This is a genomic window from Streptomyces sp. NPDC049813 (assembly GCF_044465085.1).
In the GTDB taxonomy this organism is placed as follows: domain Bacteria; phylum Actinomycetota; class Actinomycetes; order Streptomycetales; family Streptomycetaceae; genus Streptomyces.
In genome coordinates this window covers 124,130-179,317 of the sequence record NZ_JBITLI010000010.1, presented here as the reverse complement: position 1 = coordinate 179,317, position 55,188 = coordinate 124,130, and the positions used below count along the sequence as shown (strand labels likewise).

Sequence of the window (55,188 nt, the reverse complement as noted above, 5' to 3'; positions counted from 1 at the left end):
GCGCACAGGGCCAGTCTCCCGTCCCGTTCACCGGCGAGGATGCTGATCGCGTCGGCAGCGACGACCCCCAGGGCGTCCGCCACGCAGGACCCCGGACTCAGCCGCCACTCACGGTGGTTCTCCGGCGTCAGGACGGCCGCGGCCCGCCCCTGCACGCTGCGGTCGTTGATGACCTGGACGGCGGGCGCGGGCAGCGGGTCCTGGACCGCGGCGGCCGTCAGCGCGGCGTGCACCGACTCCCTCAGTTCCCGGGCGAGTTCGAGCTGCGCGGCGGTGCAGGACTCCACGGCGAGGCCGCTGACCGTCAGCCAGTCGGCGAGCCGGCGCGGCACCGGAATGCGTTCCACGGCGTCGCCGCACCGCTCCGTCAGCGTCGCCGTGAAGCTGGTCGCCAGCACCTTGCCGAGCCGGAACTCGGGGAACCGATCATGCATGGAACCACCTTAGCCGGTTGCGCCCCGGCTCCGAGGCTTGCTACAACCGTTACGGGCAAGAACCGGCTTAGACGGTTCAGTGACACGTCTCCGCCGATACCGCGACGACGACCGGGAGGTCCCATGCCCAGCGATGTGCAAGCGTTCGAAGCCCGTGCGACCGACGCCGAACTCGAGGACCTGCGCGCCCGGCTCGCCGCGGCGCGCCTCCCGGAGGCCGAGACGGTCCACCGGGCCGCGCCGGGGCCCGGCCGCTGGGCCCAGGGGGTTCCGCTGGCCGACCTCATCGATGTCGTGCACTACTGGCGCACGTCGTACGACTGGCGGTCGTTCGAAGCGCGCCTCGACCGGATCGGCCAGTTCCGTACGACCATCGACGGCCTGGGCATCCACTTCCTGCACCGCCGCTCCGCCCGCGCGGACGCCACGCCGTTGCTCCTCACGCACGGCTGGCCGGGAAGCGTCGCCGAGTTCGTCGACATCGTGGACGAACTGGCGGACCCGGACGACGCGAACGCGCCCGCGTTCCACGTCGTCGTCCCGTCGCTGCCCGGTTTCGGCTACAGCGACAAGCCGGACGCCCCAGGGTGGGACATCGAGAAGATCGCGGCCGCCTGGGTGGAGCTGATGGGACGGCTCGACTACGACAGGTTCCTGGCGCACGGGGGCGACTGGGGCGGTGTGATCACCACGGTCCTGGGCGGCAGGTTCCCGCAGCACGTGGTCGGCATCCACTCCACGCTGGCCGAGGCGCCGCCCGGGCTGCCCCTGGACGGGCTGTCCGCGACCGATCGCCAGTGGGCCGAGGGCACCCGCGACTTCTGGCGGAACCGGGCGGCGTACGCGAAGCAGCAGGCGACCCGGCCGCAGACCATCGGCTACGCGCTCGTGGACTCCCCCGTCGGTCAACTGGCCTGGATCCTGGACAAGTTCGCGGAGTGGACGGACACCGAGGACAGCCCGTTCGAGACGGTCTCGCTGGACCGGGTCCTCGACGACGTGACGCTGTACTGGCTGACGCGGACCGGAGCGTCGTCGGCGCGGATCTACTACGAGAGCCACCGGGCGCTCGACCCGGCGCTCCGGGTCGACGTCCCGGCGGCGATCACCATGTACCCCCGGGACATCGAGAAGTGCCCGCGGGTGTGGGCGCAGGAGCGGTACCGGCGGATCGTGCGGTGGAGGTCTCCGGAGGCCGGAGGCCACTTCCCGTCACTGGAGGTGCCCGGCTTCTTCGTGCGGGATCTGCGGGAGGGCCTCGCGGCGGTGTTGTCGGCGGGTGAGTGAGTGCGGCCGGTCGGGCCCGGCGTCCCGGGGCGCCGCGACACGCGCCCCTCGCGGGCTCACTCCACCGCGTACAGGGCAGCACCGCCCGGCCCCTCCCCCGCCTTCACGACACCGGGCATCCGGGAGAACAGCGGCGTCTGCTCCCGCGTCGCCAGGATCCACCGCACCTCGTACCGCGCGAGGGCCTGCCGACGTGCCGCCGGGGCGGCGCCGGGCGTGAAGACGGTGCGCAACGCCCGGTAGCGGGCGGCCGCTTCCGCGGTGCTGAGGGTCGGGTCCGGCCAGGCCGGGCTGACCAGCGACATGCCGTAGGCCGGGATCAGGTGGTTCAGCGGCTTGGCGGTGGCCGCCACCACGTCGCCGCGCCGCATACGCGAGGCCGCCCAGTCCAGGTGGGCCCACCGCGCGTACGGCTCGGGCAGCACCCGTTCGGCCACGGCACGCTGCCCCCTCGGCACCAGCCAGACCAGGGGTGAGGACTGGGCCCACATCCCGACGGCGCACGCGGCCACAGCGACGACGACCACGAGGCGCGTGCGCGCCGTCCCGCGCCACCAGGTCACCGACTCGACGGCGAGGGCCACCTGAAGGGCGATCATGGCGAAGACGCTCATCCGGCTCAGCGTGTACGCACCGGTGCAGTAGCCGTGGACCACCAGCAGCAGGGCGGCCCCGGCCAGCGCGGCCAGGGGGTCGAGCGCGTCCCGGCGCAGCCGTCCGGCGAGCGCGACGAGCCCCAGGGCGCCGAACCCGTACACCCCCCATACGTTCTTGTAGACGCGCGCATGGAGGTGGTCGAGCTGGTCGGAGCCGACCAGGGTCAGCACGTTGTAGTACGGCCACGCCACGACCATCGCGGTGCACACGAGCCCCGCGGCGACGAGTTGGAGGCGCTGGCCAGCGGTCAGGCGCAGGAGCGGGCGGGCCAGGAAGGCGAGACAGCCGAGGGCCGCGCCGACACCGGCGATGGTGTGGCTGATCAGCGTCACGGCCGCGGCGGGTGTCATCAGCAGGAGCAGCCAGGGCCGGGGAACCCGCGCCCAGCGGGCGGCGCCGACCCAGAGATGCAGGGCCATGGCCAGGGCGAAACAGCTGGGGAAGCCCGCGTTGAGAGCTAGGGAGAAGGCGTTGTGGAAGCCCGCCCACAGGAAACCCACCGGCCCCCACAGGAACAGGGTGAACAGCAGCGCGACGGGCGGCGCCCAACGGCTGGGGCTGAGAAGCCGCGTCAGGCGACAGACACCGCTCAGCAGCATCGCCCCGTTGACGACGGCACACATCTTGATCGTGCCGAAGGCGGTGAGACCGAGAGCCCGGCCGGCCAGAGCAGCCGCGACCGTGAACGGCGTGTAGTACGGGCTGGAACCGTCCGGGATGTCGAGCAGCGGATTGCCGGGGTGGGCCCGCGCATGCTGCAACCGGTCGATGACGGCCGCGTGCTGGCCGTAGTCCCAGATCCACGGCTCGACCTGCCCGATCAGGACCACGTAGGCGAGAAGGGGCAGCGCGACCGCGAGCGACGGCCACCAGACCGACCACCGGGAGCGCGTCGCGCCGGGAGGGTGTGGGGGACGGTTTCTGGGCAGGACCTCGTGGCGCCCGGGCCGCATCGTGGAACCGACGGCCATGCGCGCGTCTCCTCAAGTGACCAGGTCGCAGCCTTCTGCGGCCTTTCCTCGGACCTGCCGCTTGCCGCAGACCCTCTGTAGGCCTTCCGCAGGCTACGAGCGAGCCACGCGGCACGGGAGCGCCGCGCCTGGCACCTCCTTCGTTCGGCCCCCAATGAGCCGGCTGTGCCCGCGCGGACAGGTCCGCGCCTCACCGGCGGAGGTGGGCAAGGCGGTCAGGGGTGCCTGAGGGGGCGGCTCGCCGGGGTGCGGCTGACCGGCCGCCGCGCTTCTTCTGCGTTGTTTCTGCCTGGCCCGCGGCTGGAGTGAGTCGGGCTCAAGGGTGCAGCGTGGGGCGGTAGACCAGTTCCTGGATGTCCGTGTCGAGTGTTCGGTGGGCGATCAGTTCCAGGTCGAAGTCGGCCGCTCCGGCGAAGATCGGGGCCAGGCCGGTGCGGCCGGTGATCACCGGGAAGAGCGTCACCTGGACGCGGTCGACCAGGCCGGCGGCGAGCAGGGCCCGGTTCATGGCGAGGCTGCCGTGCGAGCGCAGCGGCACCTCGGACTCCTTCTTGAGCCGGGCGACGACATCGACGGCGTCGCCCGGCGCGATGGTGGCGTCCGGCCAGTCGAGGGGTCCTTCGAGCGTGGTCGACACGACCGTCGCCGGCAGGTGCCGCATCCGCGTCACCCACGGGTCCCGCACGTCGGAGTCCTGGGTGCTCTCCGCCAGCATCTGCGCGAACGCCCGATACGTGTGGGCCCCGAACACCATGCGTTGCGGTTCGTCGTACTGGGCGAGTCGGTGGTCGAGGAGTTCGGGGCCCTGCTTGCCCCAGTAACCGGTCCAGTCGCCACTGGCGGCGCCGAAACCGTCGAGGCTGGAGAAGACGTCGAAGGTGTACGTGGCCGTCATGATGCGCTCCTGAGTTCCGCGGTGCGGGGCGTGCCTGTCAGGAGGTGAGACCGGCCACCGGGGCGGAACTCATCGGCCGGCGTCGGCACGGAACGGCGGCGCCGGGCATCCGGGCTCCGCCGGTCCGAGCGCGTCGGCGTGGTCGCCGGGGGGCGTGTGGGCGGGGGCGGGGATGACGTAGGTGTGCGGAACGTCATCCCCGCCCACCAGCACGCCGACGCCGCGGCGCGGGGCGCGGACCCCTCCCGCCGTCACGCGGCCTGGATCAGCTCCGCGCGGCCGAACAGGAGCGCGTACCCGTTGGGGAGCTGGCGCAGGATGCGGGTGAGCAGCTCCGGACCGGCCAGGTGGGCGACGGTGGCGAGGACGGCCCCGGTGTCCCAGCGGGTCGTGGCGGGGGTGGCTCCGGCGCGACCGGCGAGTTCCTTGACGAAGCCCCATCCGGTGAGCGGTTCCATGGTGGGGATCTCCGCGGTGAGGACGGCCGCCGCTTCCCGGGGCAGACGCGCGGCGAGCTCGACCCGCTCCTCGCCCGTCAGCTGCCGGCCGAGGCCCGACAGGATCAGGCGGGTGACTTCCTCGGCTCGCTCGCGGGTGGGGTAGGCGCCCTCGTAGCGGACTTTCTCCAGCATCTGCTCGAACGTCATCGCGGAGGAGTGCTGACGCGGGACACGCAGGGCGGACATCACTGCGGTGACTGCCTTTCTTGTACCGAGGGGTGTTCATCAGTGGGGGGCGGTCGGCGCCCGCACGAGGGCGGGCGCCGATTCGCCACCAAGGTGGCCCCGGCTCTCGCGGGCCGGGGCCGCGAGGGGTCAGCCGGAGATCTCCCTGCGCGAGGACGCCTCGCCGACGGTGATCTTGCGGGGCTTGGCGCGCTCGGCGATCGGGACGCGCAGGGTCAGCACTCCCGCGTCGTAGTCGGCCTTGATGCGCTCGGTGTCCAGGGTGTCGGCCAGCACGACCTGCCGGGAGAAGACGCCCAGCGGCCGCTCGGAGAGCTCCATCTGCACGTCGTCGGCCTTCTGCGTGGGCCTGCGCTCCGCCTTGACCGTCAGCATGTTCCGCTCGACGTCGATGTCGATCGCCTCCGCGCTGACGCCGGGGAGGTCGAAGGCCATGACGTACTCGTCGCCCTCGCGGTAGGCGTCCATCGCCATCAGAGAGGGTCGCGTCCAGGTGCCGGAGCCGGTCAGCTGCTGGGCGAGACGGTCGAGTTCGCGGAACGGGTCGGTGCGCATCAACATCGCGAAAACACCTCCAGAAGGTTCGGGCAGTACCTGCCAATGCGCTGCACTGACACTGTTGTAGCATGTCATCCATCGGATGACAAACACGATGTCGTCCACCTGATGACATACCATCGGTGGCGACCGAGGGGTGACGACCGATGACCAACGTCCCGCGACACCACGGAACAGCTGACGAGGAGGGCCCGTGACATCAGACGGCCGACCCGAACGATCCGCCCCGCAGAGCCCCGCCTCCTTCCTCACCGCCGCGGCTGCGCTGGAGGCCATCGACGGTGAGCTGCACACCGCCCGCGAGGAGGATCGGGACCACCGCCACGAGTCCTTGACCGGTCCCGAGCAGGCGCTGGCCTCCCTCCTGTTGCTGCGGCGCATCAGGGAGGAGCTGTCCGGCTGGGAGACCGGCCTCATCGAGACCGCCCGTGACGCGGGCGCCAGCTGGGCCGATCTCGCCCACCCGCTCGGCGTCGCCAGTCGGCAGGCCGCCGAGCGCCGCTACCTGCGCAACCGCCCAGGCCCCTCCGGTTCCACGGCCGAGGAGCGGGTGCAGGCCACCCGGGACCGGCGTGCCGCCGACCGCTCCACGGCCGCCTGGGCCCGCCGCCACGCCGCCGAACTGCGCCGCATCGCCGTGCAGATCACCGCGCTCACCGATCTCCCGGCCGCGGCCGGCCGGCCCGTCGGCCAGCTCGACGCCGCGCTCGCCCACGACGATCCCGCCACCCTCCTCCCCCCTCTGCACGCGGCCCGCCCCCACCTGACCGCAGGCCACCCCGACCTCGCCGCCCGGCTCGACGCCCTGACCGACGCAACGCCCTGACCGACGCAACGCCCCGACCGGCTCGACGCCCTGATCCGCACCGCACCCTCCCCCGCCGTTCGCCGGGCGGGTTTCAGGACCTCACACCTTCGTGCGCGGCTCCGCGTCCGTCGCCAGCCGGGCGTGCAGCTCTACGTCGTAGCGGACGCCGTCGTAGGAGAGCTTCTGCCGCTGCCGTCCTTCGACCGTGAACCCCGCGGCGCGGGCCACCCGGCACGAGGCGAGGTTGTCGACCTGGTGGCCCAGTTCGAGCCGGAAGAGTGCCGCGTCGGCGAAGGCCCAGCGGGCCAGGGAGCGGCAGGCACGGGAGGCTACGCCCCGGCCCCGTGCCACGGACGTCGTCCAGTAGGAGACCCAGCCGACGTCGTGGCGCCGGTCCACCGGGCCGACGCCCATCTGCCCGAGGACGGTGCCGCTGCCGTCCACGACCGCGAAGGAGTACGCGGAGCCCGCGGTCCAGTGGTCGTCCCGCGCCGCGATCCACTGCTCGGCGGCCGCTACGTGGTCGAGCGGCTGGTTGGTCTGCCGGCGCATGAGCGGATCCGCGAACGCGGCCAGCACCGCCCGGGCATCGGCCGCCACCCATCTCCGCAGCACCAGGCCGGACGGGTCCTCCACTCGCTCACGCACCACGCGAGTCTCCCGCACGCCGGATCACCTGTCAGGCGGTCGTCCGTTGTTCAGCCAGTGCGGGGTTGCGCGTCCGTGCTGTTCAGCCCGTCAGCGGTCCGCGTCCTTCTTGTCGCTGTCGAACCAGTAACTCCCGTAGAGGGACGGCGAGTCGGCCGTGCTGGCCCCGCCACCATGGTGGCGGGGCCAGCCTCTAAGGCGTCACCTCAGATGGCGCTTGAAGAACTGCGCCGCGGCCTCCCCCGCGTACTCCGGGACGCCGGTGTGCCCGCCGAGATGGGCGTGCAGGGACTTCTCCTCGGAACCGAAGGCGTCGAACAGGTCGAGGGACGCCCCCCGGTCATTGCCCTCGTCGTCCCACTGCAACAGGACGTGCAGCGGAATGGTCACCCGCTTCGCGTCCTCGAACGTGGCGCGGGGCACGAAACTCCCCGCGAACAGGACGGCGGCCGCGATCCGCGGATCGACCGCGGCGAGCCGGACGCCGAGGGCGATCACTCCGCCCGAGAAACCGACGGGACCGCCGAGTCCGGGCAGCGCCAGCAGCGCGTCCAGGGCGCCCTGCCACTCCGGGACGTGCTTCTCGACGAGCGGGAGCGTGAGGGCGTCGACGATCTCGTCGCTGACCGGCTCGCCGGCCTGCATCGCCCGGCGCAGTTCTGCCCGGGCCTGGTCGAGGGCGGGCCAGCGGGGTCGCTCGCCGCTCCCGGGCAGCTCGATCGTGGCCGACGCGAAACCGTCCGCCGCGGAGTGCCGTGCCCGGGCCGCCAGCCGGGGGTACATCCGCCCGAGGCCGAGGGGAGGGTGGCCGAGCAGGATCAGCGGCGCAGGCTCGGGGGCCGACGCGGGCGTCCAGAGGATGCCGGGGATGTCCCCGAGAGTGAATGTCCGTTCGAGGACGCCGTCGTCGAGGCGTTGCTCAGAGGTGATGTGCATGGTCGTACCTTCCGAAGGAGTGCGCTGAACGGCGCTCCCGGACGACCTGCCTATCGTCCGACCGTGACCCCGAAGGGGAGCACCCATGTGTTCACTGTGTTCACGGGTACCACCTCCTCGGTCTGTCGCACGGCCACCGGAAAGGTAGCAGGGATCTTCCCCTCCCGGCCAACCCTTTTCCCGCAGACGGCGACGGGCGCGGGTCCGCTGCCCGCCCCGTCCTGACGTCACGGCCTCACGGCGTCACTGCGTCACTGCGTCACGGCGTCACGGCGTCACGGGTCACGGGTCACGGCGTCGTGCGGATGTAGCTCAGTGTCAGCTGGGTCAGCTCCGCCAGGAACCGGTCCCTCGGGATGGGCGGGCGGTCCAGGAGATAGCGGACCGTGAGGTGCTCGACCGTGCGGACCAGCATCCAGGCCGCCTCGGCCAGTGGGACGTCCGTGCGCAGTTCGTCGCGGCGGGTGGTGAGGTACGCGAGGACCAGTTCGCCGATGCGCTCCTCGAAGACGCGCAGGGCCCGGCCGTCGTCCAGCCGCGGACCGTCGACGACGGCGGCCCGCAGGAACGCCGGCTCGACGTCCAGGCCGTCGAGCAGGGTGGCCAGGGTCGCGCGGACCATCACCGGCGCCGGCTGCTCGAACTGGCCCGTCATCCGCGCGGTGACCCCCGCCACCAGCCGGTCGCTGTAGCGCTCCAGCACGGCGGAGACGATCGCGTCCTTGTGCGGGAAGTACTGGTACAGCGAGCCGGGGCTGAGCCCGGCCGCGGCCGCCATGCGGCTCGTGGACGCACCCTCGTAGCCGTACTCGGCCAGGATCTGCTCGCCCGCTTCCAGGATGCGTTCGACCGTGGCCCGGGACCGCTCCTGGCGCGGAGTCCTGCGGGCCGCAACGCGAGTGCGAGGCGTGCGCCGGGCGGGCGGACCGGGTGGTGACGTGGGCATCAGAAGGCGACTTGAACGCGAATATGAGAGGCCGTCAGCATCGACTCATGGTCGCATACGAGTCCGCGCCGCGAGAGCCCTCGTTCGAACCGTGTCCGACGAGGCCGCCCTCGCCCCCCTACCCCCGGCGCTTCCGCGAGACCGAGCAGCTCAACCGGCGCCTCGCACGGCCGCTGCGCCTGTTGGGCGCCGCAAGCGGGAAGGTCGACGAACGGCTGCTCGCCACCATCGGCGAGCGGCTCACCGCCCGCGACGAGACGGCCGCGGCGCTGGCCCGGGCCATGCGGCACACCGGCGCCGCGCACCCCCACAAGGTCACGATGCGCCAGTTCCGGCACGCCCTCGCCGACGGCGTCGACGCGGTGCCCGACGCGCCGCGAGCATTACGCGACTTCTTCGCCGCGGTCGACGCGGTGCCGGACTGGGTCGACTTCGCCCTGATCGACGAGGGAGGCCGGGTGGCGCGCCGGTTCGGCCGCAACGCCGTCGACGTGATGCTGCCCCTCGCGCTGATCGGCTCCTACCGCTTCGACGGTCCGCCGCGGCTGCTCGTCGAGACGGGCGGTCTGCTCGGCGACTCCGCCCTGCGCAGGATCGCCGAGACCCAGAAGTGGGCGGCGACGGTCACCGCGCCCGACGCGCTGCGCCGCAGCGGCGAGGGCTTCCGGCTGACGGTGCAGGTCCGCCTCATGCACGCCCTGGTCAACGACCGGTTCGAGCGCAGTGGACGCTGGGACACCGAGCACTGGGGCCTGCCCGTCAACCAGTCGGACCTCGCCTCCACCCTCGGCCTGTTCAACGCGGTCCAGCTCCTCGGGGTCCGTCTGCTCGGCGTGCGCGTCAGCCGCGCGGAGTCACGTGCCCTCATGCACCTGTGGATGTACGTCGGCCATCTCATGGGCGTGGACGCGGACTGGCTCAGCGACCGCGAGTCCCGGCAGCACCACCTCAACTACCATCTGCTGCTGACCCAGAGCTACGGCGGACCGGCGGGACCACCCCTGGCCGGCGCACTCGTGGAAGCCCAACGCCACCTGCATTTCCCGCACTTCGCGCGGGTCCGGCGCGCCTACGCCCGGGCCCGGCTATTGAGCATGCTGCGCTACTTCCTCGGCCGCCGCGGCCTGCGCGACCTCCAGCTGCCGCCCGCGATCCCCTGGGCCGTCCCGCCCGTGATCGCCGCCAATCTCCTGCGCTACCAGATACTCGGCCGGACGGCGGCAGGCCGCGCACACCTGGAACGCCGTGGGGACCGCTTCGTCGAACGCCATCTGCGGCGGCACTTCCACGAGGAGCCGCAAGGTGTCGCGGCGATCGAGGTGTGAGCGCGCGGGCATGAAGGTGTGACCACGAAGGTGTTCAGGGCCGGGGCATCTGCTCCGGCCGCAGCTCCGTGTCGTGTCCGGCCGACGTGCTGTCCGGGCACGCCCAGCGCTGGTGCACCGCGCCCGTCGTGGGCTCAAGGGTGCGCTCCTCCATGAGCTCCACCATCTCTTTGCCGCAGGTGGGACAGAGCGGCGGGACGTCGCAGAAGTCGGGATTCATGGTGCCTCCGTCGTGCTCATACGGCTACGTAGCGATGCGCCCGGCCCTGCTCCCCGCATCCGCGTCGCGGAGCGAAGGCGTCTCGGCCTGCTCGGGCCGGAGCAGCGCGCGGTGTGACCCGGCGCCACTCCAGGGTGTGCCGTACTCCGCGTGCACGCATGTCGAACTCATCGCGACGACGGGCGGGCACCGGCCGGGGACGACCGCCGGGCGGACCCCGCCCAGGACCGGCCTGGCCGTACAGGCACCGCCCGGAACCGATGTTCCCGGGCGGACGTCCTCCGGTACATGGCAACAGGCGGCAGCACCATGGGCGACGAGCCCAGCTGGTTCGAGCTTCTGATCATCTTCGCCGTCTTCGCGGCCATCCCCACCGTGATCGGCGGGGCGATCATCCTGTCCCTCGTCGGTCTGACGGTGTGGGCGACGGCGCCGCTGCGCCGGCGCAGGCGCGCCGCCACGGCCGAGGTGCCGGCGAGCCCGGGGTCAGGACTCCGGGGGGTCGTGCGGCCGGCGGCCGCTGGTGACGGTGACGCAGCTCGCCATGGCGCCCATGACCACGCCGACGAGTAGGCCGGACGAACCGCCCATGAAGAATCCGGCTGTCCCGCCGAGCAGCACGCCCACCAGGCCGTGCACGATCCAGCGGTGGACGAACGCCCAGGAGTCGGTGCGGTCGGTCATGCGGCAGCCCGCCAGGAGTTCACACCCGTGCAGTTCCCGCACCTTACCCACCCTCCCCAGCTGACCAGGCGGGGGCCGCACCTCACGGCCGCCCACCCGCCCGTCCGCCCGCCCCGGCCGCTGTACCGCGCCGCCTCTGTACGAAAGCCCGCGGCCGGCTGTTTCGAAGCGCAGCGCTGGAGCGAACGATCAATACGATCAATTCGGTGAGAAACATTGAGCGTTGTGGTCGATCCCCGCTACAACGGTGCGGGAGCCGCCCGCCAGCCCCTCCGGCCGGCGCGCTGACCCGTCCCCCACCTACCGACGAGGTGACCCGTGTACCGCACCCCACTGCGTGCCTGGATCTGCACCGCCGCCGCCACCGCCTGCGCCACGGTCCTGGCCGCCTCCCCCGCGCAGGCGTCCGTGCTCTGGGACGCGGACGCCGCCCAGGGCGTCGGCGTCTTCGTGACCACCCTCTGCGACAGCCCCGGCTCCGTCACCACCGGGAACTGGGACGACGGGCACGGCGCGTTCTTCAAGTTCAACAAGCCCGTCGGGTCGCCGCGCTGCGAGGCGCACAGCGTCCGCACCCCCGCCGGTGAGTACACCTTCAAGGACGACAGCACGTACTGGTTCGGCTGGGACTCCATGACCAAGACGGGCGACGCCCAGACCGTCTTCCAGTGGAAGTCCAACGGCACCAACGATCAGAACAGCCAGAACTACCCCGTGCTGATGAAGGTGGAGGACGATCAGCTCAAGGCCTGGTATGTGGCGCCGGGCGAGACCTGGACCTCCATCGGGACGACGCCCTGGACGGCCGGGGAGTGGCACTCCGTCCAGCTCGGGATCACCACGGACGCGGGCGGCGCGGGCACCCTGTCCGTGTACAAGGACGGTACCGAGTTCGCCTCCAGGACCGGCGCGCGGACCTGGGACGACCTGGGCAACAAGCCGCGCTGGGGCACCTACTTCGGCACGGACACGAGCACCGCCTCCATCAACTGGGTGGCCGGCCTGTCCATGGGCACCGCCCGCTCCGACGTCGACTGACCCGGGCGTCCGGCGGGTCGGGCGCGGCCAGAGCGGCCCGCGCGCGGTCCCGGTCGGGGCCGGGGCTCAGGCGAGCTTCAGGAGCAGCTCGCTCAGCTCGGCCGGCATGGTGATCATGCAGTCGTGGCCGGTCGGCAGCTCCCAGACCTGCGCGGGGGCACCGTTGGGCTGCGTCGCGGGGACGGGACGGCGGGTGATGCCTTCGGGGGTGGCGCCGACATTGTGGATGTGCGTGCGCGCGATCGCGTCCACGGCCGGGTTGTCGAGCCGCACCGGCTGCTGGAGGCAGCGCACCGGCTGGTCCGAGAGCATCCCGCGCAGCCAGGCGACGTCCGCCGGGTCCGTGACGCCGAACAGGCCGAAGGGCGCGGGGAGTTCGGGCAGCGGCGGCACGCGCCAGCCGCTCTCGGACTGCTCGGCGAGCTCGATCAGCCGCCGGGTCACGGGCTGGACGTCGGCCGCGCTCTCGCCGTCCTCGGGGACCATCGCGTCGAGGTAGACCAGGTGCGCGACGCGTTCCGGCACCTCGTTGGCGGCGGAGGAGATCACCAGGCCCGCATAGCTGTGGCCGACGAGTATCACGTCGTGGAGGTCCTGCCCGGTGATCAGCCCGACGACGTCGGCGACGTGTGTGTCGAGCCCCACCTGCGGGCCGAGCAGGTCCACGCGGTCGCCGTAGCCGGTCAGGGACGGCGCGTACACCCGGTGTCCGGCGGCCTCCAGCAGCGGCACCACGCGCTCCCAGCTGCGTCCGCTGTGCCAGGCGCCGTGTACGAGCAGGTAGGTGGACATGCGTGCACCGTTCTTTCTTCGCGGAGCGGGGGGAAACGGCACGGCCTACGTGTGTGGTTATCTTTCGTGCCTCGGTACTGTTCCAGTACTGAGAACATGCTGGTGCACACCACGCACCACAGGCAATAAGGCACTTTCTGGTGCCCCGGTTCCCTGGAGGTAACCATGGAGGAGGCCGCGGGCGGGCCGCCGTCGGCCGCGCGGTCCAGCGACGCGTGCCGGACCCGGGTGGTGCTCGACATCGTCGGTGACAAGTGGTCGCTGCTGGTGGTGCGCTCCCTGCGGCACGGACCGCGCCGCTTCACCGAGCTGAAGAAGGCCGTCGACGGCATCAGCCAGCGGATGCTCACGGTGACGCTGCGCAGCCTGGAGCGGGACGGCATCCTCACCCGCACGGTCCACAACGTGATGCCGCCGCACGTGAGTTACGAACTCACCGAGATGGGAGTCACCCTGCGCGAGGCCACGGCTCCCCTGCTCGACTGGAGCATCTCCCACCTCGCCCGGATCGACGACGCGCGCGCCGCGTACGACTCCCGGACACCCCCCTCTGCGTCGGGGCGGGCGTAGGGGCACGCGTCAGGTCGTCTCCAGGGAGTTGTCGAGGACCTTCGCGTTCTTGATGGTCTCGATGGGCCGGGCCCCGGTGAGGACCTGCAACGGAGACTTTCCGGGGCGCCGCGCGTGGTCGCCGGGCGCGTCCGGGGCCGCGTCGTCGACGACGGCGGTCCGGGCGACGACGTCGTCCCGCTCACCCGGGGACGCCGGTGCGGCGCCGGCGAAGGCGGGGGTCCCGGCGGTGAGAGCGGCGACGCCGGCGATCCCGGCGACGGCTGCGGCACTGAGTGCTCGGTTGAACATCATGGTCATGCCGGGACAACGAGACACGCGGCCGGGAGGCACGAGCACCCCCGTGCCGGCGGCCGGGAGGGCAGGCGGTCAGGCGCGGGCCCGGTGGACGCTCACCGCGTATCCGCCGCCGTCGTAGGGTGCGGCGTCCCAGGTGGCGAAGCGGTCGACGCGTTCGAGTCCGGCCGCCGCGCAGCAGGCGTCGTACTCCGGCAGGGTCAGGGCTGGCGGGACGGGCAGGTGGGCGGCGTCCAGGCCGAAGCCCGCGACCAGCAGGCCGCCCGGGCGCAGGGCCGCGGCCAGGCGGTCGACGACCGTGGCCTCCGTCCCGGGCGCGAGCAGCGGCAGGACGTTGCCCGCGGCCACCACGAGGTCGAAGTCCGCGGCGACGCCGAGTGCGGCGGGGTCGAACGCGGCGAGGTCGACCTGGAACCAGGGCAGCGCCGGCGCCCGGTCCCGTGCCACGTCCAGCATCGAGGCGTCCAGGTCGATCCCCACGCAGTCGTACCCGAGCTCCGCCAGCCGGATCATCACCCGGCCGGTGCCGCAGCCCGCGTCCAGCACGCGCGCGCCGGCCGGCACCAGGGCGCTGCACAGGGCAGCCTCGCCGTGCATGTCCTTGCCGCTGCGGCGCAGCGCCTCGAAGCGTGTCGCGTACTCCTCGCCGGACGTCCCGCCGGTCAGTTCCTGCCAACGACTCATGGCCGCGACTATAGGGGGCGGGCCTGCCCCGTCGGGTCGGCGCACCGGCCGGGCCCGGGTGTGCCGGGCCGGTGCGATCGGCACCGGCCCGGCGCGCACCGCGGGAGACACGTGTGCGCGAGGTGTCAGGGCAGTACGTGTCCGGCCGTGCGGAAGAGGCGGTACCACTCCTCCCGGGTGAGCGGGAGGTCGGAACCCGCGGCGGACTCGGCGACACGGCCGGGGTTGGTGGTGCCGAGCACGACCTGCATGTTCGCCGGGTGCCGGGTGATCCACGCGACGGCGATGCCGGTCGGCGTCACCTCGTACTTCTCGGCCAACTCGTCGAGGGCGTCGTTCAGTTCCGCGTAGTTCTCGCGGTCCCCGAGGAAGACGCCGTCGAAGAAGCCCTTCTGGAACGGCGACCAGGCCTGCAGTGTGATGCCGTTCAGGCGTGCGTGGTCCAGGAGGCCGTTGTCCCGGTCCACGGACTGGTCGAGGCCGCCCATGTTGGCGGCGACGCCCGAGGCGATCATCGGGCAGTGGGTGATGCTCAGTTGGACCTGATTGGCGACCAGTGGCCTGCGCACCGCGGTCTTCAGGAGTTCGATCTGGCCGGGCGTGTGGTTGGAGACGCCGAAGTTCACGACCTTGCCCGCCGCGTGCAGTTCGTCGAAGGCGGCGGCCACCTCCTCCGGTTCGACGAGGGTGTCGGGCCGGTGCAGCAGGAGGACGTCGAGGTAGTCGGTGCGCAGTGCCGCGAGCGACTCCTCGACCGTGCGCACGATGTGCTCTTTGGAGAAGTCGAAGAAGCCGGGCCGGATGCCGACCTTGCTCTGGATCACGATCGACTCGCGCTCGGTGGCGCTGAGCCTGACGGCCTGGCCGAAGCGCTCCTCGCACGCGTGCCGCGTGGGGCCGTAGATGTCGGCGTGGTCGAAGGTGTTGATGCCGGCCTCACGGGCGCTGTCGTAGAGCCCGCGGACGGTCTCGTCGTCGAGTCCGGCGATGCGCATCAGGCCCAGGACGACGTTCGAGGCGCGCAGTCCGGTCTGGGGGAAGGAGATCGTTTTCACGCGGCCATCCTGGCGAACGGGCCGACGCGGCGCCAGTGGCGGCGGCCGAAGGGTGGCATCCGCCCCCGCGCCCCGCAACTGGTGTTGCTGCATACTGGAGGTAGTTCTGAGGCTTGGAGGACTCCATGATCGTTCTCGGACTCATCCTGCTCATCATCGGCCTGATCGCCGGCATCTCCGTGTTGTGGACCATCGGCATCGTGCTCGTCGTCATCGGTGCGGCCCTGTGGGTTCTCGGCGCGGTCGGTCACGCGGTGGGCGGGCGCAAGCACTACTGGTGAGCGCACGGTGCGCCATACGGCCGGTCGGCCCGAACCGGCCCGTTCGGTGGTGCGATCGTCACGGTGACAGGACGCGACCCGCTGACCGCCGGGCCGCGCCACCGACAGCCGTCCGATCGGAGCCCCGATGAAGTCCGTCCGGTTCACCCGGTTCGGAGACCCCGACGTCCTGGAGATCGTGGAGTTGCCCGATCCGCACCCCGGCCCCGGCGAGGTGCGGATCGCGGTGCGTGCCGCGGGCGTCAACGCCAGTGACTGGAAGAAACGCGCCGGTCTGATGGACCGGGAGCTGCCGCAGACGCTCGGGTACGAGGCCGCGGGCGTCGTGGACGAGGTCGGCGACGGCGTCACCGGCGCGGCTGTCGGCGACCGCGTCGTCGGGCTGTCCGGACACGGCGGCGCCCAGGCCGAGCTGGCGGTGCTGTCCGACTGGACGGCGCTGCCCGCGTCCGTGGGCTTCGCCGAGGCCGCCGCGTTGCCCACCGCGCTCGAGACGGCGGCGCGCGGGCTCGACCGGCTCGGCGTGGCCGGCGGCAGCCTGCTCCTGGTGAACGGCGCGTCCGGGAGCGTCGGCAGTGTCGCGGTGCAGCTCGCGGTGGCCCGCGGCGCACGGGTGATCGGCACCGCGAGCCCGGCCGGCCACGCGTACCTGCGGACCCTCGGAGCCGAGCCTGTCGCCTATGGCGAGAACCTCGTGCGGGACGTCCGCGCGCTGGCGCCCGACGGCGTCGACCGGGCCCTGGACGTCGCCGGGAGCGGGGTGCTCCCCGAGCTCATCGACCTCGCCGGCGGGCCCGGGCACGTCGTCACCCTGGCCGACTTCGCGGGCGCGCACGAGCATCAGGTGACGTTCAGCCGCGGCGACGGCGGCCGCGCCCTCCACGTCCTCGACGACCTCGGGGACCTCATCGCCGGCGGCCGCCTCGCCCTCCCCCGCGTGCACACCTTCCCCCTCGGCGACGTCGTCGAGGCGCACCGCACCGGCGAGGCCGGCCGCGCCACCGGAAAGCTCGTCCTGATCAACTGCTGAGACGCCGTGCGACCGTGCGCCCCGCCGGCGCACAGGCATGTCACGCCCCGACGCCGGTGCTGTCGTCACCGGCCCGTCCGGTGGCTTGCCCCCTGAAACCGATCGGTTTACTCTCGGACCCACGAGGAAACCGATCGGTTTCCACCTGGTGGATCGGAGAGAGTATGACCGCGATCGAGGGTGCAGTCGTCCTGGTCACCGGCGGCGGCCGGGGCATCGGCAAGGCGCTCGTGGAGGGCCTCTTCGAGCGGGGCGCCAAGAAGGTGTACGCCACCGCCCGCGACCCGCGCACCGTCACGGACACCCGGGCGGTACCACTGGCCCTGGAGGTCACCGACCCCGCGTCCGTCGCGGCGGCGGCGCAGGCCGCGGGCGACGTGACCATCCTGATCAACAACGCGGGCGTGTCCACGAACGCGTCCTTCCTGGACTCGCCGCTGGACGACGTGCGCCAGGACTTCGAGACGAACTTCTACGGGCCGCTGCTCATGGCCCGCGCGTTCGTCCCCGTCATCGAGCGCAACGGCGGCGGCCACCTCCTGAACGTCCACTCCGTCCTGTCGTGGATCGGCCTGACCGGTTCCTACAGCGCCTCGAAGGCCGCGCTGTGGTCCCAGACCAACTCGCTGCGACTGGACCTGGCCCCGCGCGGCATCGCCGTCACCGGCCTCCACATGGGTTACGTCGACACCGACATGGCCGCGAGGATCGACGCGCCCAAGTCCGCTCCCGCGGACGTGGCGGCACAGGCGCTCGACGGCATCGAGAAGGGAGCCTTCGAAGTGCTCGCCGACGACGTGACCCGCCAGGTCAAGGCCGGTCTCTCGGCCGACCTCGCGGTCCTTTACCCGCAGCTGGCCGCCTGACGGCCCGTCGCCGCGTCCGGCGCCCGTTCCTCCGACGACGCTCCGCGCGCCGTCCTCGCCTCGACGCCCGGCACTTCGCAGCGGTCGATCCCCCCCTCACCGCGGTATACCGATCGGTTTTCGCCCTCGGTCCGACGGAGGTAATCTCGCCCCATGGCCACCAGTACGGACGACGCGTCCCCCCGGGACCGGCTGCTCGACGCGGCCATGGAGCTCTTCTACCGCGACGGCGTCTCCCTCGGCGTGGAGGCGCTGTGCCGGGCCGCCGGGGTGTCCAAGCGGTCGATGTACCAGCTCTTCGGCGGCAAGGACGACGTGCTGGCGGCGAGCCTGGAGCGGCGGATGCCCGCGTACGGGCAGAGGTTCGGTCTCGGGACGCAGGGCCCCCGGGCGCCGCGGGAGCAGATCCTGTACGTGTTCGAGCAGTTGGAGCAGGCGTCGACGGAGGAGGGCTACCGGGGCTGCCCGTTCCTGTCGGCCCTGGTCGAGCTCAAGGACCCCGCCCACCCGGCGAGCGTCGTCGCCCTGCGCGCCAAGGCCGCCCTGACCGGAGCCTTCCGCGAACAGGCCGAGCGCGGCGGGGCCCACGACCCCGACCTCCTGGCCCGTCAGCTCACCCTGGTCTTCGACGGTGCCAGCGCGCGGGCGGGCGCGGGCGCGGAGACCCTCCAGGGCCTGACCACGTCGACGGCGACAGCCCTGCTCGACGCGGCGGGCGTCACGTGACGCGCCCCGTCCGGAGCCGGCCCGGCGCGCAGCGGCTCCACGCTCTCCCGCGTCAGGTCACCGAGGACCCGCGACCGTCGCGCCCACGGGTTCCCGGCGGACCACGTCGACCAGCGACCTGTCGGTGATCTTCAGGGCCGGCGAGACGGCGAGCGTCAGGGTCGACACGCTCATGAACGGGTTGAGGTGCCGCCAGCCCCAGGCCTCCAGCGCCGCGCGCACCGCGGCGGCCTGGTAGGCGACGTCGGCGGCGGGCCGGGCGGAGAGCACACCCCCGACGGGCAGCGGCATGCGTGCCGCGACGGTCTCGCCCGCGGGGCCCCGCACGATGGCGACCCCGCCCCCGTCCGCGACGACGGTCGCCGCGGCGGTGGCCATCGCCGCGCGGGACGTACCGATCGTCACAAGGTTGTGGCTGTCGTGCGCGTACGTCGAGGCGACGGCGCCGTCGCCCAGTTCGCGGCCCAGCACCGGGGCGAAGACCGTGCCGGGACGCCCGTAGCGGTTGCGGACGCGTACGAGGGTCGTGCGACCCTCCCACTCCACCTCGCCGTCCCGGACGGGGAGGTCGACCTCGGCCGCCTCGGTGTAGGTGTCCCGCTCGTTGACCCGCATCGCCCGGAACGTGTGCACACCGTCCGGCAGCTCCACCCGCCAGCGGAAGGCGTCCGCGTCCTGGGGCTCGACGTCCATCCGGCTGCCGAGGGGTACGACGGCCTCGGCGTCGTCGTGCGCCGCCCGTACGGGCGCCCCGTCCCGCCCGGCCACCCGGCCGCCGACGAGCACGAGCGCCGGGTCGAACGCGGCGAGTTCGCCGCGCAGCAGGACGAGGTCGGCGCGCTTGCCCGGGGTGACGACGCCGCGGTCGTGCAGCCGCAGGCGCTGGGCCGGGGTCCACGTCAGGGCCCGCAGCACGACGTGGGGCGGGAACCCGGCGGCCACCGCGACCCGGGCGATGTGGTCCAGGTGGCCCTTGTCGACGATGTGGTCGGCCGCGAGGTCGTCGGTCACCAGGCACAGCGGCGGCAGCTGGGGCAGCGCGAGCAGCGCCGTGGCCACCTCCGCGGTGAGGCACTTCTCCTGCAGCATCATCGTCATGCCGAGACGGGCCTTCTCCAGGACCACGTCGGTACGGTTCTTGGTGTGGTCGGAGTCGACGCCGGTGGCTAGGTAGGCGCTCAGCTCGGCCCCGGTGAGGTTCGGGCAGTGGCCGTCCAGGATGGCGTCCTGCGCGCGGGCCACGGCGGTGATGTCGTGCATCCGGCGGTCGCCGCCGACCACCGCCCGGTAGTCCATCACCTCGCCGAGGGCGATCACGCCGGGCCAGCGCAGCATCTCCGCGATGTCGTCGGGGCCGAGCGCGGCGCCCGCCTCCTCCAGCCCCTCCAGGGCGGGCACGCACGACGGCACCCCCCATAGCTGGGTCTGCGGCGTCCGCCGCCCCGCCTCGATCATCCAGCGCATGGCGTCCCGCCCCGCGACGTTCACGATCTCGTGCGGGTCGGCGAGCACGGTCGTCGTGCCGCGCGCCAGGGTCACGGCGGCGAACTCCTGCGGTGTCAGGAAGGCGCTCTCGATGTGCATGTGCGCGTCCACGAAGCCGGGCACGATCAGCATGCCGGTCGCGTCGATCTCCTCGCGCGCCCGGGCCGGGGAGCCCGGGGGCAGCACCGCGCTGATGCGGTCGCCGCGTACCAGGACGTCCGCGGCGAACTCCTCGCCGGTGAAGGTGGACACCACGCGCCCGCCGCGGATCCGGAGGTCGTGCTGGTCACTCATGCGGTTCGTGCTCCTTGGGGAGGGTGTCGTCGCGGGGCCGGGGGCCGTCACGGGACGAGCGTGTAGAAGTAGTAGCCCAGCGGGATCATGACGATCCACAGCGGCCAGGCGACCTCGCGGACGCGGCCGCTGACCGTCTTGACCAGGACGTGCGCCGCGAGGCCGGTCGCGATGCCGGTGCCGAAGTTGCCGAAGAAGAGGGTGGTGGCCACGGTCAGGGCCGCCGGGACGGCGTCGGTCGGGTCCTTGAAGTCGACGTTCTTGAGCGCGCCGAGCATGTTGAGGCCGATGTAGATCAGCACCGGGGCGGTGGCCGCCGAGGGGATCAGGGTGGCGAACGGCGTGACGAGCAGCAGCAGCGCGAACCCGCAGGCCGCCCAGACCGACGCGAGACCGGTCTTGCCGCCCGCGTCGGCGGCGGCCGACGACTCCAGGTAGGCCGTCATCGACGGCGCGCCGACGGCCGAGCCGCCCATCACGGAGACCGAGTCGACGAGGAAGGGGCGGCGGGCGCCGGGGATGTTGCCGTCCTTGTCCAGGAGCCCGGCACGGCCGGTGACCGCCAGCAGGGTGCCGGTCATGGAGAAGAACTCGGAGACGAAGAACGCGAAGACGTACGGGAAGTACTCGGGCTTGAGGGCGCCGACGACGTCGACGTGGAAGAGCAGCGGCCCGGGCGAGTCCGGGGCGGCGAAGAGGCTGTCGGGGACGTCCGTCACGCCCAGCGGGACGCCGACGACGGTGACCGCGGCGATGGTGATGAGGAAGGCGCCGGGCACCTTGCGCGCGGCCAGCGCGGTGAGCAGCAGCAGGCCGCCCAGGGCGAGCAGCCCCGCGGGCTTCGACAGGTCGCCGACGGCGAGGGCGGCCTTGCCGGCGTTGCCGACGACCAGGTCGGCGTCGCGGAAGCCGATGAGCGCGATGTAGAGGCCGAGGCCGCCGCTGATGGCGTACTTGAGGTTCATCGGCATCAGGCGGGTGACGAGGTCACGGATGCCGAGCAGGGTGAGCACGAGGAAGGCGACGCCCGACCAGAACACCATGCCCAGGGCCGTGTTCCACGGGACGTGGTCCTGGCCGACGATGGTGAACGCGATCAGGGCGACGCCGCCGAGGCCGGGCGCGACGACGAACGGCAGGTTCGCCACGAGCCCCATGGCGAGCGTCGCGAGGGCGATGGCGATGATGACGGCGGTCGTGGCGGCGCCGTGCGGCACTCCGGCGCCCGCCAGTTGGCCCGGGACCACGACGACGGCGTAGGCGGCGGCCATGAACATGGAGGCGCCTGCGACGAGTTCGGTGCGGTGGCTGCTGCCGCGTCCGCGGACGCGGAAGAGCCGTTCGACGAGGGAGCCGGGCGCGGGGTCGGCGCCGGTCTGCTCGCCGGTCGGCGGGGCGGTGGTGGACATCGGTACCTCGGCGGGGGCGGGGGCGGACGGGTCACCCAAGTGGCTACGGTCTCTGCAACCGGTCTCTGAAACCGGTTGCAGAGACCGGTTGCAGGTATCATGACACGGCGGACGGCGAAAGAGAACAGGACTCGGGTCACACCGCCGGGGCGGCGCCGGACGCGTCGGGCCGGACACGGCCCGGACAGGACAGCGGGCGACGGCAGGCAGGGGCAGCAGTGGCGACACTCTTGGACGTGGCGCACGCGGCAGGGGTGTCGAAGGCCACCGCCTCGCGCGCGTTGCAGCGTCCCGACATGGTCGCGGAGGCCACGCGGCTGCGAGTACGGGAGGCGGCGGACCGGCTGGGATTCCAGCCGAACGCGGCGGCCCGCGCCCTGACCACCGGCCGCACCGGCCTCATCGGGCTCATCGTGCCCACGCTCGCCAACCCCTTCTTCGCCCCCCTGGTCATCGGGGCGCAGCAGGCGGCGGAGGAGACCGAGAGCCATCTGCTCATCGCCGTGTCCGAGTACGACGCCGAGCGCGAGGCCGCGCTCGCCGACCGGCTCTCCGAGCAGGCCGACGGGCTGATCATGGTGACGCCGGTGGGCACGGACGCGGCCCTGCGCGAGCGCTTCCGGCGCCGCCCGCTCGTCCTCGTCGACCGCCAGGTGGGCCGGCTCCCCGCCGTCGTGGCCGACACCGTCGGCGGTCTGACCGCACTGCTCGACCACCTCCTGACGCAAGGTCACCGCGACATCGCCTACGTCTGCGGGCCCGCGGGCTCCTGGTCGGACGAGCAGCGACGGGCCGCGCTCGCCGCGCGGGCGGCGCAGCAGGGCGCCCGCATCCATGTGCTCGGCCCGCTGCCGCCCACCTTCGACGCGGGCATCGAGGCATCGGGAGCGCTGCCCGGCGCCGCCACGGCCGTACTCGCGTACAACAGCTACCTGACGCTCGGTCTGCTGCACGGGCTCACCGTGGCCGGGCGCCGGGTGCCCGACGACATCAGCCTGGCCGCCGCCGACGACCTGAGCACGCTCGGCGCGACGACGCCACCGGTCACCGCGCTCGACGTGCCGCTGCACGAGGTGGGCGCGCTGGCCGTGACCCGCCTCCACGACCTCGTCACCGGGCACCGACGCACCGTCACCTCCCGGCTGCCGGCCGCACCGGTGCTGCGCGCCTCGACGGCTCCGCCGCGCTCCGGGGCACGGGGGGCGACGCCGTCCTGACGCCGCCGCCCCGGGCCCACGATCGGGTGACGTCCCACGGCCGGCGCCGTCCCTGCGCCCTGGGGACGGTCCGGCGGCCTTCATGGCGCGGGCGCACCGTGTCACGATGCCCGACATGGCAGGACGCGCGCTGAGCTTCGGAGCGGTGGCGGAGGCGTACGAACGCTTCCGCCCGGGCTATCCCGACGAGCTGTTCGACATGGTGACGGCCTACGCGGGCCGGCCGGTCGGGACGGCCCTGGAGATCGGTGCGGGGACGGGCAAGGCGACCCGGCTGTTCGCCCGCCGCGGGGTGGCCGTCACCGCGACCGAGCCCGACGGGGAGATGCTCGCCGAGCTGCGCAAGCACGTCCCGGCGCACGTCGAGACGGTGCGGGCCGCCTTCGAGGAGGTCCGTACCGGGCGGCGGTACGGGCTGGTCTACGCGGCCGCCGCACTGCACTGGACGGAACCGGCGGGCCGGTGGCCCCGGGTGGCCACCTTGCTGGAGCCGGGCGGGGTGTTCGCCTCCTGGGGCGGGCCCTTCCGGCCGGCGGACCCGGCGGTGCGGGACGCCGTACACGCGGCGCGGGCACCGTTCCTGACGGACGACGAGATCGCCGCTCCCGACGGGACGCCGCCGGACCAGGACATGCAGTGGCCGGGCACGGAGCTGCGGCAGGCGGAGTGGTTCACCGAGGTCCGCCAGGAGACCATCGAGCGCCGCCTCACGATGAGCGCGCACGACTACGTCGGCCACCTCTCCACCGTCTCCGCATACGTCGTCCTGCCGTCCCCGGTCAGGGCGCGGGTGTTCCGCGAGATCGCGCGGATCCTGCCCGACCGGGTGGAGGTGGCCGCGGACCTGACGGTCCATCTCGCGCGGCTCCGCGGCGGACGGTGAGTCAGCGGGCCGCCCTCATCTCGTCCTCACCGGGTGCCGCCGGCGCCGTGCCGCGCGGCCGTTCCCCGAAGTGGCGCAGTACGTACCGCCATGCGGCTCCTCCAGTGGCGCAGCGAAAAGAGCGTGCTTACAACGGGATAACGCTCATGCGCGGGGTGAGGACGCCCGCTGGAATGGAGAAGCAAAGATGACCACTGAGTCATTCTCTGCCGAGCCCGGGATCTCCGAGGCCGGCGAGCCCCGACTCTCGGCGCCGGCACACTGGGGCACCGCCCCGGTCGCCGCCCCGCCCCCGCCTCCTGCCCGGCCGGCCGCGTGGCCGCAGGCGACGGAGACCGGGACGGCGGGCGCCCCGCCAGACCGGGCCCCGCACCACACCCCCGACATCGACCTCGGCGTCACGCAGGAGTGGGCGGCCCCCGCCGCCCCGCCCGCGCCCGCCACTCCCCCGAGTGCCGCCGCCCCTGCGGGGGTTGCCGCCGCCACGGCCGACACCGCGGCTCCGGTGCAGCCGCCCATGCCGACGACGGCGCCCCCGGCACCTGCCGCGGCACCCGCTCCGGCGCCGGTGGCGTCGGTGCCGCAGGCCGCCGCGGCGCCCGCGGCCCCCGCGGCGCCGGTGGAGACGCCTGCTGTGGGACCGGCTCCCACCGAGCCGACTTCCTTCGAAGCGGCCCCCGCCGAGCCCGCTCCCTTCGAGGCGGTCCCCGCCGAGCCGGCTGCGTTCGAGGCCGCCCCCGCCGAGCCCGCTCCCTTCGAGGCGGTCCCCGCCGAGCCGGCTGCGTTCGAGGCCGCCCCCGCCGAGCCCACTCCGTTCGAGGCCGCCACCGCCGAGCCGGCTCCTCTGGACGCGGCTGCCGCCCAGGCGGACGCCGAGGCGGTCGAGAGGCTGTTGCGCATCGCCGTCGTCTCGCGGCCCCTGGAGGACATCACCGATCTGGTGACCCGTCTGGAACAGACACCTGACGGGGCGCCGACCGCCGCGTCCATCCTCCGACTGGCCGCGATCGTGCGCCCCGTGGACGACGTCACCCGCCTGGTGGAGCTCCTCGGGCCGCCGGAGTACCCCGCGGGCCGGATGGACGAGGCCATCCGGCACGCCGCGGAGGAGCGGCCCATCCCCGAGGTCACGCGGCTCGTGCAGCTGCTCTCCAGCCCCCCGAACGATCCGCACAGTGGCACGGAGGCCGTGCACGCCGCCGCCACCAGCCGCTCCGTCGAGGATCTGCTGCAGCTCATCAACAGCCTCAGCGAGAACGGGGCCGGCGGGGCGCCCGTCGTGGACGCCGTGCCGGAGCCCGCGCCGGTCCCGCCGCCCGCCGCTCCGGAGCAGGTCGCGCCGGACACGGCCGCCGAGGCCCCGCAGGCGCGCACCCGGGGCAACGGCACCGCGTCCCTGGTGTGGATGCGGCGGATCGCGGGCGTCCTGATGCTGCTCTGCGCCGCGGCGCACTTCCCCATGGACTGGTCGCAGGCCTCCCTCTCCGGGGTCTCCGCATCGCTCGGCGTCTCCGCCATCTGCGCCGCGGCCGGTATCGCGCTCTGCGTGAGCCGCTCGCTCTCCGTGGCCGTGGAGAGCACGCTGGTCGCGGGGGCGCTGGCCGTCGGGCACCTCCTCGACGACCGCCTCGGCTCCGGCACGCTCGCGCAGGTGCTGCACCCCGCCGGGGTCCCCTCGGCGCTGCCCGCGCTCGCCGCGGTGGTCGCCGCGCTGGCCGCCCTGCTCACCGTGGCGCTGACGGTCTCGGGCCCGCGGACGGTGGACGCCGACCGTGCGCAGGAGCCGCGCGACTGAGCCCCCGCCGCACCGCTCATCGGTGCAGACCCGGCGCCCGGCACCATGGGCGCCGGGTCTCCCGTTTTCCCGGGTTTCCCGTTTTCCCGGGTTTCCCGGGTTTCCCGGGCTTCCCAGGCTTCCCGGGCTTCCCGGGCTTCCCGGTTGTACAGGTCTGGGTTTTCCCGGGACCGACTCGGCTCGCGGCCGGGGCGCCTCGCCGCGTCTCGCCCACGCCGGGCCGCCTACTCCCGCGAGTACGTCGTACGCGATGACGCGCACCGGCTCTGCGCCTACGACACGCCATGTGACGCGGCGCAGCGGTGCCTCAGGGGTCTCACCCCTTGCTGCGGCGCGCCAGCAGGACCGAGTCCTCGGCCTCGACCGGCCCGCTGTCCCGCTTGAGCGTGCGGGGGTGCTGCTCCACGACGACGGACTCGAAGTCGTCCGGCAGGGCCGGGAGGAGGTCCGCGGCGAGGAACATCGCCTTGCGGTGGTTCTCCGACAGCTGCTGCGTGAACTCGGGCGTCGGCGCGTGGCCGACGACGAGGAGCAGTCCGCCGGGGGCGACGGCCGTGGCCAGGCGCCGGGTCACCTCGACCATGCCGCCGTCGGGGGCGTGCAGGTAGTGGCTGGTGACCAGGGAGTACGAGCGGTCGCCCGCGTCGAAGGCCCGGGCGTCCACCTGCCACCAGTCGACGAGGTCGGCCACGCCCGCCTGTTCGGCGTGGCGGGCGGCGCGGGCCAGGCCCGCGGCCGAGAAGTCGGCGCCCGTCACCCGCCAGCCCCGGCCCGCCAGCCAGATGACGTCGCCGCCCTCTCCGCAGCCGACGTCGAGCGCGGTGCCGGGGGCGAGGCCCCCCGCGGCCACGACCAGTTGCGGGTTGGGCTCGCCGCTCCAGAACCGCTCCTGCCCCGCGTACCGCTCGTCCCAGCCCGCCGGCTCGAACATCGCCGCGGCCGCCTTCTCGTCCGGCGCGCCGCCCCCGTCGTGCTCGTGCTCTGCCGCCATCGGGCGTCTCCCGTCGTTCCTGGTGCCGTGCCGCACCGCTGGTCACCTGCGTCGCCCCTGCCGTCCGGGGCTCGTCCTCGATGATGCCCGCGGGCCGCCGGAACGGCACGCAAACTTGCCGGTCCGGCAAAGGGTGTCCGGTGCGGCACTCCCTGGTTCCGCTCCCGCGTCCGCCCTGTCTCCCCTCCGTCCGGTGTCCGCACCCCGGACGGCCTCCCGCCCCGCGTCCGCGTATCGTGCAGGCGGACACGCAGCAGCGCTCACCCAGGGGAGAAACCGTGGTCGGTGTCGAGGAGTTGGAGGCCGCCGCCGCGCGGATCGCGGGGCACGTGGTGCGGACCCCCACACTGGCCAGCCCCGGACTGAGCGCGCTGCTCGGCGTCCCGGTCACCGTCAAACTCGAACTGCTGCAGCGCAGTGGCTCGTTCAAGGCGCGCGGCGCCGTCGCCAAGCTGCTCACGCTCAGCGAGGAGCAGCGCGCGGCCGGCGTGGTCGCGGTGTCCGGCGGCAACCATGGCGTCGCCGTGGCCGAGATGGCGGCCGCCCTCGGGGTGCGGGCCACCGTGGTCATGCCGCGCACCGCGCCCGCCCGCTCGGTGGAGATCGCCCGGGCCGCGGGCGCCGACGTCCGGCTGACCGCCACCATGGCGGAGGCGTTCGCGCTGATGGAGCGGCTGGCGGCCGAGGGGCGCACGCTGCTGCATCCGTTCGCCGACCCGGTGGTGATCGCCGGGCAGGGCACGGTGGGTCTCGAACTCGCGGCGGACGCGGGCCCGTTGACGGATGTACTCGTCTCCATCGGCGGGGGCGGCCTGATCGCCGGGGTGGCGGCGGCGCTGCGGGCGCGGCGGCCCGGCGTGCGCGTGTGGGGGGTGGAGACCACCGGCGCCGACGCGATGACGCAGGCGCTGGCCCGGGGTGGTCCGGTGCCGGTGGACGTGGACTCGCGGATCAGCACGCTGGGCGCGCCCACCGTGTCACCGATGACGTACACGATGGTGCGCGACCTGGTCGACGACGTGCTGGTGGTCCCGGAGGCGGAGGCCTTCGCCGGGGTCCGCGAGCTGGCCGAGCACGCCAAGGTCTGGGCGGAGCCCGCGGCCGGCTGCCTTCTCCCGGCCGCGCGCCGCGTCCTCGCCAAGACGGGGGCGGGGACGCGGCTCGGTCTGGTGATCTGCGGCGGCAACGCCACCGTGGCCGATGTCGTCGCCTATGGCGCGTAGATCACCCGCGCGCTAGCGGACGGTCACGGTGACCGGTGCGTGCACGCTGTGGCGTGGCAGCTTGATGCTGAGCACGCCGGTGGCGCGGTCCCAGTGGTACGCGTCCCGGTCGAGCCGGACACCGTGCGCGGTGACCTGCTTGGGGGCGGTGTGCGTGCCCAGCAGGGCCAGCGTCCAGGTGCGGTGCTGGACCTGGCCCGGGAAGGATCCCTTGGCCGGGTCGATCGTCACGGTGCGGTGCGTCCCCTTCTCCTCGTAGCGGACGCGGGTCGTGGCGCTCTTGGTCTTCCGCGGGCTCGCCCCGTCGTCCTCGTAGAGGCTGTACGAGCCCGGGGCGCCGGCCGCGACGGAGAGCGTGACGTCGGTCAGCGGGTTGCGGTCGTGATCGGTGACGTCGTGGGAGCGGGTGGGCAGGATGCCGCCGGCCTTGAGGAAGACGGGCATGGTGTCGAGACCGGTGGTGACCTCGTGGGTGGCGCCGCCGGTGTAGGTCTTGCCGGTGAAGTAGTCGGTCCACCGGCCCGGCGGGAACCACACCGAGGTGGTCGCGGAGGAGCCGGGGGTGGTCACCGGGGCGACCAGGACGTCGGAGCCGTAGAAGTACTCGCTGTCCGCCGCGGTGTAGGCCCCGGGCTCGTCGGGATACTCCAGGTAGGCCGGGCGCACGATCGGCAGGCCGGTGCGGTGGGCCTCCTCGGCGAGCGAGTAGGTGTACGGGACCAGTCGCTCGCGGAGGTTGAGGAACGCGTCGGCCGAGGTGCGCGCCGCCGTGCCGTACTGCCAGGGCAGCCGGTCGCTGTGGTTGCTGTGCAGCCGGTCGACCGGCTGGAAGGTGCCGAACTGGACCCAGCGGGCGTACAGGTCGTCGGGGAGTCTGTGCGTGGTGCGGGGCGTGCCGTTGTCGTCGTAGGTCTCCGAACCGGTCAGCCCGGTCGTGTCGTTGTGGCCGCCGATGTCGTGCGTGACGGCCGCCATGCCGGTCGCGGCGGACTCACCCGGCGTGTAGCCGACCTCGAACTTGAGCATGCCCCAGGTCGAGGAGGTGTCCCCGGTGAAGTGGACGGTGGTGCGCTTGTCCGCCCACGGGCCCGTCGGCAGGGCCTGCTGCCCGCTGTACCCGCCGGCCTGCAGGGAGCCGTAGGCGCGGGAGAGGACGAAGCCCCGGCCGAGCGTCCCGGCCGTGGCGTCGGCGTACTGCTGGTTGATCCACGCGTCCGGGGAGACGCCCGGCAGCGACGACCGGGACGCGTCGCAGCACCAGTCCAGCCACCAGAAGTCGTTCCCCTGCCGGTCCATGGTTCTGTGCAGGTCCATGTAGGCCTTGAGCTGGTCCGGGTCGCCGAAGTCGAAGGTGTAGCAGTTGTCCTCGACACTGGCGCCGGAGGCGCAACCGCCCTTGGTGAGCTTGCCCTTGGCCGTCGCTTGCGCCTGGGCGAACTGCGGGTCGGAGGCGAGGATGCTGGGGTGCACGTTCAGGGTGTTGTGCAGGCCCTGGGACGCGGACCAGTCGAAGAAGTCCTGCGGGTCGGGGAACTTGGCGCGGTCGATCTCCCAGCCGCTCCAGTCGTTCACGGCCTTGTAGTCGGTGTCGGTCACCAGGACGTCGAGCGGGACGCCCTCGGACCGGAACGCCGGCAGGATCGTGGAGCGGTAGTCGGCGTCCGTGCGGTCGATGTACTCCGAGTACCAGACGCCGTACGCCCACGCCGGCAGCAGCGCGGGCGGCCCGGTCAGCGTGGCCAGGTCGCCGAGGGCCTGCTTGTAGTCGTGCCCGTAGCCGAAGAGGTAGCCGTCCTGGTACGGGGAGCCGGAGTGTCCGGGGCGCGGACGGACCTTCTTCGCCTCGGTGTCGTAGAGCGCCGAGGGCGTGTCGTCGAGCAGGTACCAGCCGTCCCGCTGGAGCAGGCCCGGCGTCGTGACGGGCGCGTCGCCCGCGCCGCTGACCCCGTCGAGGCCGCGGCGGTAGCCGCCGAGCGCGATGTGGGGTGCGGGCGCCGGGTCCTTCGGGGCCGCCACGGACAGGGTGTCCACGTTCACGTGGCAGCTGGCCTTGTCCGGGCAGCCCAGCGTGACGTCGTCGGCGCCCGCCTTGAGGGTGACGGGCACGGACGCCGTCCGCCAGTCGTCCCAGTCCTTCGTCGCCGGCAGGTCGAGGGCGACGGGGGCCGCGGAGCCGGCGCGGACCGTGGCCGAGCGGTTCTGGTGCAGTCCGTCGCCGCCGCTACCGTTGGTGTAGCGCACCCGGAGCGTGTAGACGCCGTCGGCGGGCACGCCGACGAGGTGCGTGGTCAGGGAGGCTCCCTGGTTCAGCTCGGCGACGAAGCCGTTGCCCGCGTATCCCTTGTGGTCCGTGGCGCCGGCCGCGGTGCCGCCGAAGCGGGCGGTCTCGGCCTCGCAGCTCGTCCCGGCCAGGCAGCCGCGGATCGCCGTGGTGGAGGCGGGCGGGTACGCGGCGCCGGGCGCGACGACGGCGACGCTGTCGACGTTGACGGAGCCGGAGTCGCCGGCGGTCCGGGTCAGGGCGAGGGTGTGGTGGCCCGCGCCGAGCGTGATCCCGGCGGTGGCCAGGTCCCAGCTGTCCCAGTCCGCCGTGGGCGGCAGGCTGACCGTCCGCGGCGCGCCACCGTCCACGGTGAGCGTCAGGGTGCGGGTCGTCGTCTTGCCGTCGCCGCCCGTGGAGTTGGCGTACCGCAGGGCGAAGTCGTACCTCCCCGCGGTCTTGACATCGATGTCAGAGCGCAGCGAGCCACCGGTGCTCTCGAAGCCCGCGGCGAAGCCGGGCCCGGTGTGGCCCCGGTGGTCGGAGGCGCTGGAGATCCCGTCGAGGCGCAGGTCCTCCGCCTCGCACAGCGCGCCGACGGCGCAGACGAGGCGCTGCCAGGGCGCGGCGGTGACAGGCGTGTCCCCCGCGGTCAGGTGCACGGAGAGGTTCTCGGCGTCGAACGGTCCCGAGCCGACCCGGTAGCGCAGGCTCATGCCGCTCGTCCTGATGGTGAGCCAGCCGTGCGACGTCGTGGACGTGTACGGGGTCGGCGTGAACCCGCTGCGCCCGATCGCGTTGAACGTCGGGTCGTCGGTGAACTTCTTGTCGCCCGCGTACTCGGTGCGGATGAGCGTCGGCGAGAGGATCTGGAAGCGGGCGTCGCCGGCCGAGACCGTCGGGATGCGGTGGCCGGGGGCGCCGTGGGCCGACGCGGCGCCGGCTCCGGTGAGCGTCGTCGCGGCGACCACGGCAAGAACGGCGACGACGCCCACCTGCGGACGTGCGCGTCTGCGACGCCGGGGTGAACCCGGCAGCCATGCGGCTCTCATACGAAACTCCGTTCTTCGGGGGGACGGCTCCGCCCCGGCCACGAGGTCCCGGGCGCGAGGCCTGGGGCATGAGAGCACGCCGCCATGCGTGGTGTCTACAACGGGGTTGCGCAGGAGGGGTGTTCGGCCTCAGCCGACCGGGAACTCGCCGCCGTCGACCGTGAGGTTCTGTCCGGTCACCCAGCTCGACCGGTCCGACACGAGGAACAGCACCGCCTCGGCGATGTCCTCGGGCCGCCCGTCCCGTCCCAGTGGCGGAGAGGTGGTGTCCTGGCCCGGGCCCTCGCTGAGGGTCGCCCACTGCTCGCGCGTCGCCTCGCCGCCGGGTGTCTCGGTCCGGCCGGGCGACACCGCGTTGACCCGGACCCCGAACGGGGCGAGTTCCATGGCCAGTCCGCGGCTGTAGTTCCGCAGCGCCGCCTTCGCCGCCGTGTAGTGCAGGAACGGCGGTGCCGATACGGGGACGGCGGCCGAGGAGATGTGCACGACCGCGCCCGAACGCCGGTCGCGCATGCCCGGGGTGAGCAGCGCGTCCAGCCGCACCGGCGCGAGATAGTTGAGGTTCAGCTGGTCCAGCCACTCCTCGTCGGGGATGGACAGGGCGTGCGGGAAGGGACGCGCTCCGCCCGCGTTGTCGACCAGGATGTCGACGGCGCCGAACGTCTGCAGCGCGGCCTCGGCGACGGCCTGAGCACCGGCCCGGGTCCGCACGTCGGCCTCCACGAAGGCCGCGCCCTCCGGCACCGTGCCCGTCTTCGACCGGGCCGTCGTGAGGACCTCGGCCCCTTCCGCCAGCAGCCGGCGCACGACGGCCGCGCCGATCCCCCGCGAACCGCCCGTGACCACGGCGCGCTTGCCTTCGAGCTCTCGCATGATGTGCCTCTCGATCTCGTGTCGAACTCGCCCGGAAAAGAAGAGGCCGCATGACCGGATGCGTAGTGTTCGGCATGCGGTGGATCGTTCTTCTGCCGCTCTTCTCGGCGAGTTACCTCACCGTAGGTTCGGCGGGCACGGAGAAGCAAAGACGAGAAATGAGCAGGCCCTATAGGGGTTTCCTATAGGGCCTGGAATTCAGTGTTTCTGCGGTGTTCCTGCTGCTCAGCGCAGGCCGGCGAAGAGGTCGGTCTCGGGGACGGGCGCCCCGGTGGTGTCCTTGACCCGCAGGAAGGTCTCCGTGCCCATCAGCTCACGGAACCGCTCCTTGCCCATTTTCAGGAAGAAGATGTTCTCCCCCTGGCTCGCGTGCGCGGCGAGGGAATCGAATTTCTGGTCGCTGAATTCCGCGGTCTCCACCCACGTGGTGATCTGGTCGTCGGGGAGCCCGATCTCGGCCATCGCGGCGGTCTCGGCCGGGTCCGGCTCCGGCATGTCCTCCTGGAACTCCCGCATGATCTCCCCGAACCGCCGCATCCCCGAGTGGGGCATCGTCGTCCAGTAGACCTTGGGGGTCGGGTCGGTCAGCTCCAGCGCGGCCATCGTGATGCGGTGGGCCTGGATGTGGTCGGGGTGGCCGTAGAAGCCGTTCTCGTCATAGGTGACGACCACGTCGGGCCGGTAGTGCCGCATGAGCTCGGCCAGCCGCGCCGCGCCCTCCTCGACGGGGGTGTGCCAGAAGGAGCCGGGGGCGTCATTGCTCGGCCAGCCCATCATCCCGGAGTCGGCGTAGTCCAGGGTCTCCAGGTCGCTGATCTTCAGGACGCCGCAGCTCTCCTCCAGCTCCTGGCGGCGCATCCGCGCGACGGCCGCCGGGTCGTGGCCGGGATCGCCCGGCTTGACACCCCCCGGCCCGTCACCGCAGCCACCGTCGGTACAGGTCACGAGCACCGTGCGGATGCCCTCCGCCGCGTACCGTGCGAGGACCCCGCCGGTGCTGGTGGCTTCGTCGTCGGGGTGGGCGTGCACGGCCATGAGCGTCAAGGGCCGGTCAGTCATGAAGCAGTCCTCCTGCGAAAAGCACACGTATCGGTCCGGGCGCGCGGCAGACATGCCGCGGCCCCTGGGCCCGGCGCCCGTCGGGCGGGCGACCTCGCGGTCTCCCGTGTCCCCCGCCCGCGCGGTACCGGTGCCCCGTCCGGTGCAACAGTGCAGGGGGGACCGGCTGTTCCCGGCGGGGCGGTTCGGTTTTCCCGGCTTTGTCCGCGGCTCGCGCGGTCCAGGGCGGCGGACGGGGGCGCGGCGGGCCCGGCGTCCGAGGCGCGGCTGCGGGGAGGGGGCCGGGCGTCGCCCGGCGCGGCCCGCGCGCATGGCACCCTGGCCCCCTCAGTCCGTGATCGTCGAGGAGGTTCGCCACGTGGCGCAGCATGAGCCGGCCGGGGCCGCCGGTGTCCCGGACGTCCGCACCGAGGAGAGCCGGCTGCGCAAGGACCTCGGGTTCTGGGCGCTGACCGCGATCGGGTTCTCCAACATCCTCGGGTCGGGCTGGCTGTTCGCCGCCCTGTACGCGGCCCAGACCGCGGGCCCGGCCGCGTTGTTGTCCTGGGTGGCGGCGGGTGTGCTCTGCGCGCTGGTGGCCCTGGTCATGGTCGAACTCGGCGCGACCCGGCCGGAGGGCGGCGGCACCGTCCGCTGGCCGCTGTACGCGAACGGCCGGCTGGTCGGCACGGTCGTCGGCTGGTCGGTGCTGCTGTCGGTCGGCGGCACCGCGGCCGAGATCAGCGCGATCATGCAGTACGCCGCTCATTACGTGCCCGGGCTCTACGACGGCGGGAGCATCACCGCGTCGGGCCTGGGGGTCGCCTCCGCGCTGAGCGTGCTGCTCACCGCGCTGAACTGGTTCGCGGTGCGGATGTTCGCCCGCGTGAACAACCTGGTGTCGGTGTTCAAGGTCGTCGTCCCGGTCCTCACGGTGGTCGCCCTCTTCCTGTCCGGCACCCACGGCGGCCGCCTGACGGACCACGGCGGTTTCGCGCCGTACGGGTACGCGGCCTGTCTCACCGCGCTCGCGGGCGGCGGCATCGTGTACTCGGTGAACGGCTTCCAGGCGCCGCTGGACTTCTCCGGCGAGGCCCGCAATCCGCGCCGCAACGTGCCCGCCGCGGTCCTCGCGGGCATCGGCCTGGCGGTCCTCGTCTACCTCGGACTCCAGCTCGCCTTCCTCTACACGGTGCCCGACTCACTGCTCGCGCACGGCTGGCAGGGCGTCAACTTCGAGTCGCCGTTCGGGCAGCTCGCCCTCGTGCTCAACCTGCACTGGCTGGCGACGCTGCTCTACGCCGACGCGGTGGTCTCCCCCGGCGGCTCCGCCTATGTGGGTGTGGCGATCGACGCCCGCCACACCTACGCGCTCGCGAAGAACGGGCTGCTGCCCCGCTTCTTCATGCGCATCGACCCCCGGTCCGGCATCGCGCGGCGCGCGCTCGTCCTCAACCTGGCGGTCATCATCGTGTTCATGCTGCCGTTCGGCGGCTGGCAGGACATCGTCAGCGTGATGGGAGACATGTACCTGATCATCTACGCGGCCTCGGCGGTGGCCGTGGCGTCCTTCCGGGCGCACGACCGGGAGCGGGGCCTGCCGCTCCCGGAGGGGCACATGCCCGGGGTGCGCTGGATCGCGCCGGTTAGTTTCGCCGTGGCGATCGAGTTCGTGTACTGGTCGGGCTGGGACGACCTGCGGCTCGCGCTGCCGCTCGTCCTGGTGGGCGTCCCGCTGTTCCTGTTCCAGCGCCGCGGGTCGAAGGGTGCCTCCGTGGCCGATGAGGTGCGGCGCGGCGCCTGGCTCGTGTGCATCCTGGCGGCGCTGACCCTGTTCTCCTGGCTCGGCACGTTCGGTGGCTCGGGACGGCTGCCCGCGCCGTACGACTCGATCGTGGTGGGCGCCGCGGCGTTCGCGGTCTTCGGCTGGGCGGTGCGCTCGGGCGCCGCCCACCTCCGCGCCCGTCCCGCCCACGTCGCCTAGAGTGGACCTCATGGTCCAGAACGGGGTGGGTGGAGGAGCCGCATGACCGCCGGTACGGCAGGAGGGCAGCGGCTGACCCGCAAGGGGGTGGCGACGCGCGACCGCATCGTGGAGGGCGCCGCGCGGATCATCCGCGAGCGGGGTGTCTCGGGTGCGACGCTCGACGACATCCGCGCCGGCACCGCGACGAGCAAGAGCCAGATCTTCCACTACTTCCCCGGCGGCAAGGAGGAGTTGCTGCTGGCGGTGGCGGCCCGCGAGGCGGAGCGCGTCCTCACCGACCAGGAGCCCCACCTGAGCGATCTGGGCACATGGCAGGCGTGGCAGGAGTGGCGTGACGCGGTGGTGCGGCGCTATGAGACGCAGGGCGTCAACTGTCCGCTCGGCGTGCTGGTCACCGAGCTGGGCCGGACGACCCCGGCCGCGCAGGAACTGACCGGCCGGCTGATCACGCAGTGGCAGGCGGCCCTGCGCGCAGGAGTCCTGCGCATGCAGGAGAGCAGCGCGATCGGGCCGGGCCTGGACGCCGACCGCGCGGCGGCCGCTCTCGTCGCCGCCATCCAGGGCGGCGTGACGATCCTGATGGCGACCGGCGGCAGCACACACCTGGAAGCCGCGCTGGACATGGCGCTGGCCCATCTGCGCACGGCCGCCTGAGCGCTGCGCCCGGGCCGCTTCAGGCGAGCGCGGCCGGCACCGTGGGATAGAGGTCGATGATGGTGTCCACGCCCACGATCTGCAGGATGCGCAGCACATTGGCGTTGGTCCCGGCAAGCCGCAGCCAGCCGCCCGCCTCGGTGGCGTTGCGGTGCGCGCTCAGCAGGATGTTCAGGCCGCTGGAGTCCATGAAGGTCACCGCGCTGAGGTCCAGCAGGACGTGCGGGTGCTCGCCGATCGTGGCGTCCAGCAGCGCCTCCCGCAGGGGCGCACCGGTGTCGTGGTCGATCTCTCCGCTCACCGTCAGGACGCTCACGTCGCCGTCGGCAGCTGCGGTGACGGTGAGCCGGTCTGCTCCGGTACCGCCGCGGGTCTCTGGCACGTCTTCCTCTCCGTCGGCAAAAGCTCGTGGAGGGACACGGTAGCTCCCCCACCGGCCACGACCGAAGGGCGCGTACATGCAGGGCACCACTATCGCCCCGGGGTTCCGCCGTGCCGGGCGCGCTCGTACGGTGGCCCGATGGCGTCGATCAAGAAGTTCCAGGTCACCTTCGACTGCGCGGAACCCGAGCGTCTCGCCCGGTTCTGGTGCGAGGTCCTCGGCTATGTCGTGCCCCCGCCTCCGGAGGGGTTCGCGACCTGGGACGCGTACCGGGAAGCGCAGCCGCCCGACCGGCGGGACGCGTGGTTCGCCTGCGTCGATCCTTCCGGGGAGGGGCCGCGCCTGTTCTTCCAGCGGGTTCCCGAGGGCAAGGCGGTCAAGAACCGGGTCCACCTCGACGTACGGGTCGGCACCGGGCTCGTGGGTGCGGAGCGGCTGGCCGCGCTGGAGGCCGAGCGGGCGCGCCTCGTCCCGCTCGGGGCGGTGCACGTGCGCACGCTGTACGACGGGCACAACGCGTGCATCCCGATGCGGGACATCGAGGGCAACGAGTTCTGCATCGACTGAGCAGCCGGACGCACCGGCGCGACTGCCCCGTCGTGCCGCACGCGCGGCGGCGCAGGTGTGAACGAAGCGTGACGGGGCATGCGGAGGCGCGCCAGCGTCCGCTCCCACCAGGAGAAACACATGTCCGCCAGCACCATCGCCACCGAGCCCGAGCTGACCTCCGGCAGACCGGGGGACGAGGCGTGCCAGCGCCTGCGCCGCCGCATGGAACGGCTCATCGGGATCGCCGCCACCGAGGGGAACAAGCTCACGCCGCTGCGCAACGGCGACGAGATCTTCCCCGCGATGCTGACCGCGATCCGTGAGGCCCGGCACACCGTCGACATGATGACGTTCGTCTACTGGAAGGGCGAGATAGCCCGGGAGTTCGCCCAGGCCCTCGCCGAGCGGGCGCGCGCGGGCGTCCGTGTCCGGCTGCTGCTCGACGCGTTCGGCAGCCGCACCATCGAGCAGGACCTGCTGGTCCTGATGGAGCAGGCCGGTGTCCACGTCGCCTGGTTCCGCAAGCCGCTGCTGCTCTCCCCGTTCAAGCAGAACCACCGCTGCCACCGCAAGGTCCTCGTCGTCGACGAGGTGACGGCGTTCACCGGCGGCGTCGGCATCGCCGAGGAGTGGTGCGGGGACGCCCGCGGCCCGCACGAGTGGCGGGACACGCACGTGCTGGTGCAGGGCCCGGCGGTGGACGGGATCTGTGCGGCCTTCGCCCAGAACTGGGCGGAGTGCCACGACGAACTCTTCGACGAGCGCGACCGGTTCACCGAGCACGAGCCGCAGGGCGACGCCGTCGTGCAGGTGGTGCGCGGGTCGGCCAGTCTCGGTTGGCAGGACATCCAGACGCTGCTGCGGGTGGCGATCGAGTCCGCCGAGCGGCGGCTGCGCCTGGCCACCGCGTACTTCTCGCCCGACGACCGCTTCGTCGAACTGCTCTGCTCCGCCGCCCGCCGGGGCGTCGAGGTCGAACTCCTGGTGCCCGGCCCCTACACCGACAAGAAGATCAGCCGGATCGCCGGGCGCCACCACTACCACCGGCTGCTGGAGTGCGGGGTGACCGTGCGCGAGTACCAGCGGACCATGCTCCACTGCAAGATCGTCACCGTGGACGGCACCGCTTCGCTGATCGGCTCCGCCAACCTCAACCGGCGCTCCCTCGACCACGACGAGGAAGTCATGCTCGCCGTCCTCGACCCGGAGTTCACGGCCGCCCTCGACGCCGACTACGACGCCGACGTCGCCCACAGCGCGGCGGTGGACCCCGGCCGCTGGGCGAAGCGCCCGCTGTCCTTCCGGGCGGCGGAGGCGGCGACCCGGAGCGTGCAGCACTTCCTGTGAGCGGCGGCCCGCGGAGGTGGAGCGGGGTCCCGACGTGTGCCGCCCGCACCCGTCGCCTACCCTCGTGCCGGAGCCCGTGGACGCGGGCGGGCCGTCCGTCACTGGGGAGGCGAGGGTGCTCGCACGGGGCACGCGGTGGGCCGCGGCCGTCATGACAGCGCTCTGCGTCGTGCTCGTCGGGCCCAGCGCGCCCAGTGGCGCCCTGATCGCGGAGCCGCCGCCGCTGCCGGCCGGCGCCGCCACGGACATCGTCCCGGGCCGCGTGCTGACCTGGAACATCTGCAACCCCTGCGGGCGCAGCGGGCACAACCTGGGCCGGGCGGCGGAGATCGCCACGTACGCGCCGCAGGTGTTCGGGCTGCAAGAGGCGTGTGTGCGGGACGTCGAGGAGATCCGCGAGGACCTGGAGAAGTACTACGGGCTGGTCTACAGCGTCGAGTACGGGACGGTCCTGCGGAAGTGGAGCCGGTGCGGGGGGCTGCCGTGGCGCCCCGGCGCGTACGGTCAGGCGATCCTTTCGGCGACGCCCATGACGGACCGGGTCCTCGCGGAGTATCCCGACGGCGGCACCGAGGACCGCGGCTATCTGGCCGTCACCACCGAGGTGGGCGGCGGGCCCGTGCGGGTCTTCAACACCCATCTCGCCGAACGCAGGCAACCGGAGGTCCGGGCGCGCCAGGTCCGCGTCCTCGCCCCGCGCGTGGCCCGGTACGACCGTGCGATCGTGCTCGGCGACTTCAACGCCGTGCCGGACGCTCCCGAACTGGGCCCGATGTGGGCGCTGGCCACGGACACGGACCCCGCGTGCCGTCCGGCGGCGCGCGGCGGGAGCTGCGACACGACCACCGACTGGCACCTGAAGTTCGACTACGTCTTCCTGCGCGGGCTCACCGCGCGCGACCACCAGGTGTCGTCCAGCGCGTTCTCGGACCACGATCTGCTGCGCACGGACGTGCGGACGGGGTAGGGCGCCGTCCGGGGGGCGGGGCCGGCCGCGCTACTGCCCCGCGGCGCGGGCGAGCAGCCGCTGCAGCCGCAGGCCGCGGTGGGCGTCGAGTTCGCCGGAGCGGCCCGCCCGGACCGCCTCGGCGAACTCGCGGCGCAGCACCGGCCAGCACTCGTCGTGGTCGATCCCCGCGGTGTCGTAGACGAGTTCGGGGCCGGGGCCGAAGAGTTCGACGCGGGTCAGGGCGCGTTCCCGGGCGACCGAGCCCGACAGCGACGCCTGGCTGATCGCGCCGTTCTCGTGCGTGCACGTCAGCTCGATCCAGCGGCGCGAGTCGCCGGTCGCGCGGATGTCGGCGACCGGGCCGACGGCCGCGTCCAGCAGGTCGAGCAGGTGGGGGCCGAGGTCGTACAGGGCGCCGTGCTCCAGCCGCCAGGACGTGGCGAAGTCGCCGCCGAGGAAGGCGCCGTGCAGGTAGCAGGAGCGGGCGCCGGTGACGTCGAGCCGCCGGGCCTCCTCGATGAAGCGCCGGGTCTGCGGGTGGTACCGCTTGGTCAGGACGAGCTGCGAGACGACACCGGCCGTGTCGACGGCGTCCACCAGGCGCTCGGCCGCCGCGAGGTCGAGGGCGAGCGGCTTCTCCAGCAGGAGAGCTTTGCCCGCGGCGGCGGCGAGCGGCGCCAGTTCGGCCTGGACGGAGGGCGGCACGGCGAACGCGACGGCCTCGCAGTGGTCGAGGAGTTCGGCGAAGTCCGCGGCCACCCGGGCCCCGTGCGGCGCGGCGGTCTCCCGGGCCGCTTCGGTGCGCCGGGCCCAGACGGCGGTGAGCCGGGTCTCGGGCCCGGCGGCGAGCATCCGGGCGTGCACGGCGCGGGCCCACGGGCCCGCGCCGACGAGTCCGACCCGGACGGGGTCGTGGGTCCATGCGGCGGTCTCGGTCATTGGTCTTCCTGTGGTTCGGGGGCGGCGGGCGCGGCCTGGGCGAGGACCCGCAGGCGGGCGTCGGCGCGCTGCGGCGCGTAGAGGACGTCGACCACCATGGCGGCGGCGCCGATCAGGCCCGCGTGTTCGCCGAGTTGTGAGGTGACGACGCTCAGGTGGGCGGTGGTGCGCGGCATCGCGCGCTGGTAGAGCAGTTCGCGTACGCCGGTCATGAAGGGGATGCCGGCGAGGTCCCCGGCGAGCATCAGGACGCCCGGGTTGAGCAGGGTCACGACGGTGGCGAGGACCTCGCCCACCCGGCGGCCTGCCTGCCGGGCGAGCCGGACGGCGTCGGGGTGGCCCTGGTCGAGGAGGGCCTTGACGTCGGTCGCGGTGGTGACGTCGAGGCCGAGGCCCGACAGCTCCCGGGCGAGGGCGCCGCCGCTGGCCACGGCGGCGAGGCAGCCGTAGGAGCCGCACATGCACAGCGCGTCGGGCCGGTCGTGCAGGCGGATGTGGCCGATGTCGCCGGCGCCGCCGTCGATGCCGCGGAACGACTCGTCGTGGACGACGACACCGGCACCGATGCCGGTGGAGACCTTGACGAGGACGAACGCGGAGCAGTCGGGGTGGCCCATCTGCTGTTCGGCGCGCGCCATCAGGTTGGCGTCGTTGTCCACGAAGACCGGGACGCCGGTGCCGTGCGCGTCCCGCATGCAGGCGCCGACGTGCGCGGCGTACGCCTCCTGCATGCGCTCCCGGACCGGGAAGCGGTCCCAGCCGGGCATGATCGGCGGCTGCACGATCTGCCCCTTGTCCCAGTCCACCGGGCCCGGCACGGACAGGCCGACGCCGCAGACCGCGGCCGCCGGGACGCCGGCGGCGGTGAGCAGTTCGGGGAAGCGGCGGGCCAGTTCGTCCAGGACCCGGTCGGGGCCGTCGCCGATGTCCAGGTCGCCGGTGTGCTCGGCGAGGACGGTCCCCGCGAGGTCGAGGACGGCGACGCGGGCGTAGCGGGTCTCCAGGTCGACGGCGAGCACGGCGGCGTGGCCGGGGTCGAAGACGATCCGGTGGGAGGGGCGCCCGCCGGTGGACGTGCCGGTGTCCTGGCGCAGCCAGCCGGCGCGGTTCAGCTCGTCGAGGCGGTGGCCCACCGTCGAACGGGACATGCCGGTCGCGCGCTGCAGGTCGGTCCGGGTGTGGGCGCGGCCGCCGCGGATCAGCTGCAGCAGCCCTCCGGCGCTCGCCGGACTCGGCGTGGTCATCGCGTTTCTCCCCCTCATGAGGCCGTGTGGTCCGGTGCCCGGGTCGGCCGTGGCGTGTCGGTCAGCTCTTGTCCGCGCCGGCGGTGAGCCCCTCGGTGAGCAGGCGTTCGGCGGCGAAGAACAGGATTACCACGGGGATCGTCAGCACCACGGAACCGGCCATGAGGACGGTCTTGGAGACCTCGATGCCGTTGGCGAGCTGGGCCAGGCCGAGCGAGACGGTCCACTTGTCGGGGTCGGCGGCCAGGAACAGCAGCGCGAACAGGAACTCGTTCCAGGCGATCATCAGCACGTACAGGCCGGTCGCCATCAGGGAGGGCAGGGCCAGCGGCAGGATCACCTTGCGCAGCGTCTGCAGGCGGCTGCACCCGTCGAGCGCGGCGGCCTCCTCGATGGAGTACGGGATGGTGACGAGGTAGTTCTTGAGCATGTAGATCGCCACGGGGACCGTCTGCGCGACGTAGACGATCGCGAGTCCGACGAGGCTGGACGACAGGCCGATCTTCGCGAACATCACGAACAGCGGGACCGCGAGCAGCGTCGAGGGGAACAGGTAGACGGCGAGGAACAGGGCGCTGATCTGCCGGCCGCCGAAGAACTTCAGCCGGCTGATCGCGTACGCGCCGGGCACGGCGGCGAGCAGGGTCAGGGCGACCGTGCCGAGGGAGACGAGCGCGGAGTTGCGCAGGAGTTGCAGGAAGCCCTGGCCGCCGTCGGCGGTGGAGCGCAGCACCTCGGTGTAGGTGTCGAGGGTGAACTGCCGGGCCGGGACCCACAGGGAGCCGGGGTCGAGCAGCAGCGCGTCGATGGGCTTCACCGACAGCAGCAGCATGTAGTAGAAGGGCACGCAGGTGATCAGGGCGAGGAAGGCGATGACCACCCATCGCGCGACGCCGAAGAACCGCTCCTCGAACTGGGCTCGTGTCATGGCCGCCTTACGGGTCACGACTCCTCCTGCATCTTGTTGCCGAAGAACTTGAAGTACAGGCCCAGCAGGACCATGAGGGCGGCGGCCAGGACGAGGGCCTGGGCGGCCGCGGCGCCGACGTCGTAGCGCGAGGTGAGGAAGTCGTAGACGCGCACGGCGGCCACGTCGGTGCCGGCGCCGCCGCCGGTCAGCAGGTAGACGTCGTCGAACTTGTTGAACGTCATGATGAAGCGCAGCACGCACAGCAGTGCGATGACGGGCATCAGCTGGGGCAGCATGATGTGCCGGAAACGCTGGGTGGGGGTGGCGCCGTCGACCTTCGCGGCCTCTTCCAGGCTGTCCGGCACCGCTTGCAGGCGGGCGAGGATGAACAGGAAGGCGAACGGGAAGTACCGCCAGCATTCGAAGGCGATGACGGTGAGCAGCGCCAGCGGGATGTCGACGTGCACGCCGAGCAGGTGGACCTCGTACTCGCGGGTCGACAGGAAGGCGATGGGGTCGTCCCAGCCGAGGAAGCGCTGCCCCCAGTCGTTGACGATGCCGTACTGCGGGCTGAGCGCGGTCTCCCAGACGAACGCGACGGCCACCACGGGGGCCACGTAGGGCAGGAGCATCGCGGCGCGCAGCAGGCCCCGGCCGCGGAAGGGCTTGCGCAGGGCGAGCGCGGCGACGAGGCCGAGCGCGACGGAGCCGAACGTGCCGCCCACGGTGTACAGGACGGTGGTGCCGAGGCTGGACCAGAAGCCGGCGGAGTCGAAGACCTGCGCGAAGTTGGTCAGGCTCCAGTGGCCGAAGAGGCCCATGCCCTGGATGTCGACGAGCTTCGCGTGCTGGAAGGCGAGGAGGACCGTCCACAGGATCGGCAGCACCACGACGACGAGGACGACGACGAAGGTGGGGCTGACGAAGGCGAGGCCCGCGCGGCCCTCGCGGCGGCTCGCGGTGAGCGGGCGGCGCGGGCGGCGGCCGCCGGTGGTGGGCCGGGGCGCTCCGTCCGGAGGGCCGGGGCGCTGGTCCGCGCTGGTGGTGGGGGTTGTCATGGGCGTGGCTTTCGTGAGGACGACGGCGTGGGGCGGGGCCCCCGCTGCGGGTGCTGGGACCGCACGGGCTGCTATTGCAGGGACTTCTTCAGGGCGGCGACCTCGTCCTGCGCCTCGCGTGCGGCGTCGGCAGGGGAGGTCTGGCCGCCGGTCATGGCGCCGATGGCCTTCGGGACGGGCAGGTCGCCGTTGGTCGCGCCGATGAGCGCGCCCTCGCCCTGCTCGATGCCCCAGCGGCGGATGTTGCCGACGCCGTCGGCCAGTTGTCGCAGGAGTGCGGGCGAGTAGACCTCGTCGAGCGGCTTGCGGTCGTCGACGCCGAGCTTGCTGTGGCGCCAGGCGGCCAGGTACTTCCCGGGGGCCTGGGCGGTGCCCCGGCGGACCGGGATCTTGCCTTCGGGGGCCATGCCGAACCAGGACTCGTAGCCGCTGCCCATCATGTACTCGATGAACTCGCGGGAGGCGTCGGTCTCGGCGGTCTTGGTGGTGACCCAGGAGGTGACCTCGCCGAACTGGGCGGCCCGGTCGGAGTCCGTGCCCTTGAGGGCGGTGACGACCCCGGTGTGGTCGGAGAGGAAGCGGCGGTCGTCGCCGCACTCCTTGCAGCTGGGCAGGGCGTCCTTGCGCAGGCCCGCCAGCTCGTCCAGGAGGAAGGAGGACCAGATCATCATGGAGGAGCGGCCCGCGAAGTAGGTGGCGCGGGTCGAGTCGACGGTCTGGGTGCCGGGGGCGCCGTACTCCCGGGCGAGCTTGTCGTACGTGTCGAAGGCGGTCCGGCACTTCGGCGAGTCGAGGGCGACCTCGTGCGCGGTGTCGACCATCTGGCAGCCGTCCGCCAGGGCGAGGCTCTCGAAGCTCTGGGAGGTGAAGACGTCGGAGGGGTCCGTGGCGGCGGACATGCCGTCGTGGCCCTTGGCGGTGAGCTTCTTGGCCGCTTTCAGGAGCTTGCCGTAGGTGTCCGGTGTGCCGAGTCCGGCCTTGGCGAAGTCGTCCTTGCGGTAGACGAGGAGCTGGAGCCAGGCGTCGGAGGGGACGCCGAGGTTGACGCCCTGGTCCGTGGTCAGGTCCAGGGCGTTCTTGTTGAAGGTCCCGGCCCCCAGCTTCCGCACGATCTGTCGCGGTATGTCGGTGTTGAGCAGGCCGTTGCTGTACATCTGCCAGGTCTGCCCGAGCGGGGCGGCGCCGATCACGTCGGGGAGGTGGCCCGAGGCGGCGGCGCTCATGATGAGCTGCGGCATCTGCCCCTCGTCGACGCCGACGAGATGGACCTTGACGCCCGTCTTCTTCTCGAAACCGTCAATGATCTGCTGCGTCGCGGCGACCCGGTCCGGCAGGTTCTCCTGGGACCACACCGTGATCTCCCGGTCCGGCCTGCCCGGCCCGGTACTGCCGGAGCAACTGGTGAGCAGTCCTATGCCCAGAGCTGCCGTGACGCCGGCCGCGGTCGTCCTCGACCAGCGGGTCCTGGTGCGCATCGCCTGTCCTCATCGCCTCATCGCCGACTTACGTCTATCCGATACGCATCTCAGCACTACTTTTGCTTGTTGACAAGACATAAGTTGAGGATAGTCTCGACCTAACCAACACCCGCACCACCCTTTTCGGAGTCGTCCGTGGAACGCGTCGTTCAATTCACAGGTCCCCGCCAGGTGGAGGTGGCCCCGCACGAGAGCGCGGGGCTGACACCCGGTCACCTGCGGGTCCGCACCCGCTTCTCGGGGATCTCCGCGGGCACCGAGCTCACCGCCTACCGCGGCACGAACCCGTACCTGACGCGCACTTGGGACGCGCAGTCCCGGCTCTTCCGGGACGGCGCGGCCGGCATCAGCTACCCGGTCGTCGGCTGGGGCTACTCCGAGGTCGGTGAAGTCACCGAGGTGTCACCGGAGTTGGCCGGCACCCCGGGGATGCCCGCCGTCGGCGACCTGGTCTGGGGCATCTGGGGCCACCGCAGCGAGGGCATCGTGCCCGCCGAGCGCATGATCGGCCACACCCTGCCCGCCGGGCTCGAACCGCTGGCCGGCGCGTTCGCCCGGGTAGGAGCCATCGCCTACAACGCGATCCTGTCCGCGCAGATCAACCTCGGCGAGGACGTCGCGGTCTTCGGGCAGGGCGTCATCGGCCTGATCGCCACCCGGCTCGCCCAGCTCAGCGGCGCGCGCGTCACCGCGGTCGACGCGATGGACGTCCGCCTGGCGGCCGCCCGCACGTACGGCGCGCACACCACGCTCGACGCCCGCTCCGGCGTGGTGGCCGACCGGATTCGTGAGGCCACCGACGGGCGCGGCGCGGACCTCGCCATCGAGATCTCCGGCGCCTACCCCGCCCTGCACGAGGCCGTCCGCTCGGTCGCCGTCGGCGGCCGCGTCGTCGCCTCCGGCTTCTACCAGGGCGACGGCACCGGCCTGCGGCTCGGCGACGAGTTCCACCACAACCGCGTGGAGATCGTCTGCTCCCAGATCGGCGGCGTGCCCGCCCCGCTGTCGGGCCGCTGGAGCGTGGAGCGGCTCCAGCAGACCTTCCTGCGCCTGGTCGCCGAGGGCCAGGTCGACGTGGCGGGCCTGGTCAGCCACGTCGTCCCGGTGGCGGACGCCGCCGACGCCTACGTCCTGCTCGACGAACGCCCCGCCGACGCCCTCCAGGTCGTCCTGGAATTCTGAGAGGTATCCGCAACCATGCTGAAGACCGCTGCCCAGGAACAGCTGCTGCCCGGCGAGACCCTCCAGGAGAAGTGGGACTTCGCGCAGGCCGCCGGCTACGACGCCATCGAACTGCGGGCCAAGGGGGACCTCCACTTCGCCTCCCGGCTGCCCGAGCTGAAGCAGGCCGCCAAGGACGGCGTCGTCATGCCGACCGTCTGCGTCGAGATGCTGCACTTCTTCGGCGCCTTCGACGACGACCTGCGCCGCGACGCCATCGTGCAGATGAAGTCGCAGCTGACCGTCGTCGGTGAACTCGGCGGCCTCGGCGCCCAGACCCCGGCCTCCTACGGCATGTTCTCCCGCCGCCTGCCGCCGTTCGAGCCGCCGCGCTCGCCCGAGCAGGACCGCGAGATCCTCCTCTCCGGGCTCACCGAACTCGGCGAGCACGCCGCCGCCGAGGGCGTCACGCTCTACCTCGAACCGCTCAACCGGTACGAGGACCACATGGTCAACCGGCTGGACCAGGCCGCCGACCTGCTGCGCGAGGTCGGCCTCGACTCCGTCAAGATCGGCATCGACAGCTACCACATGAACATCGAGGAGGCCGATCCGGCGGCCGCCATCGTCGCGCACGCCGCCTACATCGGACACGCCCAGGTATCGGACTCCAACCGGTTCCAGCCCGGCGCCGGCCACCTCGACTGGCCCGCCTGGCTCGGCGCCCTGCACACCATCGGCTACGACGGCTACCTCGCCGCCGAGTGCCGGCTGACCGGCGACCCCGTCGAGGCGGTCCGCTCCGTGCCCGCGTTCCTCAAGGGGTCCGGCGCGTGACGGCACTCCTCGACCCGCCCGCCCGCACCACCGCCGGGGAGCAGGACCTGCGGCGCGGCGCGGCGCGGGTCCTCCTCGGCAACTGGGCCGGCACCAGCACCGTGCCGTCCCGCACGCTCTATCCGCACCAGTGGAGCTGGGACTCCGCGTTCATCGCGATCGGCCTGCGGCACCTGTCGCCGCGCCGTGCCCAGCGCGAGCTGGAGTCCCTGTTCGCCGCCCAGTGGGGTGACGGGCGGGTGCCGCACATCGTCTTCAACCCCTCGGTGGCGAACGGCGCCTACTTCCCGAGCCCCGACTTCTGGCGCAGCTCGACGGCGGGCCGCGCGGCCGGGGCGCCCGCGGCCCGTGAGACCTCCGGCATCGTCCAGCCGCCGGTGCACGCGCTCGCCGCCTGGCTCACCCACCTCGCCGACCCGCGCGAGTCGCGGCGCCGCGGCTTCCTGCCCCGGCTCTACCCGCGGCTCGTCGCCTGGCACGACTACCTGCTGACCGCCCGCGACCTGGGCGGCGGGGGCCTGACGGCCGTCGTGCACCCGTGGGAGCCCGGCATGGACAACAGCCCGTGCTGGGACGCCGCGCTCGCCCGCGTCGCCCCGGCCGACCCGGCGGGCTTCCGGCGCGCCGACCTCGACCACGGGCACCCGGCGGACCGCCCCACGGACCTCGACTACGGCCGCTACGTCCAGCTCGCGCTGGACTACCGCGACGCCGGGTACGACGACCGGGCCGCCGGACACCGCTTCGCCCTGGAGGACCCGTGCGTCAACGCGCTGCTGATCGCCGGTGAACGTGCCCTCGCCGAGATCGCCGCCTGCCTGGGCGAGGACGCGGCGGCGCACCGGGCCCGGGCGGACCGGCTCACCGAGGCCCTGGTGGCCCGGCTGTGGGACGAGGACGCGGGGCTCTTCCTCGCCCGCGACCTCACCGACGGCACGCTCGTGCGCGAGCGCAGCGTGGCCGGACTCGTCCCGCTGCTCACGCCCGGCCTGCCCGAGCCGGTCGTGGACCGGCTGGTCGCGACCCTCGACGGCCCCGGCTTCCACGCCGGCGCCACGACCCTCGTGCCCAGCTACGACCTGACGGGCCGGGCCTTCGACCGGACGCGGTACTGGCGCGGCCCCGCCTGGTTCAACACCGCCTGGCTGATCGAGCGCGGGCTGCGCACCCACGGCCGGCACGACCACGCCGACCGGGTCCGCGCGGCGATCCTGGAGACGGCGGGCGCCACCGGTTTCGCCGAGTACGTCGACCCGACCACCGGCGAGGGACGCGGCGCCCGCGCGTTCTCCTGGACGGCGGCGCTCACCCTCGACCTGCTCGCCGCCGGCCGGGAAACCGGGAAGGGACACCGATGAGCGCCACCGCAGCCCGCGCCCAACTGGTGCGCGACGCCACGTTCGTGCACCTCGACGCCGACGGCACCGTCACCCGCACCCGCGGCACCTCGCCCGACGGGCTGTTCGTCCGGGACGGCCGGCACCTGAGCCGCTGGCAGCTCACCGTCGACGGCACCGCGCCCGGCGTCCTGACCGCGCTCACCGCGGGCGCCGACGGGACCGGGGAGTGCGTCCTCACCCCTCAGGGCACCCGGGACGCGCCGCCCGCGTACACCGTCTTCCGCCATCAGGCGGTCACTGCGGGCGCGTTCACCGATGTGCTGAGCCTGGTCAGCAACAGCCCCGACCCGCTCGTCGCGGAGGTCGCCGTCACCGCGGACGCCGACTTCGCGGACACCTTCCAGCTGCGTGCGGACGACCGCCACTACGCCAAGCCCGGCGCGGTCCGCGGCGCCCGGCGCACGGACGCGGGCGTGGAGTTCGCCTACGAGCGGGACGACTGGCGCTCGCGCACCACCGTGCGGGCCGAGCCCGTGCCCGACGCGGTCGACGCGGTCGGCACCGAGGACGGCGTCGGCAGTTGCGACGGCGGGGTGGGCGCGGACGGCACCGCGCACCGGCTGGTGTGGCGGCTCACCCTGCCCGCGCACGGCCGGGCCGAGGTGCGGCTGCACGTCACGGCGCACCCGCACGGCGGCCCCCAGGTCGCCGCCCCCGTCGCCGCACCGGCCGCGGACCGCCTCGACCTCCCGGACGGCGAGCTGGGCCGGGCCTGCGCCCAGGGCCTCACCGATCTGGGCCTGTTGACGGTCGCCGCCACCGGCGTGGACGGCGCGGCCGTCGCCGTCCCGGCGGCCGGGGTGCCGTGGTTCCTGACCCTGTTCGGCCGGGACTCGCTGCTCACCTCGTACTTCATGCTCCCCTACCGGCCCGCTCTCGCGGCCGGCACGCTCAGCGCCCTCGCCGCCACCCAGGGGACGCGGACCGATGCCTTCCGGGGCGAACAGCCCGGCCGCATCGTGCACGAGACGCGGCGCGGCGAACTCGCCCGCTTCGGGCAGATCCCGTACGGCCGCTACTACGGGTCCGTCGACGCCACGCCGCTGTTCCTGGTGCTGCTGCACGCCCACTACGAGGCGACGGCCGACCCGGCGCTCGCCGCCGCCCTGGAGCGGCACGCGCGCGCCGCGGTCGACTGGATGCGCGGCGACGGCGGCCTCGGCACACACGGGTACCTGGTGTACACACCGGACCCGAACGGCCTGGTCAACCAGAACTGGAAGGACTCCGCGGGCGCCGTCTGCCACAAGGACGGCACCCAGGCGAGCGGCCCCATCGCCGTCTGCGAGGCCCAGGGCTACGCCTACGACGCGCTGCGCCGCACGGCGCGCCTCGCCGACGAGGTGTGGCAGGACCCGTCCTACGCACGGGAGTTGGACCTGCTCGCCGACGCGCTGCGGGACCGGTTCGGCCGGGACTTCTGGATGGCGGCGGACGACTTCCCGGCGCTCGCCCTCGACGGCGCGGGCCGCCAGGTGGACGCGCTCGCCTCCGACGCGGGGCACCTGCTGTGGTCCGGCATCCTCGACGAGGAACGCGCCCGGCGCGTGGGCCGCCGCCTCCTGGAGCCGGACTTCTTCTCCGGATGGGCGATCCGCACCCTCGCCGCCGGCCAGCGGCCCTACCACCCCTTGTCGTACCACCGCGGCAGCGCGTGGCCGCACGACAACGCGGTGATCGCGCTCGGCCTGGCCCGGTACGGGCTCGGCCGCGAACTGCGGCGGATGGCCGCCGGTCTGCTCGACGCGGCGGCCCACCACGGCCACCGGCTCCCCGAGGTCCTGGGCGGTTACGCCCGCACCGACGCCGCCGCGCCGGTGCCCTACCCCCACTCCTGCTCCCCGCAGGCCTGGGCGGCCGCGACGCCGTGGGCGCTGCGCACCGCCCTGGAGGCGGTGGGCGGCTGAGGACGCGCGGGGGCGGCGTCCGCACCTGACCCGGACACCGCCCCCGCCCTACGGGGTGTAGACGGCGTCGCTGCCGTACAGCTCCCGGGTGAACGCGGAGACGTCCCCGCTGCGGTCGCTGCCGTCAAGGTTGTACGTCAGATAGACGCCGTACCCCTCGCTGACCGTGCGGCGCGCGAGGTCGGCGACCGTGCCCGGCGCGGTCCTGCCGATCTCGACGGCCGCCGGTGACAGCTTCTCCTTGGGCAGCCCGACGGCCGGGACCTGCCAGCTTCCGTAGTACGGGTTCCAGGCGTAGTCGAAGGCGGACGAGACGTCGACGCCGCCGTACGACAGCCGCGCGGCGGCCGGGCCGATGTTGTAAAGGCTGATGATCTTGCCGGGCAGGTCCGCGCGCAGCGCCGTCACCAAGTGCACGAACGAGCTGTCGTTGGGCTGCCCCGTGCCGTTGTTGCCGTAGTCGGCGTACTCGTCGTCGAAGTCGACGCCGTCGAGCCCGTACCGCGTCACCGTGTCCGCCAGCTGCCCGGCGAACGCCGAAGCGGCCTGCTGGGACGGGAAGTTGGCGAAGCCCGCGCCTTCGTGGTTGCCCAGCACGGACAGGACGACCTTGATGCCCTTCTGCTGCAACGGCCGGATCTGCGTGGCGGCGTCGTCCAGGACGCGCTGCACGTTCTCGTTGAAGTGCAGATACGCCGTGCCGGTGCCCGTGTCGTAGTTGATGTTCGCCGCGAAGATGACGGCGACGTCGAAGACGTTCCCGCCGCCGTCGGCGAGGCTGTACTTGCCGACGTTCAGCATGCTGTTGTTGTTCACCTCGACGTACGCCACCGAGGTCGGTCCTTGCGCCGCCGCGGGCGCGGGGGCCGCGCTCGCGCCGGCGGTCGAGGTCGTGCCGAGGGCGAGGGCCGCGACGGCCAGGAGCGCGAGCGCGGCCGCGCGCGCTCTGCGCCGTAGGAGAGTCAGCATCGTCGATCGGTCTCCCATCACGTGGGGGGCGGCGCCCGAACTGTTCGAGAGCGCCGGGTGAACCCCGATCCTTCCGCTCCCGGGCCCGGATCCCCCCAGCCGTGCGGCAACTCTTCACGACTCCCCCGCACCCCGCCGGACCCACCGGCAAACATCGGGGGGCCGTGATCATCGGATCGAGTTAATGTCCCCGGTTTCTCGTGGTCGGACCGGCGCGACGGACCTTACTGTTCTCACGAAATCCGGGCGAATTCCCGTCCGTACAGCCGCATTTCGCCCTCGCCCGCTCCCTGCCCGGCACGCGCGCCCGCCATCCGAACCGACCGAGGAGAACTCCCCCGATGACCGTTGACGCGAGCCCGGAGGCCCGCACGGAGCCGCCCCGGCAGTCCAGCCTGGGCACGGCGGCCGCCCGCAATCTCTCGACCACGACCAAGTCCGCGCCGCAGATGCAGGAGATCACCTCCCGCTGGCTGCTGCGGATGCTCCCCTGGGTGGAGACGACCGGCGGCACCTACCGGGTGAACCGCCGCCTGACGTACACCGTCGGCGACGGACGCGTGGAGTTCCTCCAGGAAGGCTCCGACGTCCGGGTCGTCCCCCGCGAGCTGGGCGAACTCGCCCTGTTGCGCGGCTTCGACGACGTCGACGTGCTGACCGCCCTCGCCGGGCGGTGCGAGCAGCGCGAGTTCCGGGCCGGCGAGACCCTGGTCGAGCGCGGCGCCCCGGCGGAGCGGCTGTACCTGATCGCGCACGGCCGGATCAACCAGCTGACCGCCGGCGAGTACGGGGACGACGTCGCCCTGGACGTCCTCGCCGACGGCGACCGGTTCGGGGACGAGGCGCTGCTCGACGAGGACGCCCGCTGGGAGCAGACCGCGGTCGCCGAGACGCCGGGCACCCTGCTCACCCTCTCCCGCGCCGACTTCGCGGCCGTGCTCGCCTCGGCGCCCCGACTGCGCGAGCACATCGAGGAGTTCAAGTCCCGTGCGGGCCGCCGGCAGAACCACCGCGGCGAGGCGGAGATCGCCATGTCGGCCGGCCACCAGGGCGAGCACGAGCTGCCCGGCGCCTTCGTCGACTACGAGTCGAACCCGCGCCAGTACGAGCTCTCGGTCGCCCAGACGATCCTGCGGGTCCACACCCGGGTCGCGGACCTCTACAACAATCCGATGAACCAGACCAAGGAGCAACTGCGGCTCACCATCGAGGCGTTGCGCGAACGCCAGGAGGACGAGCTCGTCAACAACCGGGAGTTCGGCCTCCTCCACAACGCCGACTTCGCGCAGCGCATCCAGACGCGCTCCGGTCCGCCGACCCCGGACGACCTGGACAACCTGCTCAGCCGGCGGCGCGGGACGAAGTTCTACCTCGCCCACCCCCGGACCATCGCGGCGATCGGGCGGGAGTTCAACGCGCGCGGGCTCTACCCCGACCACGTCGACGTCGGCGGCCAGCAGGTCCCGGCCTGGCGCGGGGTGCCGATCCTGCCCTGCAACAAGATCCCCATCACCAAGGAGCGGACCAGCTCCATCCTCGCGATGCGTACCGGCGAGGAGAACCAGGGCGTCATCGGGCTGCGCCAGACCGGCCTTCCGGAGGAGTACGAGCCCGGCCTGTCGGTCCGGTTCATGGGCGTCGACGAGAAGGCGATCACCTCCTACCTCGTGAGCACGTACTACTCCGCCGCGATCCTCGTGCCGGACGCGGTCGGGGTCCTGGAGAACGTGCAGATCAGCCACTGGCCCCGGTAGCGGGTCCGGACTCGTACGGCGCCGCGCGTGCCCCGGCCTGCCGGGCCCGCGCGGGCCCGTCCGAGTCCTACCGGCCGCCGATGCCGTCCCGGCCCGTCCCTTCCAGGAGCCCCCAAGGAGACATGGATGCCCCCGCCTGAGCCGTCACCTCCTCAGTCGAGCCTGCCCACGGCGCTCGCGCACTTCGGGGCGCACGTGCTGGCCGAGGCCGCGGCCCGCGCCCGCGACATCGGCGCCGCCACCGGTGGTCCGTCCACCGCGCCCGGTGCGGGGTCCGCGGCGCCCGGTGCGGGGTCCGCGGCGCCCGAGCCACCCGCACCCTCGCCCGCCGCATCCCCCACGCTCTCGGCAGCACCGGCAGCACCGGCCAGTGTGCCCACGGTCCCGGGTGTTGCCGCAGCTCCGGTCACCCCGCCGGCCGCTTCGGACGGTGTCCCCGCCACCCCGGTCCGCGCCGCCGCGCCTGCGGTCAGCACCCCGGCAGCGCCCTCCTCACCGGGCTCGCCGGGCTCGCTGGAATCGCCCCCGGCCGGCGCCCCCGCGGGAGGCGTACCGGCCGCCCCGACCGCACCCGCCCCACCCCCCGTCTCCGCCGCACCGCCGCCCGTCGCCACGCCCGCGGTGGACGTCCCGCCCGCTCCCGCGGGCGATCTGGAGCGGCTGCTGCGCGGGCCCAGCGGCATCGGCACGGCCGGCCTGCGCCTGGTCCCGCGCGTGGAGCCGCCCGCGCCGGCGGCCCCCGCGACGGTCCCGGCGGCGGAGTCCGCCCCCCAGGGACGGCCGATCCCTGGCCTCTACCACCACGCCGTGCCCGATCCCGACCCGGTGCGCGTCGAGGAGGTCGGCCGCCGCATCAAGGCGTGGGCGATGGAGGAGGTCAGCCTCTACCCGGACGACTGGGAGGAGGAGTTCGACGGCTTCTCGGTGGGCAGCTACATGGTCGGCTGCCACCCCGACGCCCCCACGGTCGACCACGTCATGATCGCGACCCGGCTGATGGTGGCCGAGAACGCGGTGGACGACTGCTACTGCGAGGACCACGGCGGCTCGCCCGTCGGCCTCGGCGAGCGGCTCCTGCTGGCGCACACCGCCCTCGACCCCCTCCACACGACGCCGGAGTACCAGACGGACTGGGAGAAGTCGCTGTACGCGGACGCGCCCCGGCGTGCGTACCGGTCCGCGATGGAGTACTTCGTCCGGGCGAGCAGCCCGTCCCAGGCCGACCGGTACCGGCACGACATGGCCCGGCTGCACCTGGGCTACCTCGCCGAGGCGGCCTGGGCCCAGCTGGACGAGGTCCCGGAGGTCTGGGAGTACCTGGCCATGCGGCAGTTCAACAACTTCCGCCCCTGCCCCACCATCACGGACACCGTCGGCGGCTACGAACTCCCCGCGGACCTGCACGCCCGCCCGGCCATGCAGAAGGTCATCGCGCTGGCCGGGAACGCGACGACCATCGTCAACGACCTGTACTCGTACACCAAGGAACTCGACGCGCCCGGCACCCACCTGAACCTGCCGGTCGTGCTCGCGGCCCGCGAGGACCTCTCCGACCGGGACGCCTACCTCAAGGCGGTCGAGGTCCACAACGACCTCATGCACGCCTTCGAGGCCGAGGCCGCGGCGCTGGCCGCCGACTGTCCGCTGCCCGACGTCCAGCGCTTCCTGCGCGGCGTCGCCGCGTGGGTCGACGGCAACCACCACTGGCACCAGAACAACACCTACCGCTACCGCCTGCCCGATTTCTGGTAAAGACCCGGCTTCCGGGAAAGATTGGAATCTCTGTGACCAGCACCGAACTCACCGCCCCCGCCCGTGACCTGCCGCTGTTCGTGCCGAACCCGGCGACGCCCTACCAGGGCGACATCGCCCGGTACTGGGACGGCGAGGCGCGGCCCGTGAACCTGCGGCTCGGCGATGTCGACGGTCTCTACCACCACCACTACGGCATCGGCGAGGTCGACCGCTCCGCGCTCGGCGGCGCCGACGACGCCGAGCGCGAGCAGCGGCTCATCGCCGAGCTGCACCGGCTGGAGTCCGCCCAGGCCGACCTGCTCCTGCACCACCTCGGCGACATCGGGCGGGACGACACCCTGGTGGACGCCGGCTGCGGCCGGGGCGGCTCGATGGTGATGGCGCACCAGCGCTTCGGGTGCTCGGTGGAGGGAGTCACCCTCTCGGCCAAGCAGGCCGACTTCGCCAACGGCCGCGCGGCCGAACTGGGCATCCAGGACCACGTGCGCGCCCGCGTCTGCAACATGCTGGACACGCCCTTCGAGACCGGCGCGGCCGCGGCGTCGTGGAACAACGAGTCGAGCATGTACGTCGACCTGCACGACCTCTTCGCGGAGCACTCCCGGGTGCTCTCCGTCGGCGGCCGGTACGTGACCATCACCGGCTGCTGGAACCCGCGGTACGGCCAGCCCTCGAAGTGGGTCTCGCAGATCAACGCGCACTTCGAGTGCAACATCCACTCGCGCCGGGAGTACCTGCGCGCCATGGCCGACAACCGTCTCGTGCCGCAGGCCGTCATCGACCTCACCCCCGACACGCTGCCCTACTGGGAGCTGCGGGCGACCTCGTCGCTGGTCACGGGGATCGAAGAGGCGTTCATCAACTCCTACCGGGACGGCTCCTTCCAGTACGTCCTGATCGCGGCGGACCGCGTCTGACCGCCGGCTGACCGCGGCGGGGGGGGGGGGGGGGGGGGGGCGGCCCCCCCCCCCCCCCCCCCCCCCCCCCCCCGCCC

The 55,188-nt window shown here is 73.0% G+C and carries 52 protein-coding genes (1 of these 52 running past the window's edge); 25 read left to right on the top strand and 27 right to left on the bottom strand.

Annotation, left to right across the window (positions count from 1 at the left end; genetic code table 11):
* Positions 1-434, bottom strand: the 5' portion of a protein-coding gene (locus ACIBW6_RS21480) for a CGNR zinc finger domain-containing protein (RefSeq protein WP_399061871.1). Its footprint begins 121 nt before the window's first position; only the first 434 of its 555 coding nucleotides appear in the window; its start codon is at positions 432-434; its stop codon lies off the left edge, out of view.
* A gap of 123 nt (positions 435-557) precedes the next feature.
* Here ACIBW6_RS21480 and ACIBW6_RS21475 point away from each other — a divergent pair, with 123 nt between their 5' ends.
* Complete coding sequence (locus tag ACIBW6_RS21475; protein WP_399061869.1) at positions 558-1,721, top strand: epoxide hydrolase family protein; 1,164 nt, start codon at positions 558-560, stop codon at positions 1,719-1,721.
* A gap of 56 nt (positions 1,722-1,777) precedes the next feature.
* Here ACIBW6_RS21475 and ACIBW6_RS21470 read toward each other — a convergent pair whose 3' ends face one another.
* The 4 genes from ACIBW6_RS21470 to ACIBW6_RS21455 form a co-directional block, all read right to left on the bottom strand.
* Positions 1,778-3,349: a hypothetical protein gene (locus tag ACIBW6_RS21470; protein ID WP_399061867.1), complete on the bottom strand. Its 1,572-nt coding sequence runs from the start codon at positions 3,347-3,349 to the stop codon at positions 1,778-1,780.
* Between the two features lie 316 nt (positions 3,350-3,665).
* Positions 3,666-4,244: a dihydrofolate reductase family protein gene (locus ACIBW6_RS21465; protein ID WP_399061865.1), complete on the bottom strand. Its 579-nt coding sequence runs from the start codon at positions 4,242-4,244 to the stop codon at positions 3,666-3,668.
* A gap of 251 nt (positions 4,245-4,495) precedes the next feature.
* Positions 4,496-4,930, bottom strand: a complete 435-nt coding sequence (locus ACIBW6_RS21460) for a DUF2267 domain-containing protein (protein ID WP_399061863.1) — start codon at positions 4,928-4,930, stop codon at positions 4,496-4,498.
* A 129-nt stretch (positions 4,931-5,059) separates the two neighbouring features.
* Complete coding sequence (locus tag ACIBW6_RS21455) at positions 5,060-5,491, bottom strand: Hsp20/alpha crystallin family protein (RefSeq protein ID WP_399061861.1); 432 nt, start codon at positions 5,489-5,491, stop codon at positions 5,060-5,062.
* Between the two features lie 190 nt (positions 5,492-5,681).
* Here ACIBW6_RS21455 and ACIBW6_RS21450 point away from each other — a divergent pair, with 190 nt between their 5' ends.
* Positions 5,682-6,314: a type III effector protein gene (locus tag ACIBW6_RS21450; RefSeq protein WP_399061859.1), complete on the top strand. Its 633-nt coding sequence runs from the start codon at positions 5,682-5,684 to the stop codon at positions 6,312-6,314.
* 81 nt (positions 6,315-6,395) lie between these two features.
* Here the strand turns inward: ACIBW6_RS21450 and ACIBW6_RS21445 are convergent, their stop codons facing one another.
* From ACIBW6_RS21445 to ACIBW6_RS21435, 3 genes are all read right to left on the bottom strand, one after another.
* Positions 6,396-6,944, bottom strand: coding sequence for a GNAT family N-acetyltransferase (locus tag ACIBW6_RS21445; RefSeq protein WP_399061857.1), 549 nt, complete (start codon positions 6,942-6,944; stop codon positions 6,396-6,398).
* 201 nt (positions 6,945-7,145) lie between these two features.
* Positions 7,146-7,880 carry a dienelactone hydrolase family protein gene (locus ACIBW6_RS21440; RefSeq protein ID WP_399061855.1) on the bottom strand — a complete coding sequence of 245 codons (735 nt, stop codon included), beginning with the start codon at positions 7,878-7,880 and terminating at the stop codon, positions 7,146-7,148.
* Between the two features lie 289 nt (positions 7,881-8,169).
* Positions 8,170-8,826, bottom strand: coding sequence for a TetR/AcrR family transcriptional regulator (locus tag ACIBW6_RS21435; protein ID WP_399061853.1), 657 nt, complete (start codon positions 8,824-8,826; stop codon positions 8,170-8,172).
* Positions 8,827-8,873: 47 nt separating this feature from the next.
* Here ACIBW6_RS21435 and ACIBW6_RS21430 point away from each other — a divergent pair, with 47 nt between their 5' ends.
* A complete protein-coding gene (locus tag ACIBW6_RS21430; RefSeq protein WP_399061851.1) occupies positions 8,874-10,151 on the top strand; it encodes an oxygenase MpaB family protein in 1,278 nt (425 codons plus the stop codon).
* A 34-nt stretch (positions 10,152-10,185) separates the two neighbouring features.
* Here ACIBW6_RS21430 and ACIBW6_RS21425 read toward each other — a convergent pair whose 3' ends face one another.
* Positions 10,186-10,371 (bottom strand): hypothetical protein, encoded by a 186-nt coding sequence (locus ACIBW6_RS21425; protein ID WP_399061849.1) that lies wholly within the window; start codon positions 10,369-10,371, stop codon positions 10,186-10,188.
* A gap of 486 nt (positions 10,372-10,857) precedes the next feature.
* Positions 10,858-11,097, bottom strand: a complete 240-nt coding sequence (locus tag ACIBW6_RS21420) for a hypothetical protein (RefSeq protein ID WP_399061847.1) — start codon at positions 11,095-11,097, stop codon at positions 10,858-10,860.
* Positions 11,098-11,373: 276 nt separating this feature from the next.
* Between ACIBW6_RS21420 and ACIBW6_RS21415 the strand changes: the two genes are divergently transcribed.
* A complete protein-coding gene (locus tag ACIBW6_RS21415; protein ID WP_399061845.1) occupies positions 11,374-12,093 on the top strand; it encodes a heparin lyase I family protein in 720 nt (239 codons plus the stop codon).
* Positions 12,094-12,159: 66 nt separating this feature from the next.
* Here the strand turns inward: ACIBW6_RS21415 and ACIBW6_RS21410 are convergent, their stop codons facing one another.
* Positions 12,160-12,885: an alpha/beta fold hydrolase gene (locus ACIBW6_RS21410; protein WP_399061843.1), complete on the bottom strand. Its 726-nt coding sequence runs from the start codon at positions 12,883-12,885 to the stop codon at positions 12,160-12,162.
* Positions 12,886-13,050: 165 nt separating this feature from the next.
* On the opposite strand from ACIBW6_RS21410, the gene ACIBW6_RS21405 reads away from it, so the two are divergent.
* On the top strand, positions 13,051-13,455 hold the full coding sequence (locus tag ACIBW6_RS21405) for a winged helix-turn-helix transcriptional regulator (protein ID WP_399061841.1): 405 nt from the start codon (positions 13,051-13,053) through the stop codon (positions 13,453-13,455).
* A gap of 9 nt (positions 13,456-13,464) precedes the next feature.
* Here the strand turns inward: ACIBW6_RS21405 and ACIBW6_RS21400 are convergent, their stop codons facing one another.
* The 3 genes from ACIBW6_RS21400 to ACIBW6_RS21390 form a co-directional block, all read right to left on the bottom strand.
* Positions 13,465-13,755: a hypothetical protein gene (locus ACIBW6_RS21400; protein WP_399061839.1), complete on the bottom strand. Its 291-nt coding sequence runs from the start codon at positions 13,753-13,755 to the stop codon at positions 13,465-13,467.
* Between the two features lie 69 nt (positions 13,756-13,824).
* The gene (locus ACIBW6_RS21395; RefSeq protein ID WP_399061837.1) at positions 13,825-14,436 is read right to left on the bottom strand and encodes a class I SAM-dependent methyltransferase; all 612 of its coding nucleotides are present in this window, start codon (positions 14,434-14,436) and stop codon (positions 13,825-13,827) included.
* A 125-nt stretch (positions 14,437-14,561) separates the two neighbouring features.
* Positions 14,562-15,491: an aldo/keto reductase family oxidoreductase gene (locus ACIBW6_RS21390; protein ID WP_399061835.1), complete on the bottom strand. Its 930-nt coding sequence runs from the start codon at positions 15,489-15,491 to the stop codon at positions 14,562-14,564.
* A 125-nt stretch (positions 15,492-15,616) separates the two neighbouring features.
* Between ACIBW6_RS21390 and ACIBW6_RS21385 the strand changes: the two genes are divergently transcribed.
* The 4 genes from ACIBW6_RS21385 to ACIBW6_RS21370 all read left to right on the top strand — a co-directional run bounded on the left by ACIBW6_RS21385 (position 15,617) and on the right by ACIBW6_RS21370 (position 18,394).
* Positions 15,617-15,772: a DUF6131 family protein gene (locus ACIBW6_RS21385; protein WP_399061833.1), complete on the top strand. Its 156-nt coding sequence runs from the start codon at positions 15,617-15,619 to the stop codon at positions 15,770-15,772.
* A 127-nt stretch (positions 15,773-15,899) separates the two neighbouring features.
* A complete protein-coding gene (locus ACIBW6_RS21380) occupies positions 15,900-16,802 on the top strand; it encodes an NADP-dependent oxidoreductase (RefSeq protein ID WP_399061831.1) in 903 nt (300 codons plus the stop codon).
* A gap of 164 nt (positions 16,803-16,966) precedes the next feature.
* Positions 16,967-17,668, top strand: a complete 702-nt coding sequence (locus ACIBW6_RS21375) for an SDR family oxidoreductase (RefSeq protein WP_399061829.1) — start codon at positions 16,967-16,969, stop codon at positions 17,666-17,668.
* Positions 17,669-17,821: 153 nt separating this feature from the next.
* Positions 17,822-18,394, top strand: coding sequence for a TetR/AcrR family transcriptional regulator (locus tag ACIBW6_RS21370; protein WP_399061828.1), 573 nt, complete (start codon positions 17,822-17,824; stop codon positions 18,392-18,394).
* A 57-nt stretch (positions 18,395-18,451) separates the two neighbouring features.
* Here ACIBW6_RS21370 and ACIBW6_RS21365 read toward each other — a convergent pair whose 3' ends face one another.
* Both ACIBW6_RS21365 and ACIBW6_RS21360 read right to left on the bottom strand, forming a co-directional pair.
* Positions 18,452-20,173 (bottom strand): adenine deaminase C-terminal domain-containing protein, encoded by a 1,722-nt coding sequence (locus tag ACIBW6_RS21365; RefSeq protein WP_399061826.1) that lies wholly within the window; start codon positions 20,171-20,173, stop codon positions 18,452-18,454.
* A 47-nt stretch (positions 20,174-20,220) separates the two neighbouring features.
* Positions 20,221-21,621: an NCS2 family permease gene (locus ACIBW6_RS21360; RefSeq protein WP_399061824.1), complete on the bottom strand. Its 1,401-nt coding sequence runs from the start codon at positions 21,619-21,621 to the stop codon at positions 20,221-20,223.
* A 197-nt stretch (positions 21,622-21,818) separates the two neighbouring features.
* Between ACIBW6_RS21360 and ACIBW6_RS21355 the strand changes: the two genes are divergently transcribed.
* The 3 genes from ACIBW6_RS21355 (at position 21,819) to ACIBW6_RS21345 (ending at position 25,477) form a co-directional block, all read left to right on the top strand.
* Positions 21,819-22,799: a LacI family DNA-binding transcriptional regulator gene (locus ACIBW6_RS21355; protein WP_399061822.1), complete on the top strand. Its 981-nt coding sequence runs from the start codon at positions 21,819-21,821 to the stop codon at positions 22,797-22,799.
* Positions 22,800-22,914: 115 nt separating this feature from the next.
* Positions 22,915-23,682 (top strand): class I SAM-dependent methyltransferase, encoded by a 768-nt coding sequence (locus ACIBW6_RS21350; RefSeq protein ID WP_399061820.1) that lies wholly within the window; start codon positions 22,915-22,917, stop codon positions 23,680-23,682.
* A gap of 187 nt (positions 23,683-23,869) precedes the next feature.
* A complete protein-coding gene (locus tag ACIBW6_RS21345; RefSeq protein WP_399061819.1) occupies positions 23,870-25,477 on the top strand; it encodes a hypothetical protein in 1,608 nt (535 codons plus the stop codon).
* Positions 25,478-25,793: 316 nt separating this feature from the next.
* On the opposite strand, the gene ACIBW6_RS21340 is transcribed toward ACIBW6_RS21345, so the two are convergent.
* Positions 25,794-26,468 carry a class I SAM-dependent methyltransferase gene (locus ACIBW6_RS21340; protein WP_399061817.1) on the bottom strand — a complete coding sequence of 225 codons (675 nt, stop codon included), beginning with the start codon at positions 26,466-26,468 and terminating at the stop codon, positions 25,794-25,796.
* A 278-nt stretch (positions 26,469-26,746) separates the two neighbouring features.
* Here ACIBW6_RS21340 and ACIBW6_RS21335 point away from each other — a divergent pair, with 278 nt between their 5' ends.
* The gene (locus ACIBW6_RS21335; protein ID WP_399061815.1) at positions 26,747-27,691 is read left to right on the top strand and encodes a threonine/serine dehydratase; all 945 of its coding nucleotides are present in this window, start codon (positions 26,747-26,749) and stop codon (positions 27,689-27,691) included.
* Positions 27,692-27,703: 12 nt separating this feature from the next.
* Here ACIBW6_RS21335 and ACIBW6_RS21330 read toward each other — a convergent pair whose 3' ends face one another.
* The 3 genes from ACIBW6_RS21330 to ACIBW6_RS21320 all read right to left on the bottom strand — a co-directional run bounded on the left by ACIBW6_RS21330 (position 27,704) and on the right by ACIBW6_RS21320 (position 32,935).
* Positions 27,704-31,003, bottom strand: coding sequence for a TIM-barrel domain-containing protein (locus ACIBW6_RS21330; protein ID WP_399061813.1), 3,300 nt, complete (start codon positions 31,001-31,003; stop codon positions 27,704-27,706).
* Positions 31,004-31,132: 129 nt separating this feature from the next.
* Entirely contained in the window at positions 31,133-31,876 is a 744-nt protein-coding gene (locus tag ACIBW6_RS21325; RefSeq protein ID WP_399061811.1) for an oxidoreductase, read from the bottom strand.
* Positions 31,877-32,101: 225 nt separating this feature from the next.
* Positions 32,102-32,935 (bottom strand): PIG-L family deacetylase, encoded by an 834-nt coding sequence (locus ACIBW6_RS21320; RefSeq protein WP_399061809.1) that lies wholly within the window; start codon positions 32,933-32,935, stop codon positions 32,102-32,104.
* Between the two features lie 358 nt (positions 32,936-33,293).
* Between ACIBW6_RS21320 and ACIBW6_RS21315 the strand changes: the two genes are divergently transcribed.
* The gene (locus ACIBW6_RS21315; RefSeq protein ID WP_399061807.1) at positions 33,294-34,898 is read left to right on the top strand and encodes an APC family permease; all 1,605 of its coding nucleotides are present in this window, start codon (positions 33,294-33,296) and stop codon (positions 34,896-34,898) included.
* A 42-nt stretch (positions 34,899-34,940) separates the two neighbouring features.
* Positions 34,941-35,555 (top strand): TetR/AcrR family transcriptional regulator, encoded by a 615-nt coding sequence (locus tag ACIBW6_RS21310; RefSeq protein ID WP_399061805.1) that lies wholly within the window; start codon positions 34,941-34,943, stop codon positions 35,553-35,555.
* Positions 35,556-35,574: 19 nt separating this feature from the next.
* Here the strand turns inward: ACIBW6_RS21310 and ACIBW6_RS21305 are convergent, their stop codons facing one another.
* On the bottom strand, positions 35,575-35,937 hold the full coding sequence (locus ACIBW6_RS21305; RefSeq protein ID WP_399061803.1) for an STAS domain-containing protein: 363 nt from the start codon (positions 35,935-35,937) through the stop codon (positions 35,575-35,577).
* Between the two features lie 138 nt (positions 35,938-36,075).
* Here ACIBW6_RS21305 and ACIBW6_RS21300 point away from each other — a divergent pair, with 138 nt between their 5' ends.
* The 3 genes from ACIBW6_RS21300 (at position 36,076) to ACIBW6_RS21290 (ending at position 38,800) form a co-directional block, all read left to right on the top strand.
* Positions 36,076-36,504: a VOC family protein gene (locus ACIBW6_RS21300; protein WP_399061802.1), complete on the top strand. Its 429-nt coding sequence runs from the start codon at positions 36,076-36,078 to the stop codon at positions 36,502-36,504.
* Between the two features lie 120 nt (positions 36,505-36,624).
* A complete protein-coding gene (locus tag ACIBW6_RS21295; protein WP_399061799.1) occupies positions 36,625-37,833 on the top strand; it encodes a phosphatidylserine/phosphatidylglycerophosphate/cardiolipin synthase family protein in 1,209 nt (402 codons plus the stop codon).
* Between the two features lie 151 nt (positions 37,834-37,984).
* Positions 37,985-38,800: an endonuclease/exonuclease/phosphatase family protein gene (locus ACIBW6_RS21290; protein ID WP_399062100.1), complete on the top strand. Its 816-nt coding sequence runs from the start codon at positions 37,985-37,987 to the stop codon at positions 38,798-38,800.
* 30 nt (positions 38,801-38,830) lie between these two features.
* Here ACIBW6_RS21290 and ACIBW6_RS21285 read toward each other — a convergent pair whose 3' ends face one another.
* The 5 genes from ACIBW6_RS21285 to ACIBW6_RS21265 all read right to left on the bottom strand — a co-directional run bounded on the left by ACIBW6_RS21285 (position 38,831) and on the right by ACIBW6_RS21265 (position 44,408).
* Positions 38,831-39,721, bottom strand: a complete 891-nt coding sequence (locus tag ACIBW6_RS21285; protein ID WP_399061797.1) for a Gfo/Idh/MocA family protein — start codon at positions 39,719-39,721, stop codon at positions 38,831-38,833.
* A complete protein-coding gene (locus ACIBW6_RS21280) occupies positions 39,718-40,965 on the bottom strand; it encodes an ROK family protein (protein WP_399061795.1) in 1,248 nt (415 codons plus the stop codon). Before ACIBW6_RS21280 ends, ACIBW6_RS21285 begins: the two co-directional genes overlap by 4 nt.
* Before the next feature lie 61 nt (positions 40,966-41,026).
* Entirely contained in the window at positions 41,027-41,893 is an 867-nt protein-coding gene (locus ACIBW6_RS21275) for a carbohydrate ABC transporter permease (protein ID WP_399061793.1), read from the bottom strand.
* 14 nt (positions 41,894-41,907) lie between these two features.
* The gene (locus tag ACIBW6_RS21270; protein ID WP_399061791.1) at positions 41,908-42,933 is read right to left on the bottom strand and encodes a carbohydrate ABC transporter permease; all 1,026 of its coding nucleotides are present in this window, start codon (positions 42,931-42,933) and stop codon (positions 41,908-41,910) included.
* A 71-nt stretch (positions 42,934-43,004) separates the two neighbouring features.
* The gene (locus tag ACIBW6_RS21265) at positions 43,005-44,408 is read right to left on the bottom strand and encodes an ABC transporter substrate-binding protein (RefSeq protein ID WP_399061789.1); all 1,404 of its coding nucleotides are present in this window, start codon (positions 44,406-44,408) and stop codon (positions 43,005-43,007) included.
* Positions 44,409-44,546: 138 nt separating this feature from the next.
* Here ACIBW6_RS21265 and ACIBW6_RS21260 point away from each other — a divergent pair, with 138 nt between their 5' ends.
* From ACIBW6_RS21260 to ACIBW6_RS21245, 4 genes are read left to right on the top strand one after another with little or no spacing between them, the layout of a single operon-like run.
* Positions 44,547-45,593 carry a zinc-binding alcohol dehydrogenase gene (locus ACIBW6_RS21260; protein ID WP_399061787.1) on the top strand — a complete coding sequence of 349 codons (1,047 nt, stop codon included), beginning with the start codon at positions 44,547-44,549 and terminating at the stop codon, positions 45,591-45,593.
* A 15-nt stretch (positions 45,594-45,608) separates the two neighbouring features.
* Positions 45,609-46,409, top strand: a complete 801-nt coding sequence (locus ACIBW6_RS21255) for a sugar phosphate isomerase/epimerase family protein (protein WP_399061785.1) — start codon at positions 45,609-45,611, stop codon at positions 46,407-46,409.
* Complete coding sequence (locus tag ACIBW6_RS21250; protein WP_399061783.1) at positions 46,406-47,767, top strand: MGH1-like glycoside hydrolase domain-containing protein; 1,362 nt, start codon at positions 46,406-46,408, stop codon at positions 47,765-47,767. The genes ACIBW6_RS21255 and ACIBW6_RS21250 overlap by 4 nt, the downstream gene beginning before the upstream one ends.
* Positions 47,764-49,716, top strand: coding sequence for a glycogen debranching N-terminal domain-containing protein (locus ACIBW6_RS21245; protein WP_399061781.1), 1,953 nt, complete (start codon positions 47,764-47,766; stop codon positions 49,714-49,716). Before ACIBW6_RS21250 ends, ACIBW6_RS21245 begins: the two co-directional genes overlap by 4 nt.
* Positions 49,717-49,764: 48 nt before the next feature.
* Here ACIBW6_RS21245 and ACIBW6_RS21240 read toward each other — a convergent pair whose 3' ends face one another.
* Positions 49,765-50,685 (bottom strand): endo-beta-N-acetylglucosaminidase H, encoded by a 921-nt coding sequence (locus tag ACIBW6_RS21240; RefSeq protein WP_399061779.1) that lies wholly within the window; start codon positions 50,683-50,685, stop codon positions 49,765-49,767.
* Between the two features lie 341 nt (positions 50,686-51,026).
* Between ACIBW6_RS21240 and ACIBW6_RS21235 the strand changes: the two genes are divergently transcribed.
* From ACIBW6_RS21235 to ACIBW6_RS21225, 3 genes are all read left to right on the top strand, one after another.
* Positions 51,027-52,439 (top strand): family 2B encapsulin nanocompartment shell protein, encoded by a 1,413-nt coding sequence (locus tag ACIBW6_RS21235; RefSeq protein WP_399061777.1) that lies wholly within the window; start codon positions 51,027-51,029, stop codon positions 52,437-52,439.
* A 513-nt stretch (positions 52,440-52,952) separates the two neighbouring features.
* Positions 52,953-54,191, top strand: coding sequence for a family 2 encapsulin nanocompartment cargo protein terpene cyclase (locus tag ACIBW6_RS21230; RefSeq protein ID WP_399062098.1), 1,239 nt, complete (start codon positions 52,953-52,955; stop codon positions 54,189-54,191).
* A 32-nt stretch (positions 54,192-54,223) separates the two neighbouring features.
* Positions 54,224-55,111, top strand: a complete 888-nt coding sequence (locus tag ACIBW6_RS21225) for a geranyl diphosphate 2-C-methyltransferase (RefSeq protein WP_399061775.1) — start codon at positions 54,224-54,226, stop codon at positions 55,109-55,111.
* Positions 55,112-55,188 lie beyond the last annotated feature (77 nt).

Coding starts and splice junctions, on each gene's coding strand:
- ACIBW6_RS21475 (WP_399061869.1), top strand. CDS start 558: ATGCCCAGCGATGTGCAAGCGTTCGAAGCCCGTGCGACCGACGCCGAA.
- ACIBW6_RS21470 (WP_399061867.1), bottom strand. CDS start 3,349: ATGGCCGTCGGTTCCACGATGCGGCCCGGGCGCCACGAGGTCCTGCCC.
- ACIBW6_RS21465 (WP_399061865.1), bottom strand. CDS start 4,244: ATGACGGCCACGTACACCTTCGACGTCTTCTCCAGCCTCGACGGTTTC.
- ACIBW6_RS21460 (WP_399061863.1), bottom strand. CDS start 4,930: ATGTCCGCCCTGCGTGTCCCGCGTCAGCACTCCTCCGCGATGACGTTC.
- ACIBW6_RS21455 (WP_399061861.1), bottom strand. CDS start 5,491: ATGTTGATGCGCACCGACCCGTTCCGCGAACTCGACCGTCTCGCCCAG.
- ACIBW6_RS21440 (WP_399061855.1), bottom strand. CDS start 7,880: ATGCACATCACCTCTGAGCAACGCCTCGACGACGGCGTCCTCGAACGG.
- ACIBW6_RS21435 (WP_399061853.1), bottom strand. CDS start 8,826: ATGCCCACGTCACCACCCGGTCCGCCCGCCCGGCGCACGCCTCGCACT.
- ACIBW6_RS21430 (WP_399061851.1), top strand. CDS start 8,874: ATGGTCGCATACGAGTCCGCGCCGCGAGAGCCCTCGTTCGAACCGTGT.
- ACIBW6_RS21425 (WP_399061849.1), bottom strand. CDS start 10,371: ATGAATCCCGACTTCTGCGACGTCCCGCCGCTCTGTCCCACCTGCGGC.
- ACIBW6_RS21410 (WP_399061843.1), bottom strand. CDS start 12,885: ATGTCCACCTACCTGCTCGTACACGGCGCCTGGCACAGCGGACGCAGC.
- ACIBW6_RS21405 (WP_399061841.1), top strand. CDS start 13,051: ATGGAGGAGGCCGCGGGCGGGCCGCCGTCGGCCGCGCGGTCCAGCGAC.
- ACIBW6_RS21400 (WP_399061839.1), bottom strand. CDS start 13,755: ATGACCATGATGTTCAACCGAGCACTCAGTGCCGCAGCCGTCGCCGGG.
- ACIBW6_RS21395 (WP_399061837.1), bottom strand. CDS start 14,436: ATGAGTCGTTGGCAGGAACTGACCGGCGGGACGTCCGGCGAGGAGTAC.
- ACIBW6_RS21385 (WP_399061833.1), top strand. CDS start 15,617: ATGATCGTTCTCGGACTCATCCTGCTCATCATCGGCCTGATCGCCGGC.
- ACIBW6_RS21380 (WP_399061831.1), top strand. CDS start 15,900: ATGAAGTCCGTCCGGTTCACCCGGTTCGGAGACCCCGACGTCCTGGAG.
- ACIBW6_RS21375 (WP_399061829.1), top strand. CDS start 16,967: ATGACCGCGATCGAGGGTGCAGTCGTCCTGGTCACCGGCGGCGGCCGG.
- ACIBW6_RS21370 (WP_399061828.1), top strand. CDS start 17,822: ATGGCCACCAGTACGGACGACGCGTCCCCCCGGGACCGGCTGCTCGAC.
- ACIBW6_RS21365 (WP_399061826.1), bottom strand. CDS start 20,173: ATGAGTGACCAGCACGACCTCCGGATCCGCGGCGGGCGCGTGGTGTCC.
- ACIBW6_RS21350 (WP_399061820.1), top strand. CDS start 22,915: ATGGCAGGACGCGCGCTGAGCTTCGGAGCGGTGGCGGAGGCGTACGAA.
- ACIBW6_RS21345 (WP_399061819.1), top strand. CDS start 23,870: ATGACCACTGAGTCATTCTCTGCCGAGCCCGGGATCTCCGAGGCCGGC.
- ACIBW6_RS21340 (WP_399061817.1), bottom strand. CDS start 26,468: ATGGCGGCAGAGCACGAGCACGACGGGGGCGGCGCGCCGGACGAGAAG.
- ACIBW6_RS21330 (WP_399061813.1), bottom strand. CDS start 31,003: ATGAGAGCCGCATGGCTGCCGGGTTCACCCCGGCGTCGCAGACGCGCA.
- ACIBW6_RS21325 (WP_399061811.1), bottom strand. CDS start 31,876: ATGCGAGAGCTCGAAGGCAAGCGCGCCGTGGTCACGGGCGGTTCGCGG.
- ACIBW6_RS21320 (WP_399061809.1), bottom strand. CDS start 32,935: ATGACTGACCGGCCCTTGACGCTCATGGCCGTGCACGCCCACCCCGAC.
- ACIBW6_RS21310 (WP_399061805.1), top strand. CDS start 34,941: ATGACCGCCGGTACGGCAGGAGGGCAGCGGCTGACCCGCAAGGGGGTG.
- ACIBW6_RS21300 (WP_399061802.1), top strand. CDS start 36,076: ATGGCGTCGATCAAGAAGTTCCAGGTCACCTTCGACTGCGCGGAACCC.
- ACIBW6_RS21295 (WP_399061799.1), top strand. CDS start 36,625: ATGTCCGCCAGCACCATCGCCACCGAGCCCGAGCTGACCTCCGGCAGA.
- ACIBW6_RS21290 (WP_399062100.1), top strand. CDS start 37,985: ATGACAGCGCTCTGCGTCGTGCTCGTCGGGCCCAGCGCGCCCAGTGGC.
- ACIBW6_RS21285 (WP_399061797.1), bottom strand. CDS start 39,721: ATGACCGAGACCGCCGCATGGACCCACGACCCCGTCCGGGTCGGACTC.
- ACIBW6_RS21280 (WP_399061795.1), bottom strand. CDS start 40,965: ATGACCACGCCGAGTCCGGCGAGCGCCGGAGGGCTGCTGCAGCTGATC.
- ACIBW6_RS21275 (WP_399061793.1), bottom strand. CDS start 41,893: ATGACACGAGCCCAGTTCGAGGAGCGGTTCTTCGGCGTCGCGCGATGG.
- ACIBW6_RS21270 (WP_399061791.1), bottom strand. CDS start 42,933: ATGACAACCCCCACCACCAGCGCGGACCAGCGCCCCGGCCCTCCGGAC.
- ACIBW6_RS21265 (WP_399061789.1), bottom strand. CDS start 44,408: ATGCGCACCAGGACCCGCTGGTCGAGGACGACCGCGGCCGGCGTCACG.
- ACIBW6_RS21255 (WP_399061785.1), top strand. CDS start 45,609: ATGCTGAAGACCGCTGCCCAGGAACAGCTGCTGCCCGGCGAGACCCTC.
- ACIBW6_RS21245 (WP_399061781.1), top strand. CDS start 47,764: ATGAGCGCCACCGCAGCCCGCGCCCAACTGGTGCGCGACGCCACGTTC.
- ACIBW6_RS21240 (WP_399061779.1), bottom strand. CDS start 50,685: ATGCTGACTCTCCTACGGCGCAGAGCGCGCGCGGCCGCGCTCGCGCTC.
- ACIBW6_RS21235 (WP_399061777.1), top strand. CDS start 51,027: ATGACCGTTGACGCGAGCCCGGAGGCCCGCACGGAGCCGCCCCGGCAG.